Origin of the sequence: Mucilaginibacter sp., from assembly GCF_035492695.1 — a bacterium.
In the GTDB taxonomy this organism is placed as follows: Bacteria; Bacteroidota; Bacteroidia; order Sphingobacteriales; family Sphingobacteriaceae; genus Mucilaginibacter.
In genome coordinates this window covers 1-57671 of record NZ_DATJJC010000007.1, presented here as the reverse complement: position 1 = coordinate 57671, position 57671 = coordinate 1, and the positions used below count along the sequence as shown (strand labels likewise).

Annotated in this window: 53 protein-coding genes and 1 pseudogene (1 of these 54 running past the window's edge); 25 read left to right on the top strand and 29 right to left on the bottom strand. The window is 45.6% G+C overall.

Going from position 1 to position 57671, the window contains the following annotated elements:
* On the bottom strand, window positions 1-867 hold the 5' portion of the coding sequence (locus VL525_RS04465; protein ID WP_325383785.1) for a nucleoside phosphorylase. The gene continues 9 nt to the left of window position 1, outside the view; only the first 867 of its 876 coding nucleotides appear in the window; it begins with the start codon at window positions 865-867; the stop codon falls past the left edge of the window.
* Window positions 868-954: 87 nt separating this feature from the next.
* On the opposite strand from VL525_RS04465, the gene VL525_RS04460 reads away from it, so the two are divergent.
* Window positions 955-1131, top strand: a complete 177-nt coding sequence (locus VL525_RS04460) for a DUF6496 domain-containing protein (protein WP_167516215.1) — start codon at window positions 955-957, stop codon at window positions 1129-1131.
* A gap of 107 nt (window positions 1132-1238) precedes the next feature.
* Here the strand turns inward: VL525_RS04460 and VL525_RS04455 are convergent, their stop codons facing one another.
* The 3 genes from VL525_RS04455 to VL525_RS04445 form a co-directional block, all read right to left on the bottom strand.
* Window positions 1239-2219: a Gfo/Idh/MocA family oxidoreductase gene (locus VL525_RS04455; RefSeq protein ID WP_325383777.1), complete on the bottom strand. Its 981-nt coding sequence runs from the start codon at window positions 2217-2219 to the stop codon at window positions 1239-1241.
* 87 nt (window positions 2220-2306) lie between these two features.
* On the bottom strand, window positions 2307-3296 hold the full coding sequence (gene mgrA / locus VL525_RS04450) for an L-glyceraldehyde 3-phosphate reductase (protein WP_325383775.1): 990 nt from the start codon (window positions 3294-3296) through the stop codon (window positions 2307-2309).
* Between the two features lie 66 nt (window positions 3297-3362).
* A complete protein-coding gene (locus tag VL525_RS04445) occupies window positions 3363-3725 on the bottom strand; it encodes a helix-turn-helix domain-containing protein (RefSeq protein ID WP_325383773.1) in 363 nt (120 codons plus the stop codon).
* Between the two features lie 107 nt (window positions 3726-3832).
* On the opposite strand from VL525_RS04445, the gene VL525_RS04440 reads away from it, so the two are divergent.
* Both VL525_RS04440 and VL525_RS04435 read left to right on the top strand, forming a co-directional pair.
* Window positions 3833-4327 carry a lipocalin-like domain-containing protein gene (locus tag VL525_RS04440; protein ID WP_325383771.1) on the top strand — a complete coding sequence of 165 codons (495 nt, stop codon included), beginning with the start codon at window positions 3833-3835 and terminating at the stop codon, window positions 4325-4327.
* Window positions 4328-4416: 89 nt separating this feature from the next.
* Window positions 4417-4890, top strand: a complete 474-nt coding sequence (locus tag VL525_RS04435; protein ID WP_325383769.1) for a rhodanese-like domain-containing protein — start codon at window positions 4417-4419, stop codon at window positions 4888-4890.
* 30 nt (window positions 4891-4920) lie between these two features.
* Here VL525_RS04435 and VL525_RS04430 read toward each other — a convergent pair whose 3' ends face one another.
* The 7 genes from VL525_RS04430 to VL525_RS04400 all read right to left on the bottom strand — a co-directional run bounded on the left by VL525_RS04430 (window position 4921) and on the right by VL525_RS04400 (window position 14379).
* Window positions 4921-6231: a folylpolyglutamate synthase/dihydrofolate synthase family protein gene (locus VL525_RS04430; protein ID WP_325383767.1), complete on the bottom strand. Its 1311-nt coding sequence runs from the start codon at window positions 6229-6231 to the stop codon at window positions 4921-4923.
* Window positions 6232-6330: 99 nt separating this feature from the next.
* Window positions 6331-7146: an energy transducer TonB gene (locus VL525_RS04425; protein WP_325383765.1), complete on the bottom strand. Its 816-nt coding sequence runs from the start codon at window positions 7144-7146 to the stop codon at window positions 6331-6333.
* A 71-nt stretch (window positions 7147-7217) separates the two neighbouring features.
* A complete protein-coding gene (locus tag VL525_RS04420; protein ID WP_325383763.1) occupies window positions 7218-7619 on the bottom strand; it encodes a biopolymer transporter ExbD in 402 nt (133 codons plus the stop codon).
* Window positions 7616-8314 (bottom strand): MotA/TolQ/ExbB proton channel family protein, encoded by a 699-nt coding sequence (locus VL525_RS04415; protein ID WP_414684724.1) that lies wholly within the window; start codon window positions 8312-8314, stop codon window positions 7616-7618. The genes VL525_RS04420 and VL525_RS04415 overlap by 4 nt, the downstream gene beginning before the upstream one ends.
* Window positions 8314-9396 carry a hypothetical protein gene (locus VL525_RS04410; protein WP_325383758.1) on the bottom strand — a complete coding sequence of 361 codons (1083 nt, stop codon included), beginning with the start codon at window positions 9394-9396 and terminating at the stop codon, window positions 8314-8316. The genes VL525_RS04415 and VL525_RS04410 overlap by 1 nt, the downstream gene beginning before the upstream one ends.
* 33 nt (window positions 9397-9429) lie before the next feature.
* On the bottom strand, window positions 9430-11238 hold the full coding sequence (locus tag VL525_RS04405; RefSeq protein WP_325383756.1) for a hypothetical protein: 1809 nt from the start codon (window positions 11236-11238) through the stop codon (window positions 9430-9432).
* 18 nt (window positions 11239-11256) lie between these two features.
* The gene (locus VL525_RS04400) at window positions 11257-14379 is read right to left on the bottom strand and encodes a tetratricopeptide repeat protein (protein WP_325383754.1); all 3123 of its coding nucleotides are present in this window, start codon (window positions 14377-14379) and stop codon (window positions 11257-11259) included.
* Between the two features lie 202 nt (window positions 14380-14581).
* On the opposite strand from VL525_RS04400, the gene VL525_RS04395 reads away from it, so the two are divergent.
* The gene (locus VL525_RS04395) at window positions 14582-15649 is read left to right on the top strand and encodes a DUF922 domain-containing protein (RefSeq protein WP_325383752.1); all 1068 of its coding nucleotides are present in this window, start codon (window positions 14582-14584) and stop codon (window positions 15647-15649) included.
* A gap of 18 nt (window positions 15650-15667) precedes the next feature.
* Here VL525_RS04395 and VL525_RS04390 read toward each other — a convergent pair whose 3' ends face one another.
* The 3 genes from VL525_RS04390 to VL525_RS04380 all read right to left on the bottom strand — a co-directional run bounded on the left by VL525_RS04390 (window position 15668) and on the right by VL525_RS04380 (window position 18387).
* A complete protein-coding gene (locus VL525_RS04390; protein WP_325383750.1) occupies window positions 15668-16036 on the bottom strand; it encodes a response regulator transcription factor in 369 nt (122 codons plus the stop codon).
* Between the two features lie 958 nt (window positions 16037-16994).
* Window positions 16995-17354, bottom strand: coding sequence for a response regulator (locus VL525_RS04385; RefSeq protein WP_325383748.1), 360 nt, complete (start codon window positions 17352-17354; stop codon window positions 16995-16997).
* A gap of 229 nt (window positions 17355-17583) precedes the next feature.
* A complete protein-coding gene (locus tag VL525_RS04380; RefSeq protein ID WP_325383746.1) occupies window positions 17584-18387 on the bottom strand; it encodes an alpha/beta hydrolase in 804 nt (267 codons plus the stop codon).
* Between the two features lie 109 nt (window positions 18388-18496).
* Between VL525_RS04380 and VL525_RS04375 the strand changes: the two genes are divergently transcribed.
* Window positions 18497-18925 (top strand): CBS domain-containing protein, encoded by a 429-nt coding sequence (locus tag VL525_RS04375; protein WP_325383744.1) that lies wholly within the window; start codon window positions 18497-18499, stop codon window positions 18923-18925.
* On the opposite strand, the gene VL525_RS04370 is transcribed toward VL525_RS04375, so the two are convergent.
* Window positions 18926-19198 carry a hypothetical protein gene (locus VL525_RS04370; protein ID WP_325383742.1) on the bottom strand — a complete coding sequence of 91 codons (273 nt, stop codon included), beginning with the start codon at window positions 19196-19198 and terminating at the stop codon, window positions 18926-18928. It abuts the gene before it with no gap.
* Window positions 19199-19594: 396 nt separating this feature from the next.
* Here VL525_RS04370 and VL525_RS04365 point away from each other — a divergent pair, with 396 nt between their 5' ends.
* The 3 genes from VL525_RS04365 (at window position 19595) to VL525_RS04355 (ending at window position 21305) form a co-directional block, all read left to right on the top strand.
* Window positions 19595-19762: a hypothetical protein gene (locus VL525_RS04365; RefSeq protein ID WP_325383740.1), complete on the top strand. Its 168-nt coding sequence runs from the start codon at window positions 19595-19597 to the stop codon at window positions 19760-19762.
* A 67-nt stretch (window positions 19763-19829) separates the two neighbouring features.
* Window positions 19830-20369, top strand: coding sequence for a GNAT family N-acetyltransferase (locus tag VL525_RS04360; RefSeq protein ID WP_325383738.1), 540 nt, complete (start codon window positions 19830-19832; stop codon window positions 20367-20369).
* 36 nt (window positions 20370-20405) lie between these two features.
* Window positions 20406-21305 carry an alpha/beta hydrolase family esterase gene (locus VL525_RS04355; RefSeq protein ID WP_325383735.1) on the top strand — a complete coding sequence of 300 codons (900 nt, stop codon included), beginning with the start codon at window positions 20406-20408 and terminating at the stop codon, window positions 21303-21305.
* A 15-nt stretch (window positions 21306-21320) separates the two neighbouring features.
* Here the strand turns inward: VL525_RS04355 and VL525_RS04350 are convergent, their stop codons facing one another.
* Window positions 21321-21947 carry a porin family protein gene (locus VL525_RS04350; protein WP_325383733.1) on the bottom strand — a complete coding sequence of 209 codons (627 nt, stop codon included), beginning with the start codon at window positions 21945-21947 and terminating at the stop codon, window positions 21321-21323.
* A gap of 167 nt (window positions 21948-22114) precedes the next feature.
* Between VL525_RS04350 and VL525_RS04345 the strand changes: the two genes are divergently transcribed.
* From VL525_RS04345 to VL525_RS04300, 10 genes are all read left to right on the top strand, one after another.
* On the top strand, window positions 22115-22966 hold the full coding sequence (locus tag VL525_RS04345) for a methylated-DNA--[protein]-cysteine S-methyltransferase (RefSeq protein ID WP_325383731.1): 852 nt from the start codon (window positions 22115-22117) through the stop codon (window positions 22964-22966).
* Window positions 22967-23023: 57 nt separating this feature from the next.
* Window positions 23024-23716, top strand: a complete 693-nt coding sequence (locus tag VL525_RS04340; RefSeq protein WP_325383729.1) for a 2OG-Fe(II) oxygenase — start codon at window positions 23024-23026, stop codon at window positions 23714-23716.
* A complete protein-coding gene (locus VL525_RS04335; protein WP_325383727.1) occupies window positions 23713-23979 on the top strand; it encodes an Ada metal-binding domain-containing protein in 267 nt (88 codons plus the stop codon). Before VL525_RS04340 ends, VL525_RS04335 begins: the two co-directional genes overlap by 4 nt.
* Before the next feature lie 15 nt (window positions 23980-23994).
* The gene (locus tag VL525_RS04330; RefSeq protein WP_325383725.1) at window positions 23995-24618 is read left to right on the top strand and encodes a Pr6Pr family membrane protein; all 624 of its coding nucleotides are present in this window, start codon (window positions 23995-23997) and stop codon (window positions 24616-24618) included.
* Between the two features lie 76 nt (window positions 24619-24694).
* Window positions 24695-25294 (top strand): hypothetical protein, encoded by a 600-nt coding sequence (locus tag VL525_RS04325; RefSeq protein ID WP_325383723.1) that lies wholly within the window; start codon window positions 24695-24697, stop codon window positions 25292-25294.
* A gap of 357 nt (window positions 25295-25651) precedes the next feature.
* Window positions 25652-25855, top strand: coding sequence for a hypothetical protein (locus VL525_RS04320; protein ID WP_325383721.1), 204 nt, complete (start codon window positions 25652-25654; stop codon window positions 25853-25855).
* A gap of 231 nt (window positions 25856-26086) precedes the next feature.
* Entirely contained in the window at window positions 26087-27616 is a 1530-nt protein-coding gene (guaA, locus tag VL525_RS04315) for a glutamine-hydrolyzing GMP synthase (RefSeq protein WP_325383719.1), read from the top strand.
* Window positions 27573-28826, top strand: a complete 1254-nt coding sequence (locus tag VL525_RS04310) for an ABC transporter substrate-binding protein (protein WP_325383717.1) — start codon at window positions 27573-27575, stop codon at window positions 28824-28826. The genes guaA and VL525_RS04310 overlap by 44 nt, the downstream gene beginning before the upstream one ends.
* Window positions 28823-29983 carry an RsmB/NOP family class I SAM-dependent RNA methyltransferase gene (locus VL525_RS04305; protein WP_325383715.1) on the top strand — a complete coding sequence of 387 codons (1161 nt, stop codon included), beginning with the start codon at window positions 28823-28825 and terminating at the stop codon, window positions 29981-29983. The genes VL525_RS04310 and VL525_RS04305 overlap by 4 nt, the downstream gene beginning before the upstream one ends.
* A gap of 239 nt (window positions 29984-30222) precedes the next feature.
* Complete coding sequence (locus VL525_RS04300) at window positions 30223-30759, top strand: DinB family protein (RefSeq protein ID WP_325383713.1); 537 nt, start codon at window positions 30223-30225, stop codon at window positions 30757-30759.
* 126 nt (window positions 30760-30885) lie between these two features.
* Here the strand turns inward: VL525_RS04300 and VL525_RS04295 are convergent, their stop codons facing one another.
* From VL525_RS04295 to VL525_RS04285, 3 genes are all read right to left on the bottom strand, one after another.
* On the bottom strand, window positions 30886-31122 hold the full coding sequence (locus VL525_RS04295; protein WP_325383711.1) for a hypothetical protein: 237 nt from the start codon (window positions 31120-31122) through the stop codon (window positions 30886-30888).
* Window positions 31123-31531: 409 nt separating this feature from the next.
* Complete coding sequence (locus tag VL525_RS04290; protein WP_325383709.1) at window positions 31532-32104, bottom strand: MarC family protein; 573 nt, start codon at window positions 32102-32104, stop codon at window positions 31532-31534.
* A gap of 5 nt (window positions 32105-32109) precedes the next feature.
* Window positions 32110-33279, bottom strand: a complete 1170-nt coding sequence (locus tag VL525_RS04285; RefSeq protein ID WP_325383707.1) for an MFS transporter — start codon at window positions 33277-33279, stop codon at window positions 32110-32112.
* A gap of 200 nt (window positions 33280-33479) precedes the next feature.
* On the opposite strand from VL525_RS04285, the gene VL525_RS04280 reads away from it, so the two are divergent.
* Together VL525_RS04280 and VL525_RS04275 are read left to right on the top strand one after the other, a co-directional pair.
* A complete protein-coding gene (locus tag VL525_RS04280; protein ID WP_325383705.1) occupies window positions 33480-35045 on the top strand; it encodes an ATP-binding protein in 1566 nt (521 codons plus the stop codon).
* Between the two features lie 21 nt (window positions 35046-35066).
* Window positions 35067-36824: a PAS domain-containing sensor histidine kinase gene (locus tag VL525_RS04275; protein WP_325383703.1), complete on the top strand. Its 1758-nt coding sequence runs from the start codon at window positions 35067-35069 to the stop codon at window positions 36822-36824.
* Window positions 36825-36908: 84 nt separating this feature from the next.
* On the opposite strand, the gene VL525_RS04270 is transcribed toward VL525_RS04275, so the two are convergent.
* Window positions 36909-38447 (bottom strand): amino acid permease, encoded by a 1539-nt coding sequence (locus VL525_RS04270; protein ID WP_325383701.1) that lies wholly within the window; start codon window positions 38445-38447, stop codon window positions 36909-36911.
* 195 nt (window positions 38448-38642) lie between these two features.
* Window positions 38643-40898 (bottom strand): sodium-translocating pyrophosphatase, encoded by a 2256-nt coding sequence (locus VL525_RS04265; RefSeq protein WP_325383699.1) that lies wholly within the window; start codon window positions 40896-40898, stop codon window positions 38643-38645.
* A 151-nt stretch (window positions 40899-41049) separates the two neighbouring features.
* Here VL525_RS04265 and VL525_RS04260 point away from each other — a divergent pair, with 151 nt between their 5' ends.
* Both VL525_RS04260 and dacB read left to right on the top strand, forming a co-directional pair.
* Window positions 41050-42486, top strand: coding sequence for an APC family permease (locus VL525_RS04260; protein WP_325383697.1), 1437 nt, complete (start codon window positions 41050-41052; stop codon window positions 42484-42486).
* Window positions 42458-43870: a D-alanyl-D-alanine carboxypeptidase/D-alanyl-D-alanine endopeptidase gene (gene dacB / locus VL525_RS04255; protein WP_325383695.1), complete on the top strand. Its 1413-nt coding sequence runs from the start codon at window positions 42458-42460 to the stop codon at window positions 43868-43870. Before VL525_RS04260 ends, dacB begins: the two co-directional genes overlap by 29 nt.
* Before the next feature lie 46 nt (window positions 43871-43916).
* Here the strand turns inward: dacB and VL525_RS04250 are convergent, their stop codons facing one another.
* The 5 genes from VL525_RS04250 to VL525_RS04230 all read right to left on the bottom strand — a co-directional run bounded on the left by VL525_RS04250 (window position 43917) and on the right by VL525_RS04230 (window position 50286).
* On the bottom strand, window positions 43917-45758 hold the full coding sequence (locus tag VL525_RS04250) for a UbiD family decarboxylase (protein WP_325383693.1): 1842 nt from the start codon (window positions 45756-45758) through the stop codon (window positions 43917-43919).
* 44 nt (window positions 45759-45802) lie between these two features.
* Window positions 45803-46420: a TMEM175 family protein gene (locus VL525_RS04245; protein WP_325383691.1), complete on the bottom strand. Its 618-nt coding sequence runs from the start codon at window positions 46418-46420 to the stop codon at window positions 45803-45805.
* A 12-nt stretch (window positions 46421-46432) separates the two neighbouring features.
* Complete coding sequence (locus VL525_RS04240) at window positions 46433-47491, bottom strand: class I fructose-bisphosphate aldolase (protein ID WP_325383689.1); 1059 nt, start codon at window positions 47489-47491, stop codon at window positions 46433-46435.
* 88 nt (window positions 47492-47579) lie between these two features.
* On the bottom strand, window positions 47580-48884 hold the full coding sequence (locus VL525_RS04235) for a pitrilysin family protein (protein WP_325383687.1): 1305 nt from the start codon (window positions 48882-48884) through the stop codon (window positions 47580-47582).
* Window positions 48885-48894: 10 nt separating this feature from the next.
* Window positions 48895-50286, bottom strand: coding sequence for a pitrilysin family protein (locus VL525_RS04230; protein ID WP_325383685.1), 1392 nt, complete (start codon window positions 50284-50286; stop codon window positions 48895-48897).
* Window positions 50287-50429: 143 nt separating this feature from the next.
* Between VL525_RS04230 and VL525_RS04225 the strand changes: the two genes are divergently transcribed.
* The gene (locus VL525_RS04225; protein ID WP_325383683.1) at window positions 50430-51266 is read left to right on the top strand and encodes a sulfite exporter TauE/SafE family protein; all 837 of its coding nucleotides are present in this window, start codon (window positions 50430-50432) and stop codon (window positions 51264-51266) included.
* Window positions 51244-51708 (top strand): DUF1634 domain-containing protein, encoded by a 465-nt coding sequence (locus VL525_RS04220; protein ID WP_325383681.1) that lies wholly within the window; start codon window positions 51244-51246, stop codon window positions 51706-51708. The genes VL525_RS04225 and VL525_RS04220 overlap by 23 nt, the downstream gene beginning before the upstream one ends.
* A gap of 4 nt (window positions 51709-51712) precedes the next feature.
* On the opposite strand, the gene VL525_RS04215 is transcribed toward VL525_RS04220, so the two are convergent.
* Window positions 51713-54139 carry an outer membrane beta-barrel family protein gene (locus tag VL525_RS04215; protein ID WP_325383679.1) on the bottom strand — a complete coding sequence of 809 codons (2427 nt, stop codon included), beginning with the start codon at window positions 54137-54139 and terminating at the stop codon, window positions 51713-51715.
* Between the two features lie 292 nt (window positions 54140-54431).
* Here VL525_RS04215 and VL525_RS04210 point away from each other — a divergent pair, with 292 nt between their 5' ends.
* Window positions 54432-55748 (top strand): serine aminopeptidase domain-containing protein, encoded by a 1317-nt coding sequence (locus VL525_RS04210; protein ID WP_325383677.1) that lies wholly within the window; start codon window positions 54432-54434, stop codon window positions 55746-55748.
* On the opposite strand, the gene VL525_RS04205 is transcribed toward VL525_RS04210, so the two are convergent.
* Together VL525_RS04205 and VL525_RS04200 are read right to left on the bottom strand one after the other, a co-directional pair.
* Window positions 55745-56218, bottom strand: coding sequence for a DinB family protein (locus tag VL525_RS04205; RefSeq protein ID WP_325383676.1), 474 nt, complete (start codon window positions 56216-56218; stop codon window positions 55745-55747). The two genes, VL525_RS04210 and VL525_RS04205, sit on opposite strands and share 4 nt — an antisense overlap.
* A 53-nt stretch (window positions 56219-56271) precedes the next feature.
* Window positions 56272-57671: pseudogene (locus tag VL525_RS04200) on the bottom strand (TonB-dependent receptor); the annotation flags it as partial.

The window sequence follows — 57671 nt, the reverse complement described above, 5'->3', positions numbered from 1 at the left end:
CACTGTTAATCTTTCGAGGACCTGCCGGATAGATGCATCGATGACCTGCTGCGGTTGCCCGCTGAACTGTTGCGTTACCCGGTTAGCCAGTATGACGTTAAAAGAAATGGCCCTGTGCCCGAGAACGGACGCCATACCATAAATACCGGCGGTCTCCATTTCCAGGTTGGTTATCGCTTTAGCGCCGAAAGAAAAGCCCTGGATAGCCTCCATCAACCCGCTGAAGGCCAGCTTTGCCCTTACCCTCCGCCCCTGCGGCGCATAAAAACCAGGGGCGCTTACAGTTATACCCAATGGCAACCCTATCGCAAGCTCGTCGAGCAAAGTTTTTTCGGCTGTTGCTGCATAAGGCAGCAGAGGCTGACTTTTTGGCAACGCTGCCCGAAATTCATTCAACAATAATTGTTCGTCGGCGGATAGGTTTTGCCGGTAATAATGCATCAGCGTATCCATCCCAAAAGCCATTTCAGAAACCAGCATGCTGTCAACGGGTATGCTGGCCTGAACAGCGCCGGAAGTGCCAATGCGAATGATATTAAGGCTTTTAAGATCCTTTTTAGGCTGACGCGTTTGCAGATCGACATTGACCAGTGCATCCAGCTCATTCATCACAATATCTATATTGTCCGTCCCGATACCGGTGGATAGTACGGTGATCCGCTTACCGCCGGTAGCACCGGTGTGCGTGGTAAACTCGCGCTTTGATTTTTTAAACTCGATGCGATCAAAATACTTACTTACCTCTCCTACCCGTTCGGGGTCGCCAACGGTGATTACCGTATCAGCAATATCCCCGGGCAACAAATTCAAATGATAAACGCTGCCGTCGGCATTCAATATCAGGTCGGTTTCGGATATCCTGCTCATAGAGGTAAATGTAAATAACAATCCAAATAAAACCGTTTTTGGCGATGCATTGTTAATAAAATATTATCTATCTAAAAACATAAAACCATGGCAAAATATTCGGAAAAAGCAGGGGAAAAAGTTGAGAAAACCATGCACGAAATGAAGGAAGGCAAGCTGAAAAGCGGCAGCGGCAAAAAAGTGACCAGTAAAAAACAGGCAGTAGCTATTGGCTTGTCCGAAGCACGTAAAGAAGGCGCTAAAGTGCCGAAGAAGAAAAGTTAATTTCAAAAGAAAATGTCATTTCGACGAGGAACGAGGAGAAATCTTATAAAAGCTGTATCACCTATAAGTAGCATATAAGATTTCTCACTCTCGTTCGAAATGACACACTATTTGTCTTTACCGGTAAACGCATCCAATATTTTCATTAAAGTCACTGCCTCTTCTATAGGGCAGGGATTTGGTCCTTCGCCCCTGAAATAAGTCACTATCTTTTCGATCATAGGTTGCTGTATGTGTTCGGGATGGGTGAAGTTTACCGTTTGCTTATCCCGCTCGTTCTCCCAGCTTACAAAAGTGCCGAAGAACGGGAAACTGATCTTCCCTTCCGTACCGATGATCTCGCATAAGTCGGTCGATTGGCTTTCCGCCACGTTAAAACTCCAGGAACCATTGACCACCACTTTGTTTTTGAACAGAATTTCGCCGCAAACGTGATCGTCAGCCGGGTAAGTTCCCGATTGATTCAGTGAAAAACCATGATATTTTTCCGGTTCGCCAAAAAAGTAAAGCATCAGGTCGAGCTGGTGCGGGGCAAGATCATGGAAATAACCGCCGCCAGACAGTTCAGGGTTTACCCGCCAATTCGTTTCGGAGTTGGCTATCAAATCGGGTCTTATGCTCTTCCACATTCTTATTTGCACAGTGCGGACATCACCTATCGTTTTTTTCGCCAGCAGGTCTTTTACGTAAAGGAACATAGGCAGTGCACGGCGATAATGCGCCACGGTGAGTTTACCATTATACTGTTTTACAGCGCCGGCCATCGCCTCCGCCTCCGCCGAGGTGCGGGTAACAGGCTTTTCGACATAAACATTCAAGCCTTTTTTTAGCGCAGCGACAGCATAATCCAAATGGGACGCCGGTGGCGTAGCCACGGAAACCGCGTTAACCTCTTTATCGCTCAGCAACTCATCGGCATTGGAGTACCAGCGGTCCACGTGATGGCGCGCGGCATAATCGGCAGCTTTGGCAGCATCGCGGCGCATTACCGCAACCAATTTGCTGTTTGGGGCTTTATTATAGGCCTGCCCGCTTTTCTTTTCAGTCACGTTACCGCAACCAATGATGCCCCATTTGATGTCGTTCATGGTTTTATAACAATTCGGCTTAAGCCGATTTTTTCCAATATTTGATATTTGACCTTTAGCTAAAGCCAACGGCAATCCCTATTGAATTTATCTCAGGATACTTTCTATCTGACCTAACTCGTCCGATGAAAACTCAATATTGTCCAAACATTTAAGCGAATCCGCCAGTTGTTCCGGTCGACTTGCGCCTATCAGCACCGAGGTTACCCGCTGATCTTTCAGCAACCAGGCTAAAGCCATCTGCGCCAGCGTTTGACCGCGTTTGAGGGCAATATCATTCAGTTTCTTTATCTGCGCGATACGGTCGTCAGTAACCTGGCTTACCTGCAAAAAACCGGTTGATTTAGCTGCCCGCGAGTCTTCAGGAATTCCATGCAGGTATTTATTAGTTAGCAGCCCCTGTGCCAAGGGCGAAAAGGGTATGCAACCTACGCCTTCCTGTTCCAATACATCCAGTAAGCCTCCTTCTACCCAACGCTCGAACATAGAGTATTTTGGCTGATGGATCAAACAAGGCGTGCCCAATTTTTTCAATATAGCAATAGCTTTAGCAGCCTCATCTGCCGGGTAATTGGAAATACCGGCGTATAAAGCCTTCCCCTGGCGAACGATCAGATCGAGCGCACCCATGGTTTCTTCCAGCGGGGTTTCCGGATCGGGACGGTGGTGATAAAAAATGTCGACATAGTCCAAACCCATGCGCTGCAGGCTTTGGTCAAGACTGGACACTAAATATTTTTTTGATCCCCAATCGCCATAAGGGCCGTCCCACATCGTATAGCCCGCCTTGCTGGAGATGATCAGTTCATCGCGATAGCCGCGAAAATCCTTCTTTAACACGATCCCAAAATTCTCCTCGGCCGAGCCCGGAGGCGGGCCATAGTTGTTAGCAAGATCGAAATGGGTAATACCGCTATCAAATGCGAGGTGTAATATCTTGCGGAAATTATCCATCACATCCACCCCGCCGAAGTTGTGCCAAAGCCCAAGCGATACCGCAGGGAGTTTAATGCCGCTGCGCCCGCAACGGCGGTAGATCATTTTTTCATATCGGTTGGAAGAAGGAAGCCAGGTCATTTCAGAAGTTGATTTAGTGAGCCCTAAAGTAAGATTTTTATATAAAAAGTGTGTGTTAAATACACCCTATTTCAGAAAAGAGCCCGGCAAAGCCTCGATGTGATTTACCAGCATCTGTTCTTTCGCCCAATCTCTTAATTGGGACAGGAAAGGGAGTAGTGCCTTTCCCGCATCAGTTAATGAATATTCTACTTTAGGAGGAACTTCAACATAAACTTTTCTTTCAATAAGTCCATCGTCTTCCAATTCCCTTAACGCCTGGGTAAGCATTTTAGCCGTAACGCCCGTCACGGTTCTTCTCAGTTCGCCATATCGCAGGGTTCCTAAACGAAGTCGCCATAAAATTCTGCCCTTATATTTTCCGCCGATGCGTTGAAAAGCATAGTCTATGCCACACTTTGGCTCAGGGTGTTTAGTTTTCTTTTCCATTTCCCTTAAATTAATCTATCTAAAAACCAGCATGGTAACCATTTAGTAACCCGGTTACTTTTTTGTGCATACTTGATTCGTCCATATCGCAAATATAGCTTTGAGGCATGAAAACTAGATCGATATTAAGTTTTTTGCTGCTGATGTGCAGCTTCGCTTATGCGCAAAAAAACATGGCTAAACCAAAAATCGCAGGAACCTATACCCTGCTGGTGGTCGACAATATCAAACCTGACGGCAGCCGGGTACATCTTTATGGCGATCACCCTAAAGGCATACTAATGTTCGATACAGCCGGGAATTACAGCCTGCAGATATTAAGTGCAAACCGGCCAAAGTTTCAATCGGGTGATAAAAGTAAGGGGACGGACGAGGAAAACCGACAAGCTATCCGGGGAAGCAACACACATTTTGGGAGATATTCGGCAGATGATTCCAAACACACCATTACTTTTATGATCGATCATGCTTCTTTTCCTAACTGGGAAGGCACCACACAAGTAAGGCCATTTGAGTTTGACGGCAAGGTTTTTAAATATACTGTTCCTTCACCAACAACCGGCGGAGCAGCGACTGGCGAAGTTATTTGGGAAAAACAATAAAACAACGGGGTGCAATTTTACTTTTATATATTACCGGTGTTGAATACCATATCGGCGAAAAACTAATGCAGTAATAGTACCTTTGAAACATGAAAAGAAATCCATTAAAGCCACTTTTATTTTCTATCCTGTTGATCTTGTTAGGTATTACGTCAAAAGCACAAGTTTCTAAAGACCCCAATGTTTTATTAGGCTTGAAAAAGCCCTGGGCAAGCAACGAATTAATAGAACCATCGGCGTTAGCTGCTGATCTGAAAAATAACAGCACCGCCACTCCGCTCATATTTAATATCGGCGCGGTGGAAAATATTAAAGGCGCCCGGCACATCGGCGCGGCCAGTAATGCCGAAAACCTGGAAAAATTGAAAAATACCGTAAAAGATCTACCTCAAAATACGGCTATTGTAATTTACTGCGGTTGCTGTCCTTTTTCGAAATGCCCTAATGTCAGCCCGGCGTACCTTGAGTTGAAAAAACTGGGATTTTCGAACGTTAAAGTACTCGACCTGGCAACTAACCTGAAAACTGACTGGATTGATAAAGGTTACCCACTCGGTAAATAGAGGGATAAGCCCCCGCAGGTTTAATTATTGTCAAACTATTTCGGCTACTACGAAAGTACTTCCGCCGGCAAATACCAGGTCCTCTTCGCCAGCATTGGCACGGGCTGCATTAAAGGCCGTTAAAACGGATGGATAAGTTTTGCCATGAAGCCCAAAGCTTTCTGCTTTTTGCCGGAGCGTTTCTGCTTCCAATCCGCGCGGAATATCCGGCTTGCAAAAATAGTAGACCGCATTATCAGGCAGCATCGCCAGTATCTTGCTGATATCCTTATCATTCACCATACCTATCACAAAATGGAGGCGGTGATATTTTATGCGTTGAATATTTTTCAGCACCTCGGCAATACCTTCCGGGTTATGGCCGGTATCGCAAATGGTCAGCGGATGATAGTTCAGCACCTCCCACCGGCCATGTAATCCGGTCAATTTTTTAACCTGCCCGAGAGCGGTTTTCACATCTTCGTCCGTTATTGCAAACCCCTGTTTTTTTAGTTCCTCAACAGCCGATAGTACCGCTTTCACATTTTTAAGCTGGTAGCTTCCGGGCAGGTCGAGTTTTAAGTCCAAAGCCCCGAGGCCTGAGTCCTTTTTTACAATAGTAAAATTTAAAGATTCCGAAATGATTTCCGACCCCTGACTTCCGGCTTCCGACTCCAGCACATTCCATTCAGCCGAAGCGAAATCGATGGGTGCATTTTTATCTTTGGCCTTATTGATAAAAATATCAGCTACTTCGGGTTGGTACTCGCCAATAATAACCGGTATGCCGGGTTTAATAATTCCCGCCTTTTCGCCTGCTATCAGTTGCAGCGTATCGCCCAGCATGTTTACATGGTCCCAGCCAATATTGGTAATCACAGATAATAATGGTGTGATTATATTGGTCGAATCCAGCCTCCCGCCAAGCCCAACCTCGATAACAGCAATATCAACCTTCTCCTTTGCAAAAGTATCAAAGGCCATCGCCACCGTCATTTCAAAAAAAGATGGTTTGATCTCTTCGAAATCAGATTTATGATCTTCCACAAAATCAACCACGTGTTGTTCGCTGATCATGTCCCCATTGATACGGATACGTTCCCTGAAATCCTTTAAATGCGGCGAAGTATAAAGGCCTGTCTTATACCCTGCGGTTTGCAAAATTGCGGCCAGCATGTGCGATGTAGACCCCTTTCCGTTAGTGCCGCCGATATGAACGCTTTTAAACTGCCGCTGAGGATTTCCCAGCCGTTCGCACATCGCCAGGGTGTTTGTTAAATCTTTTTTGAACGCTGATGCGCCGTCCCTGGTGAACATCGGGAGCTGGCTGTAGAGATAGTCGAGGGTGGCTTTGTAGTCCATTTTTCAGTTGGCAGCCTGCCGCAGGCAGTTACCTGTAATATGGATGCAAAACTATGCAATTTGGCACTGTAAACTGCAAACCTGGTGCTGCAAACTGAACTATCTTACTTTAAATACAAAGGTCACATACCCTACCTGTACATCGGGGGCATTTTCGGGCGAGTTAAGTTTAGCATTTTTGGCTGCGTTCTCGCACCTGGTAAACAGGTCGTAATCTGTAATGGTGGTACCTTTTGCACCGGCAGTTGCCGAGATAACGTTGCCGTTCTTATCCACATGTATCTCCACCACGATACGCCCTGTACTGCGGTGGTTGTCCTCAACCGAGGGCTTGTTAACCCAGCTCCGCTGCGCCATATTCAGACCGCCATTGCCCGATCCTGTGCCGTCATAGTTGTTGGCAAGTGTAGAGCCGTTGGGTTTACCCTGGTTACCGGGGGTATTGGTGGTGCCGTCACCCTCGCCCGATGCGCCGTTACTTTTGCCCTTATATAATGCGTTTTGGTTCAAGGTGGGTTTTGCTGGCTTTGCAGGTGCTTCGGTGGCTACGGTCTTGCTCGGCTTTTTAGCTGTCGAATTTACTTCCGGCGCATCCTCGGTGTTCTGCGTAACAACCTTCTTGTCGCTTTGCTCCACCTGTGTTTTCTCTGGTGTCGGCGGCGCCGGTGTAACTTTGCTGGGCTTGGTGTGGTTAGGATGTTCGGCTTTAGATGGCTCTTCGGTACTTGTTATGTCGTTACCCATGCCTTCGTCGGTAGTGCCATAATTTACCAGGATGCCCCCTGTGCCCATTTCAGGAGGAGGAGGGCTGGTGAATACAATAAAATAGCACATCGCCATCAGCACGGCCATAATAATGCCCGTCGCCAAAAATGCTTTGGGATAATTATTTTCTTCCTGTTGCTGATATTCCATTTCTTTTAGTCAATGGTGAATGGTGAATGATGAATGGGGTTACGGATTATTGACCACTCACTATTCACAATTCACCCCTTCGGTTCCGTTGCCAAAACCAGTTTTATGTTCATTTTTTGTGCTATATCCATTATCTGCACCACGTTCTGAATTGCAACGGTGCGGTCCACTGCCAAAACTATGGTCAATTCAGCAGTTTGTTGTTTATATTCCATCAGCGCTGCCTGCATATCTTCTATTTTTACCGGCTTATTGTTCACCGTATATTTCAGGTCCTGGGTTATGGTTACCGAAATGGTCTTTTTCGACACCGCCTGCCCCGAAGATGATTTTGGCAACAGCAACTTAATTACATTTGGGTTAGTTACAGCCGAAGCGATAAGGAAAAAAAGCAGCAGGAAGAACATGATATCGTTCATGGCCGAGGTTTGTACTTCGGCAGGTATCCTATTATGTCTTTTTCTCAGGTTCATTTGCTTGGCTCTTCTAACAGGTCGATAAATTCTATAGCATCGGTCTCCAGTTTCAATATTACCTTATCTACCATCATATTTAAAATGTGATAGCATACATAAGCCACAATACCCACCATCAGGCCCGCGGCCGATGTCACCATCTTCACATACAGCCCCCCGGATATAACGCCCATACTGATGTTATCTGTTTTGGATATGTCATAAAAAATCTTGATCACCCCATAAATGGTTCCCAAAAACCCGAACATGGGAGCTATACCGGCTATAATACCCAAGATATTGATATTCTTTTCCAGCTTTGATACTTCCAGCTTACCTATGTTCTCGATGGCCCCTTCAATATCCTTGATTGGCCTGCCGATGCGCAGCAAACCCTTTTGGAGCATTCGGCCCAATGGCGAGTTACTGTTGCGGCAAATAGCGATGGCCGACTCGAGTTTGCCCGTGAGGATACTGGTACGCACCTGGCTCATCAGGTTCGATTCATCCTTGGCAGCTTTGCGTATGGTAAAATAGCGTTCAAAAAATATTACGAGGCCAAGCACAGCCAATAAACCGATGGGCAGCATTATCCATCCGCCCTTGATCAGCAGGTCGCCAAACCGCAGATCGTCCTGCGCTGTAACTTGTGGTAAATTTTTAGCCGTATCGACCAATTTGTGGGCCGTATCGGTTATTTGCGCTAATAGCATCATTTTTTCTTTGGTATGTATGGTTGTATGTAAATGAATTTCTTATTTATCCCGGTGATGTTCAAGATACTGTCGTGTGCCCGTTGTGCATCGGCTTTATTAAAATAAGTACCCAGGGTGATTTTATAATAATTACCGGCTGCGTGTTTTAACAGGCGTGGTTTTAACCCGAGGGTTGCATAATTTTTAAGCGCTTCGTTAACCTTTGGCAACGATCTAAATGCGCCCCCCAAAATATCGTAATGCCGCAGTCCAAAAGTATCTGTTACTACGGTTTTGGCCGTTGTATCCTGGGCGGTTACAGGGCTGCTTTTGGCTGTATCCTGTTTTTTAACCGGTGCGGGCGGAGGGCCATTGATGATGATGGTGGTATCAACCCGCCTTTTTTTGCCGAACCATTCAGGTTTATACTGATAGCTAACGCCAAATGTCAGCAACAAAACCATTACAACGAGCAATATCACTACCCACTTCCTGCCGCTGCCTCTTTCTTCCTGCTCATACTCATCAACCGGTTCCTCCTCAACGGTTTCGGCATCTGAAGTTTCTTCTTCAACAGGTGCTTCGTCTGCAGCCGCTTCGTCGTTAACGTCATCAACCGGAATTTCTTCTGCCTGCTCTTCACCCGGGGTATCGGGTATTGCAGGTATTTCTTCTTTAACGGAAGGATCGGCTGCTTTGTATGGCTCCACAGGGGAAAGTCCGTAAAAAGCTGGATCATTAGCCTGTGCGTTTTTATCCGCTTTAAAAGTCAGCGTCGAATACTCATAAAATAACTGGCCAAGCCCGGTAATTACCGCTCCTTCAGACGATGCCTGCTGCTGTATCCCTGCCGCATATTTCTCAATAAAATACTTCGCCGACGCCGGCGAGATATTTTTCTTTTGCGAGATATAATCCGCCAACCCGCTATCATCTGTCGAATCGGGGTTGAAGACTATCTCGTGCTGCGGCGGATAAAATTTTCCTTCTTCCTCGTTATAATAGCCATTAACGCGTTTTTGGGCAAAAATTCCTATCCCCGGCACATTTACTTCGCCTTGTAAGCCCAGTAATTCGTTTATATAAATGGCTAAATCCATCCCAACTTGTTATAAATCAGGCAACACCAACAGTTAAAAATGAAACCCGACACCGCCAAATATATTAAATCCGTAGCTAGGATAGTATAGCCAAACCTGATTTGTTGAATTTAAGATGTTATTCACCTGCCCGAATATCGATATGCGGTTATTGATCTTATATTCCACGCCGCCTTTCAAATCGGCAAAGCCTTTGATTGTCACTATAGTCGCAACCGGCGGGCCATCAACCGGCGATACGCTGTATATGCGGTCATAAGCGCTGCCGCGGTAATATAAGGTACCATTCACACTAAGCTGTTTAGTAATATGCACGGTTGCGCCCGTGGTCAGTTTAAATTTAGGCAGGTTCCAGGCCTCAGCCTCAGTAGCCATCTCATAGTTTTTGAACTCGACACGCCCAAACAGGTCAAAATCTTCCGACGCCCTGAAATCCAGTTCACCATTAAACCCGCTGATCTTGGAATTGCCGTGATCATAAATAACGGAGAATTTATTATTGCTGCCGGTAAACGTTGTGTTGGCAAACATAGGCAGGTCCTTTACGCTATTGCGGAATACGGTTGCCTTAAAACCGAGACCGGGCGCTATGGTCCCCTTTAAACCTAAACTGATATCCAGCTTATCCACCGAATTGATGATGGTGATATTTTGCCCGATAAACGGGTTCTCATCCGAGAAGTCGCGCAGCGATGCTTTGTTTACGTCGCCCTTAGCCTCAGCAAATATCCTTAGGTATTTAGGTATCACCTGTAACTCAAGCCTTACAGCAGGAAACACAAACGGACGGGAAGAAAAGCCGAACTCGCGCACCAGGTTCAAACCTGCATCTATCTTGTAAAAATCTCCCTGGAATTTCAGGTATGGGTTTAACCGTACCAGGCTGTTGCTGTACGAATAAAGGCTGTCCTTTTGAGTGCCCAGATCGAGCGAGGCGTTCAACCCCGCATAAAACTGTTTTACGGTTTCGTTGATAAATCCTGTCAGCACCAGGTTGTTTTCACTCGCCTGGAAAGCATCGTTCCATTTATAACCATCTATTTTAACAGCGTAGGTAAACTCGTTAGGTACATCCTTAAAGTTCTTGGTGATCTCAGCCTCACCGCTCAGCGTACTAAAATGTTGCTTTTGCGGTGCGAAGGCCCCAGGCGGATTAAGTTCATCGAAACCATAGAAATAAGTTCCCCTGCGCTTATAATTCACTCTTGCGCTGAAGGTATTATCATCCGTTATGCCTTTAACAAAACCGCCGATCTCATCGCGCATATCATTCTGCTTATTAATGGAACCGCTTTGCGCCAGGTGTTTGGCAAAGGCCCCAATTTGCAAAGCCTCATCCTTACCATTGTTCACATAAAGTTCGCCATAGGTTGTTTTCAGGTTGCCTACGCCCAACCTGGCATAATTATTTGACGGCACCGAATCAACCTCGGGCGGCATTTTCATCGGGTCGAGCTGGCGGATATCGGTATTGCGTTCCAGGCGCTTATCGAGGGTAACATAGGTTAACGGCGCCTTAAAAGGAGTTTTGTCAGACAGGTCGGGATTCAGCCGGATCTTTACTGCATCGGCCAGCACCGGTTTGTAGTTAGTGGTCACGATGATCTCTTCCGACAAATTGCCGCCGCTTTGCTGGTCGCCTTTTTTCGTCGTATCCTGCGCTGCCTGCTTTTCAGGCTTAGCCGCCGGTTTCTGTGCAGCCGGCTTAGCTGCCGGCTTCTTTGCAGGCGCTTTTTTTGTTGTTTTTGTATTCTTTTTAGATGTTTTGTTCTGTGCATTAGCCGGAGCAAAGAAAAACACCATTACTAAGGCAAGAAGCGCGTATATATATCTGAATTTCATCTTTCTGTCCTCTTATGCTTAGTTGTCCTTCTGGTTAGTTGTATCGGGTTTCGCATCATTCGTCGTATCAGGCGTTGCTTTTTGATCCGTATCCGGCTTAGCTTTCCGTTTTCCGCCCGGACTTATTGCATCAAGCTTTTGCCTGGCTGCGGGTAATATATCGTCGTTACCCTTATAATTCTCTATGATACTTTGTAAAGTTGCCTTGGCCTGGAAATCATCCTTCAATGCTACATAATTGTCCGCAAGCAGCAGGAAGGTTTTTGCTACCCAGTAATCATAATTCGGCAATTCCTTCACCAGGTCGAAACAGGTTTTTTGCGACGTTTTATACTGGCGTTTGTGGTATTCGATGTTAGCGATGTTGTACTTCGCCTCGGCCGCATCAATAGTTTTAGTGTTGGCCACGGTATATTCAAACTCTTTTACTGCCGATGTGGTGTCGCCTTTTTGTAAATAAGCCAGCCCCGCATACAAGCCTGTTTTAAATTTCTCTTCCTGGGACGATTTTTCATAATCGCGGATCAGCTTGGCATATTTTAGCGCATCGTCCGGCGCATTCATTTGCGCATAGCATAATAAAAGGTTGTTGATGGCGAAGGAATAATCTGCCTTGTATTCCGACGTTGTCTCCAGTTTTTTCAGGTAAACTATGGCATCGTTATACCGTTTTTGGGCGATATATAATTTGGCCATGCTGATAAGCGATTTTTCGGTGTAGGCGCTGGTCCAATCGTTCAGGATAACGTTATAATCGGCAACGGCATCGTTCGGCTTGCCTAAAGCTACCAGGCTCTCGGCCCGAATAAATCTTGCCTGTTTCTCATAAATAGGCTTGGTTGGAAACTTATCAAAATAAGCGCTAACCGCCTGCACTGTTCCGGCTGCATCGCCGCGCAGGTACAGGCTGTTCGCTGCGTTAAACATGATACCCTCCTGTTCAGATGCCGTATAGTTGCCTATGGGTGTCGTCGCAGCGTATGCTATAAACGTTTGGGCATCACCTTTATCGGTGTATATCTTTTCAATTTGCTTTAATGCCTGTTTCGCCTCATCTGTCGACGCATAATCGGCTATCACTTTTTTGAACGAAACAATAGCCAGGTCATCGTTGCCGGCATTATAATCTATAAGGCCCATGGTAACCAATGCCCTTGGTATGTAACTGCTGCGCGGATATTTCTCTATCATGGCAAGCAGGTCGGCTTTTGCGGTGGTTCCATCTCCTTTAAGGAAATACGTATAAGCGATCTCGAACGAGGCATCATCTGCATAGTCCGAATTAGGGAACTGGTTCAGTACGTCGCCCAGGGTGCTGATCTTTGCATCGGGGTTGCCCTGCAAGCCCTGTATCATACCGCGCTGGAATAGGGCATAATCCTCGCCTTTGCTATGCTGATTGACGATCCGGTCATAATATTCGCGTGCTTGTCCGTAGCTTTTCAACACAAAATAACTGTCGGCTAAACGGGTTACAGCATCGTTGATGGTATTCTTATCGGTTTCTCCGCCTCTAAGGAATTTCTCAAAATTAGTAGCCGCCTTGCGGTATTGTTCCGCGCCGAAGGCGGCATAACCCAACCCATAATTTGCGTAATTATAATTAGGCAGGTCTGCAGCGGCATCCATGTCCAAAAAGCGCTCGAAATTGGTAACCGATTCGCTGTATTTGCGCACTTCGTACATCGCCTCGGCCATCCAGTACACGGTTTGGGCCTGTACTTTTTTATCCATCGGGAACTTTAGCGACCGCAGGAAAATACCAATAGCATTTTCAAAAGCACGCTCATTATAAAACTCCAGTCCGCGATAATAGGTCACTTTCTGATAAGCAGTTTTAGCACTGGCCGACTTATTGGGTATCGGCTCCAGGATTTCTACCGCTTCCTTATAATTGTGCGAATTCAGAAGTTCCTCGCCCAGTAAAGTTTTCATCTCGTCATTCCTGGCCGAGCGGGGGTAGTTTTTCAGGTAAAGCCGCGTGGCTTCCAGCGCCTGGGTATTAAAGTCAAGTTCGTAGGATAATTTGGCGTATTCGTACAAAGCGTCCTCCTGCAATTGCGGGTCAAAACTCATCTTTGACGACACGAAGAAAGCATTGCGGGCACTTTGCTTATTATTCAGCTTCAGGAATACATTACCAAGTGTATAGTTACCGTTCTGGCTGTAAATATCATTCTGATCAACCAGCTTTACCAGTTCGCGGGCAGCTTTGGTATAATTGCCAATTTTGTAATTGGCATAACCCATCTGGTAACTGTCCTGCGTGTTTTGGGTTTTACCTTTATCCTGTTGTGCAAAGCGGTCGTAATAAGCTACGGAATTTTTATAATCGGCTATCGCGAAGTAGGAAGCGGCAACAATATCCAGCATTTGCGTCTCGTGCTGCTGATGGGTAGTTTTCAGGATAGGCACAGCATAGTTAATCACATCATTATATCTCCTGTCCAGGAAATAAACAGCGGTAATATAATAAGGATAACTATCCTGGTATTTTTTTGACGTTTTTATGCGCTCAAAATTTACCAGCGCCAGGTGGTAATCCTTATTCAGGTAGGCTATATAAGCAAAATAATAAGTAGCATCGACGGTAAACTGCGAATTGGTATTTTTTACTTCGCTGAACAGCGGCTGTGCCTTCGCGAAGTCCTTTGTCTCAAAATAAGCGTACCCTTTCCGGAATTTATATTCCACGTTCTCGCTGCCGCTAAGTTCGCCCGCCGAAACTTTATCGAACCATTTGAGCGACTCTTCGAATTTCCCCTGCTTAAAATAAAATTTACCTATATCAAAATATGCCAGCTTGGTAAGCGGGTTCTCGGGATGGTCCTTAATAAATTTCATAAAAAGGCTCTCGGCATCGTCGTTGCCAAGCTGCAATGCGCAAAAAGCTTCGTAGTATTGAGCATCCTCTTTTACCAGCGACAATTGCGACTCGTATTTTGGCTGTGTGGTTGTTTCCAAACGTGGCCTTTCCACCAGGCGGAATTGTTCGGCAGCGGCAGCATACTTACCTTTGCTCATCAGGTCGAGTGCGGTATGATAAGTGCGGTATATCTGGTATGATGGGTCTTGCTGGGCGCTGGCGGTAACAGTAATTAGTATCAGAAAAAACAGGTAAACGTATTTCAATTGGCTCATAGCGCGAGATATATTATGCGAAAGTAATTATAACGCAAAAATGCAATCCACACAAGTAATTCACAAATGTGAATAACACATTTTAATTAATGAACGGTGCTGTTTATGCCTTGTTATCGGTGTGGAAAACTTTCTTATGGTGTAATACAATTACAATCAATTCGTTGCAAACAGTATGTGCATTAACCACTTAAAAATTCTATTGTTTTTATTTGTTAATATTTTGTTTTTGGGTGGCGTTAAAGCGCAAACGGCAAACAATGCCATTACCCTGCGCAATGAAAAATTAAATTTTATTCCGGGCGAATTTTATATCGCCGGTGTGGCTGATGAGCGTACCGAAAAAGATATTGTGGCTACGCTTGTTTATAAAGAAGGAGTAGCATATAAAACCCGGCTGGCTGATCTGAAAGACGGCGCTGCAAATGCTATCAAACTGTTTATCACCCGCAATCTAAGTCAGAACACAGATCTAAGGCCGGTAATTGTTACCCTGCACGATTTTAAACTCGCGGAAACAGACTCCGGCGCCGGCGGTGTAAATGGGCATCTTACGATGGCGATCTCCTTCGGGCTCCGGAAAGATTATGGCGTGCTGGAACTGGTTGAATATAAAAGCGGCTTACGTTATATGCGCTCTTACGGGCAAACCGAATTCCCTGAAACCATATTGAGGCATGGTATTGAGGGTGCAATCAAATGGTTCAATAACTGGATAGAGGAGTATGCTCAAAAGGATATCAGGCTGGCAAAATCAGTGAGCGTCGCATTTTCCGACTATACCGAAAAGCCCGAAGGCGATACCATTTATTATGCTGTTAACAGGCCGCTTGCCTGGGATGATTTTAAGGATAAGCCCCGTGCCGGTGTTTTTGATGCGGAAATATTTGCCGGTATAGGATATACAGAGCACGTGGAAGTTGAAAAGGGAGTGATCAAGCTTGAAATAGCTGTGAAAGTGGACATGCCAAAAAGTGGCAGTTGGGTAAAAAGCAATGCGCTGGACGCTTATTCATTAAACCACGAGCAACGGCATTTTGATATAGCCAAAATAGTAGGCGAACATTTCAAGAAAAAAATTGCTGCTATGGGAGTTACTCCTGATAATTATGAGGCGTCTATCAGCATGGAGTACCTGGAAACCCTGCGCGAACTAACAAGTATGCAAAATCAATACGACCACGATACTCATCATGGTAACGACCGCCGGGCACAGGCCGATTGGAATACCCGCATAGATGAGGAACTAAAAGAATTAGGGGTTAAATGATCCTGTTCTAAAACAGTGTTAAGCAGCTGCCAGGTTATGTTCAACTTTGGCAAGCAGGTCGTTAATATCAAAAGGCTTCGCCAAGAAATCATCCGGCGCTCCGCTATTCAGTGTAAAACGTTCGGCCACCTGGTGGCTTGCCGAAACGAGGATAACCGGTATGTCCTGCATTTCAGTCCTGGCTTTTATTTCTTTACACAACTCGCGCCCATCGGCATTCCCAAGCATCACATCGAGTAAGATAAGGTCGGGATGAGTTTGTTTTATGGCTTCAAAAATCGCATTCCCATCTGTAAGTGTTTCTACTTCGTAACCACAATCTTCCAGTATAAGCTTCATGATATCCAATATATCTTCGTTGTCGTCAACTGCTAAAATCCTTCGCATCTTTTTGGCTTTATATTTTATATTGGAAGCTATTAAACAAAACTTGTACCAAAAATCGATGCAAACCATTGCATATCAGTCTAAAATAGCCAAACCACAGCAAACACAGCCATCACCGGTTGTATTTTATTTTTACTTTTTGTTAATAATTTATGCGATGTTAAAAAGCCGGTTGATGCGTAATTTAAAAAGTATACAGATTTTAGTGCATAAAAAGAGCTCTTTTTGGTACACAAATATTGGCAGGTGTTATCCCTTGTAAGGTTCCCGTGCCGAACCTTTTTTAACCATAACATAACTTGCTTTGCGGCATTTGGCGCAAAAGTATTTTCTCAGCGGTAAAAAAAATAATAGATTTTTTACAAACCAGTTCCTGTGTAACTGAAAATGATATGGAGCGCCGCACCGGCGGCAATAATGTGATTTATCAGGTTTAGTTTTTATGGTCAAATCCATAAAGCATGCATAACACTTCGTTTTTAAAGAACACCAAATGTAGCAAATATGTCTTTATAAAAAAATATGCTTTGCTTAATTAAAATTTAACAAAAATTTAATTCCAGATGTAATGCTTGCGTTTGCATTTATAGCAAAAATATCTTTTTACCGGTAGCCAGTTCAGCACCTGTTTGAAAACAAACCCACGCCTGACCCTGTACCCAAGTTCGACTTTACATTTGGGACAAAGCGGCATTTTACCGTGGGCTTTTTCGGCTAAATCGGGGACATTTAGTAACGTTTCCATGCATGATACAATTAGGGGATATTGTATTTATTGTATAATGGCAATAAAGATAACCACGTCATCAAAATTGAACTAAAATCCCACGTTAACAATGTGTTAAGTCGCCATTTAACCAATAGACACAAAATCACGCTTACAACAATTAGGAATTAATTATTGTTTAAAGAATTTTATAATTGAAGAAATTCTAATGGATTGATTTACGCATCAACTTTAATAGACCAGCTCATTTACCTTGGCTATCAATTCGATAAGGTCGAATGGTTTATTAATAACCGCATCGCAGCCATAAGCCAAAATCTCGTCGTCGTGGTTGATGTAGGCCGAAAAAATGATCACAGGCAGGTTGCCGAACTTGGGGTGGGTCTTAATTTGACGACAAATATCGCCGCCGTTAGTTCCCGAAATGCGGTAGTCAAGCAATATAAGATCAGGTTTGAACTCGTCCACTATCGCCATAAGCCCGGCACATTCCGAAATGCTTTTCACGTCGAATTGTGAATACGACAAAGCCTCGTGGACAACTTCAAGTATATCCTCGTTATCATCAAGGACAAGTATGCGTTTTAACATAAAAAATGCGCCGAGTTGTTATTACTGTCAGTAAATGCGTCGGAATGATGAATCTACAGATGCTTTAAGGCCGGCAATACGTATCAAAATGTTTATCAGACAGTTACTCTCCACCAAATATAATATAATATTTGAATTACGGGAAATATATTTTCCCGATTTTTTACTTGCCATTTTGTAACAAACAGCTTACGTTATGTAAGCTTATAATGCCCTGTTGGCAGCTTTCCTATTTTATAAAATTAATAACAGCATTTGCGAACTGCATGGTACCCGATGCAGAATTATGATCGCCGGGAACGTAAGCCAGTTGTGCATTGGGGATCATCTTTTTAAGCGTGATTTCGGACCCGTTCTCCTTGTCTTCTGTGCCGCGAATAATAAGCACAGGTTTTTTCACTTTTGACAGTTCCGCCTGGCTGGTTGAGGGTTGATACTTTTGCTGCAGGGCCAGGCACAATTTATCAAAAGGCTGGCTGTTCACCCATTTCATCAACCCGTCAGTTTCGCGGTATGAGGTGTCGCCCATTAATGCCTTATAAAAATGTATCCTGCGCGGCCATTCCGGATCGGTATAACCATCGCCCATACCGCCCATCACAGTTTTGTTCACCCTTTTATCCATAAGCATCAGGCTCGACGCAATGATGGACCCTCTCGAGTAACCAACTACATCGTATTTTTTTAAGCCCAGCAGCGTGGCCAAACCTATAATATCTTTAGCTTCAGCATTATTGGCATAGGCTTCATCGGTGTGGGGTTTATCCGATCGCCCGTTGCCCCGCAGGTCAATCAGTATTACCTTGTAACCGTCTGCCAGCAAATCGCCATAAAGTTTTCCTCTTTTCCAGCCCTGGCTGGTGCCTGTAAACCCATGCACCAATACCACCGGGTAACCTGCACCCTTTACCTCGTAGTAGATTTTAACACCATCAAACGAGGTAAAATATTTCCCGGTGTCGGTCTGCATTGCCGATGCAGCCGTACCGGCAAAAAGAAAGGTGAGCAACAGGCTTATTAATTGTTTCTTCATCGTGGATGGTTTAAAGAGTACGCTAAAATAAATAATTGGTTTTATTACTTTGTTATTATTCATTTTGTATATTTGGTTATAAGCCTGTTTGCCACTAAATCTGTACGTTATGAAAAAAGTTTCGGATATACTCGCCCGCAAGGGAGGGGGCGCTATTACCATCGACGCTGAGACCTCGGTATTGGACGCATTGCGCCTGATGGACGATAAAAACATAGGATCGGTAATTGTTACCGAAAACGGGGACTACCTTGGATTGCTGACCGAACGCGACTACGCCCGGAAAGTAATCCTGAAAGGTAAATCATCAGATGAGACCACCGTGCGCGAGATCATGACGACCGACCTGCCCCATATCATACCCGACAATTCGGTAGAAACCTGCATGCATATTATGAGCGAAAATAATATCCGCTATCTGCCCGTTTTCAGAAATGATAAATTATCCGGTATCATCTCTATAAATGACCTGGTGACAGAAACCATCCTGACACACCTGGAAACCATCGAACATTTAAAAAGCTATATTCATTCCTGATCAGCTTGTCATCCTATGACGATGGCCACCTTCGGTGTCCTTATCGTTTACAGGTATTTCAACAGGTTCCAAGCGTATATCTTCATCAGCCGGGAATAATTCCCGGGCTGCTTTGTAGCTTTTCAACAGTGCCCCGGGCATTTCATCTTCATCATAGCTTTTCCCACTGAAAAAGAGCTTTTCGTTTTCCTCTTTCAACCGGTCGAACGAGCTTCCGTTCCACAGGTAATCCTTGCCCTCCGGAGATTTATATATAATATTATAGATAGCCATTGTTATGCTTTTTACTATTCAACAGCCAAACCGGGCATAAGTTTAATTAATTCTGCCTGCTTTCAGTTACACTTTCCCTTTTCTATACTTATTCAATCCCTGGCCGACTGCTAAACGGCTAAATATGGGAGTCATTTCGGGGTGTTTTTTTATAATTATTGAAATTATCTACCCATACTTATTAAAATTCAGGCAAAAGTTTAATCATCAATATAAAAAATTGCCTTAGTGTGCCTAAAACACAAAACATATTTTCTAAATTAGCCCTTGAAAAGCAATAATTTAATACATCTACCATAATTCCATTGAAAAAATGACAAACATTCCGATGTTTTGTTAGTTATTGCTCAAAACGAATACATTGATAAACGGCCCTGGCCCCTAATTGCTTTTATTATGTACTCATTAGTATGTGTCCTATCTACGTTAATATTCATCGTCCTGGCGATAGCCTATGTGACCGCACGGATAAATTTGAGAGCAAACTGCGACCATTATTGGGAAGACAAAGGCGGCGGCGACATCAAATGCGCCAAATGCAATAAAAAGTTCCGTAGTGCGTAAAGCAGGTCGATTTTTTTCTTGAAGGATTACACTGCCTGTATATTGCCCGGTTTTATTATAATTGGGCATGCCAATAACTATCCGCCCGGCCAACATTAAAGATATACCACAATTACTGGAGTTGATCGCGCTATCGGCACGAGGCCTAAGTGCAGGCTATTATAGCCCCGCTGAAACCGAAAGCGCCATCAAATATGTTTTTGGTGTGGATACGCAATTGATCACCGATCAAACTTATTTTGCTGTGGAGGAAGACGGAATGCTTATTGCATGCGGCGGATGGAGCAAGCGCAACACCCTTTTTGGCGGCGACCAGTTTAAGACCGAAGCCGACCCGATGCTGGACTCGGCAAAAGATGCTGCGCGCATCCGGGCGTTCTTTGTGCATCCGGATAAAGCTCGCAAAGGCGTTGGCCAATTGCTGATCAATGCATGTGAGCAGGCAGCCATTGCGAACGGGTTCAGCAGGATGGAAATGGGTGCCACGTTGCCCGGTGTGCCTTTTTATGCAAAAATGGGTTATACCGAAATGGAGCGGATAAAACTCCCCTTGCCCGATGGAGAAGTGATGAGCATTGTAAAAATGGGGAAAATGTTGAAAGGCTGACGATAAACCATTGGGTCTTAACAGCGTCGAACCAATATGAGAACATTTTTACTATTCCTTTTAATGCTGGTTTGCTTTGATCTGTCGGCACAGCAACGGAACGAAACTATCACGGTAGATGGCATCAAACGCGATTTTATAACTTATATCCCCGCAGGAACAGGCAATGCTGATAAACTGCCTGTTATCATTTCACTGCATGGCAGGTTAGGAACTGCGGAAAGGCAGATGAAATTCGCCAATTTCAAACCTGTTGCCGACCGCGACAAAGTAATTATTGTTTGCCCGCAGGGAATAGACCGCAGTTGGAACGATGGCCGCGGCACACCGGCACACTATAAAGGTGTAAACGACGTAAAGTTTATTGACCAGCTGATCACTTTTATGCTCAAACACCACCCTGCGGATGCGTCAAGAATTTATGTAACGGGCATGTCGAACGGGGGCTTTATGGCATCGCGGCTGGCATGTGAATTACACGACCGGATTGCAGCAATAGCTGTGGTAGCTGCGTCAATGGATAATAGTGAAAGTTACAGGCCAGTAAAACCAATACCGGTGATGTATATACAGGGCACCAATGATCCGCTCGTGCCCTTCGCCGGGGGAAAAATGAAAAGGGGAGCCGGCGGTACCATTTACGGGCACGAAGAGGTATTAAAAAAATGGGCTTTGATGGATGGATGCGATAACAAACCCGTTATTACCAACCTGGCGCCGAAAGTGAACGATGGCACCAGCATTACAAAGGAAGAATATGAAAACCCATCAACCCATATCAATGTGGTGGGTTATACTATCACCGGCGGCGGCCATACCTGGCCCGGCGGATCACAATATTTGCCAAAAATGATTGTAGGTTCGGTAAGTCATAACCTGGATGCCTGCCAGGCAATATGGGACTTTTTTAAAGGAAACAGGTTAGCATCTAACTAACCTGTTTCCGTCAAATTATTTTCCTATCGGGAACAAAAGCCCTACGTTAAAGCTTGACCGGATATTTTGGAAAGTACCATCGCTGTCTTTAAATACATTATTGAGGCCGCCTTGCCCGTCGTATTCAAAAAACACACTCGCGGTGCGCGATACCGGTACTTTTACACCGAGGCCAAAGGCAATCCCCACATCTGTGCTGGTAAACAACGGTTTTATATCGGCGCTATTTGATGATTCGTTCGCGCTTGCTAAAAAGCCGACATACGGACCAAAATCCAGGTACCAGTTGCGTTTTCTGCCGAAATGCCAGTTGGCCATTATTGGTACGGTAAAATAATTAAGGTGATAATTAACGCCGTCTATCTCGGTGCCATCCTCCAATTGTATAAAGCCGTTACCCCAACCTTTCTGGTCGTAAATTACTTTGGCTTTGACGCCCCAGCGATCTGAAAAATAGTATTCGCCCGAAATACCAAAATTAACGCCAACTTTATAATCGCTGTTCTCGCCCGTGCCCGAATACTGTACCGAAGATGTATTCAGGCCCACATTAATGCCGAATTCGCCATTGTTCGGGGCCTGGGCAAGCGCAGTTGTGTAAATACCTGATAAGATAAGAATTGCTGTAAGAATTTTTTTCATATTTAGTGATCTGGAATGTTGTCAAAAGTAACCATAAATTAGCCAAAATATTGTCCCGGTGAATGGGAAAATGCTATTATACAAGAGAATTGACACGCAAATGATAGCAAGAACCGGGTTTTACAGCGCTACCTGCCGGGGTACCTTTGTTATATAAAATTAAGACAATGGAAACACAGGAAACGATCAACTATCAGCGTATAGCTGATGCGATCAACTACATCAGGACAAATTTCAAGGATCAGCCCAACCTGGATGATATAGCCGAAAAAGTGAATATGAGCCCCTTCCACTTCCAGCGCATGTTTACAGACTGGGCAGGCATCAGCCCAAAAAAATTCCTGCAATATTTAAGCGTGGAATATGCCAAAGGTATACTAAAAGAAAAACAGGCCACTTTATTTGATGCGGCTTTTGAGACGGGTTTATCCGGTACCGGCCGGTTACACGATCTATTCATCAATATCGAAGGTATGACACCCGCCGAATATAAAAATGGCGGACTGGCGTTGCAGATCAATTATAGTTTTGCAGACAGCCCTTTCGGCAATATCCTGGTGGCATCCACCTGCAAAGGCATTTGTTACCTTGCCTTTGCCGATGACCGCGATGAGGCTTTCAAAGGCCTGCAAACGCAATTCCCAAATGCACGCTATAACCAAGTGGTAGACCATGTACAGCAGGAAGCCATGTTTATTTTTCAAAAGGACTGGTCTAAACTCTCCAACATCAAGCTACACTTAAAGGGAACCCCGTTCCAGCTAAAGGTATGGGAAGCATTGCTGCGGATACCGATGGGCGGACTGGAAACTTATGGCTCACTGGCAAAGGAAATACAGTCGCCCAATGCAAGCCGTGCGGTAGGCAGCGCCGTGGGTGATAACCCGGTAGCCTTCCTGATACCCTGCCACAGAGTGATCCGTTCGACAGGCGAATTTGGCGGTTACCACTGGGGGCCAACCCGCAAATCGGCCATTATTGGCTGGGAAGCTGCGCAGGTTCACAAAATGGCGGTATAAGCCCCCTCTAAATCTCCCCAGGACGGGGGAGACTTTTTGGTCACTTAATTAAATTTCATGAAACAAGAAATTGATCAGCTGGACTGGCACCAGGTTGCCGGGCAGATGAACGACAATGGCTATTCCGTTATAAATAACTTAGTTACAACTACGGAATGCGACGACCTGAAAGCGGGTTACGATAATAAGGACCTGTACCGAAAAACCATCGTCATGGAACGTTACCGCTTTGGTTTGGGCGAGTACAAATACTTTAATTATCCACTGCCCGCTGTCATCGAAAATATCAGGCAAAGGGTTTACCCCCACCTTGCCCCTATCGCCAATAAATGGATGGAAGTATTAGGAATAGAAAAGCATTTTCCAGGCATATTGCCTGAACTATTGGAGCAATGCCACATAGCAGGTCAAAACCGACCAACACCTTTGATGTTACGATATGGCAAAGGAGGTTACAATACCCTGCACCAGGACCTTTATGGTGATATTTATTTCCCCATGCAGATGGTTTTGTTTTTGGATGATGCTTACGAAGGTGGCGAATTTGTGCTGATAGAGCAACAGCCAAGGGCACAATCCAAAGCTATTGTCCTGAAACCAAGGAAAGGAGATGCGTTGATATTTACCACCAACTTCCGCCCGGTGAAAGGTACGCGGGGTTATTACCGGGTTAATATGAAGCATGGCGTAAGCCAGGTAACATCGGGCAGCCGGCATACCTTAGGGATCATCTTTCATGATGCAGCATGATAGCGCATACAGCTATGGGAGAAACGCCGTGCCGGCGAAGCCGAAAACTCAAGGAACTAATAAACAATGGCGAAGTACAGTGGGGCGGCAACAAAAAACTGAAGGTATACGGCACATTAAATTGCGCATCGGGTAAGCGGATGAAGGTTGGGAACCGGGTATTTTTCCGGTCGGAACAGGAAGCAAAAGAAATGGGGTTCCGGCCCTGTGCACATTGTATGCGGCAAGCATATTTATTATGGAAAGCAGATTCGTATATTTAGGTCGCAACCTGCAGTATGAAAAAATCCCTTTCCCTATTATTTGCTTTGATCGGGTGGTTTGCAGTGACAGCGCAATTTGTTTTGATGATCGAAAACAGAATGGCGCCGGTAGCTGAAACCATCATTCGCTTTTTTAGCTTCTTCACCATCCTTACAAATATCCTGGTGGCCGGTTATTTTACGCTGCTTTCTTTCAAGCCCGCAATCGTACACAAGCCCGGCATACTTACTGCAGTTACCGTTTATATTTTTATGGTGGGGTCGGTGTACCAGTTTGTACTAAGGGCAACCTGGAAACCAGAGGGTTTGCAACTCATCGTCGACGAACTTCTTCACACGGTCATACCGGTTTTAGTGATCATTTTCTGGACTATGTACGAAAATAAAAAAGCGGTAACATTCGGGCAAATCCCTAAATGGGTCATTTATCCAGTGGCTTACCTGGTGTATATTTTAATACGCGGAAGCGTTTCAAATTTTTACCCATACCCCTTTGTCAATGTCAGCGAAATAGGCATCACAAAAACCCTTTTAAACTCCGCGGCTTTAGTATTAGTGTTTTTCATGATCGCCACGCTGTTTGTTACTGCCGGCAGATATTTTTCGAAAAAGCGGCAAGAGGGAGCGGCTTCGTCGTAAATTTCCCAACTACACACTACACAGTAATGTATATTCGTTGGTTAATACGATATTTGTTTATCTCCGCCTGACTTCCATGCTTAAAAGATACTTTTTCCTGCTGATAATGGGTTCAATGGCAACCCTGGCAAAGGCGCAAACAACCGATACCGTATTGCTCAACAAGCTGGGTGATTTCGATATGGCAACGCTGAATGACGACAGTTATGGGGCGCTTATGGCAGGTGAAAATATATTAGCCGACACGGCCAAGCTATCGCCCGGGGCCCGTGTAGCATTTTTTGCAAAGCTGGCCAAAGTTTATGATGATGCGGAACAGGATGCAAAAGCAGTCATTTATTACGAAAAAGTAGCCGCTGCCGAGCCTGATTATTTTGTGGCCCAGCGCGCCCTGGGTTACCTGTATAACGACCGCGCCGAAGGCATCCAGTTGAAGCTGTACCGAACACCGGCAACAGACCCATCTTATGATCAAATAGCTGATGCCTATAAAAAAGCAGTGCGTAAAGCCCTGCCCTATCTTGAAAAGGCCCAGGCTTGCGATCCGGATGATGATACCATGGACCTGATCAAAACCTTATATACGAACATCAATGAAAAGGACGGGTTATTAACATTCCTGAACCGCCTGCCTGACCTAAAAGCGAAGTGCGTGGATTTGCTGGATGATAAGTAGCATCTTCTCACAATCATAAATCAATAAGCTTAAGGGAAGTCTTGTCCCGGCCAGTCATATAACTCTTTTCCGGCTTCAAAATATTTTTACAAAAACATTTGTTATTGCTTAATAATTTATTCTATATTTAACTAATGGTTTAGTTAGCACTTCGCCATCGCCTTATTTTATTAGAATACACCTAAATCAATCTGGTAAGATCTCCCCAAATTTTACCAATACTAAATATCAGATATGCACTTATACAACTATAAAGAAACTTGTCGCGAAAAGTAAAGAAGCATGCACTTTGATACTACATGCCGCCAAATTGCCGGGCGTGGATACGGCAACTTTTATCTAACTATAAGCGTTTTTATGAAAAACAAAGTAAAACTCAGCAGAGATGAGATGAAAAAAGTTGCAGGTGGTACCCCTCCTACCTGCACGGTTACCTGCTATTTTCCGGGCGGGGGAATTACAACCGTAACCGTGGGGAATTATCCGTTTGGCTCGGGCTGCAACGACCCTTACCTGCATTGCCCTGACGGTGCAACATCTGCTACATGTGCCTGCCCTTAATCAGGCATCCTTACATTAATTAACAACAATGTTAGGCGATAGCCAATAATCAGACTTACGAAGTATAAATACTTCGTAAGTTTTTGATTATGCAGACGCGGAATCTGTTTAATTCCCTTCCGGTCTTTCCGGCTCCTGCCTGCCGGCAGGTGGATACGCGGACTTTCGGACTAAACCAACTTTTCAACCTTCCAACGTTATAACCTTCCAACAAAAATCCTATCTTTGCCCATGCAAGAAAAAATCCTGATTCTTGACTTTGGTTCGCAATTCACACAACTCATCGCGCGCCGGGTCAGGGAGCTCAATATCTATTGTGAGATCCACCCCTTCAATCACTTTCCCGAACTTGACAGCAGTGTAAAAGGTATCATCCTTTCCGGCAGCCCTTATTCCGTTCGCCAGGAGGATGCACCGCTTTTCGATTTTGCCAAATACCATAAAACACTGCCTATTTTAGGTGTATGCTATGGTGCGCAAAACATAGCCCATTTTAATGGCGGCGAGGTTATGAAATCGAGTACCCGCGAATATGGCCGGGCTAATTTGAATTATATCGGGAAAGGGAACCCTTTATTTAAAAACGTTCCTTCCGGTTCACAGGTATGGATGTCGCATGCCGATACCATCGTGAGCCTGGGACAGGACTTCGAGATCATTGCCAGCACCGATACCGTAAAGGTGGCGGCGTTCCACATTAAAGACACGCAAACCTTCGGCATACAATTTCACCCCGAAGTAACCCATAGTATTGACGGCAAGCAATTGCTGGAGAACTTTTTGGTTGATATTTGCGGCTGTAAGCAGGACTGGACACCAGATTCATTCATCGAAACTACTGTTGCCGGACTGAAAGAAAAATTAGGGGATGATAAGGTTGTCCTTGGTTTATCAGGCGGCGTCGATTCATCGGTTGCGGCGGTGCTGCTTCACCACGCCATCGGCAAAAACCTGTATTGCATATTTGTCGATAACGGTCTGCTGAGAAAGGACGAGTTTGAATCGGTACTCGACTCTTACAAGCACATGGGCCTGAACGTAAAAGGCGTTGATGCCAAACAGCGTTTTTATGATGCCTTGGCAGGGTTGACCGACCCCGAGAAAAAACGCAAGGCAATCGGCCGCGTGTTTATCGAGGTATTTGACGACGAGGCGCACCAGGTACAGGATGTGAAATGGCTTGGCCAGGGTACCATTTACCCGGATGTGATCGAATCTGTTTCAGTTAAGGGTCCATCGGCTACCATCAAATCGCACCATAACGTTGGCGGTTTGCCCGATTTTATGAAGCTGAAAGTAGTTGAACCGCTGAACACGCTTTTTAAAGACGAAGTTCGTAAAGTAGGCAAGGCATTAGGCATCGATCCGAATATTTTAGGCCGTCACCCCTTCCCTGGTCCTGGACTGGCTATCAGGATATTAGGCGAGGTTACCCCGGAAAAAGTGGCTATCCTGCAGGAAGCCGATGCAATTTATATCAACAATTTGCGGTCGGCCGGTGTTTACGATAAGGTTTGGCAGGCCGGCACTATATTTTTGCCGGTGCAGTCGGTAGGTGTTATGGGCGATGAGCGTACTTACGAGAACGTGGTTTGCCTTCGTGCAGTGGAATCACTGGACGGCATGACCGCCGATTGGTGCCATTTGCCATACGACTTGCTGGCCAAAATATCCAACGAGATCATCAACAACGTCAAAGGAATAAACCGGGTAGTATATGACATCAGCTCGAAACCGCCTGCTACTATCGAGTGGGAATAGATGGTTATTTTTTATAGGTATTGCCTTGCTGGCCGCAGCTTGTTCGCCCAGGTTACGCCCTGTCACTACTGTTGCACCTAAAAAAGAACAGCCACCCGTTGTAAAAAAAGAGCAGGAAAAGCCCGAAACGAAGCCGGTTTCAGCCAAAACGGCAAGCATAGCCATGCTGTTGCCAATGGAATTGGATAATCTTAATCCCGGCGGGGCGTATAACTCCACCACACTGTCGCACGCTAACCTGTCGCTCGATTTTTACCAGGGTTTCAAGCTGGCGCTGGATACGCTTGCCGAACGCGGCTATAATTTCAAACTTCAGCTTTTTGACACCAAAGACCAGGTACCCGAGGCGCAAAGCCTGGGCTACAACGCCGCCATACGCAGCAGCAACTTAGTTGTAGGGCCGATATTCCCCGAGGATATGCACGCTTTTGCCGATATCCTTTCGGGGCCGCCAAAGCTTATTGTATCGCCCCTGTCGCCGGCTTCGCCATCAAACATTAAAAACCCTAACCTGGTTACCGTGGCTACCCCGTTGGTGTACCATGCCAAAGGCGCCGCTGATTATATCAATGAGCATTACAAACCGAAAAAAGTATTCATTCTTAAATCTGGGTTCAGCGACGAGAATAACTACATCACCCCCTTCAAAAAGCAAATTGACAGTGTAGGCAAGGGCAAGATAAAAGTGGTGGCCGAGGTTATACAGCGCGGGCAGCTTAACGGACTAATACCGCAGTTATCAGCTACTGAAGAGAATGTATTCTTGGTGCCCTCAACCAACCAGGGTTTCCTGCTGGTAACACTTCACTCGCTCGATTCATTATCAAAAAACTATAAGGTGGTGGTATTCGGCCACCCCAACTGGCGCAAGTTCGCTTACCTGAAAACCGATCTGTTGTCTGACCTGAAAACGCATATCACCTCTACAAGCCATGTCGACTGGAAGGACGCGGCCATAGCCGCCTTTGCACGCGACTACCGCAGGGCCTACCGTACCGAGCCAAACTATTATGCCATTATGGGGTATGACGAGGGCATGTACTTTGGCGGTTTGCTTACTGGCGGCACCGACATCAAAACGCTGGATAAAGCCGATTTTACCGGCATACTTAACAAGTACCATTTCATCAAACGCCCGGGCGTGGGCTGGATAAATACGCACGTAAATGTGCTTCAATATGATAACTTTGAGCTGAAAAAAGCAGAATGAAGGCACTTAACCAGCTTAAGACATTTCAGCGAATATTGGGTAACTACCCTGCCGAAATGCCCTTAAGCAAGTTTTTGCCCGGCTTCTATCGCCAAAACAAACAAATGGGCTCTACCGACCGCAAGGTAGCCAGCCGGCTCATTTACAACTACTTTCGCCTGGGCAAAGCTTTGGACAACACGCCAACCGAGGAACGCCTGATGGTAGCCGAGTTTTTGTGCAACAGTCAAACCAATTCCTTTTTACAGCATTTTAAACCCGAATGGGCGCTTTGTGCCGGGTTTGATATCGGTGAAAAACTGAAACTGGTTAAAACCGCCTACCCTGCTTTTAAGCTGACCGACGTTTTCCCCTGGTCGGCAGGGCTGTCGGATGGTATTGATAAGGATGCTTTTCTGAAATCGTTTTTTATTCAGCCCGATCTGTTTATCCGCGTACGCGAGGGTTCGGAAACGATGGTGAAAGGTGTGCTGGCCAAAGCCGACATTACTTATAAGGACGAAGGCAGCGGCTGCCTTGCCCTGCCCAACGGCACCCGGCTGGATGCCCTTTTTCCGCAGCAGAACTGGTTCGAGGTGCAGGACTATTCATCGCAGCAAACCGCCAACTGGTTTAAGCCCGAACGGTGGGATGCCTGGTGGGATGCCTGCGCGGCATCAGGCGGTAAATCCTTGTTACTGCACGAATTACAACCTGATATCAAACTGGTGGTATCCGACATACGAGAATCCATTTTGGATAACCTCGATGGCCGCTTCCAGAATGCCGGATTGATCAAATACCAAAAAAAATTGCTCGACCTCACCAAAAATATCGACCCGGAACTGCACGATTACGCCTTCGACGGTATCATCCTGGATGCGCCATGCAGCGGATCAGGCACCTGGGGCCGTACGCCGGAGATGATCAGCCAGTTTCAACCACAAAAAATAGAGTTTTTCCAGCGCCTGCAACAAAGCATCGCTGCCAATGTTGCCAAATACCTTAAACCCGGCAAGCCGCTTATCTACATCACCTGTTCGGCACAAAAAGCCGAAAATGAAGACGCCGTCAGTTTTATGGTGAAACAACTGGGCCTGAAAGTTGAAAGCATGCAGATACTGAAAGGCTATGAACGCCGTGCTGATACCATGTTTGTAGCGAGGATGGTGAGGTGAGTCAGAAATCGGCGGTCAGAAGTCAGAGATTATGTTGAGGTCAGACCTGTCCTGAGTTTATTAGAAGCATGATGGATACAGGTCAATAGGCGTACTTCGACGGAACTCCTCAAATCATGGCTAACACCTTTTTTGTCAATTACCACATATGGTACTGATAATCAATTATTTATATAATTAAGTTCTAAAATTGTGTTAACCATGTTAACCCTCTGCTTTGCCTGTAGTAACTTTGAGCCATGTTTAAACGAACCTTCCATATCGGATTTGGTGAACTATGCGACCATTCATTAGATTACTTACAGGGCATGTTGAAGGATGCGCGGGTTACTACCATACTGTCGCTTAAAAACCTGGCGGTGCACGAGATTGACTGGCAATACAAACCGGGGTGGAATACCATCGGGGCCTTGCTGGCGCATATGGTGGGTATCGAAAATTATTTTCGGGTCGAATTTGTGGAGGGGCGAAAGTTTACCGATGAGGAAACTCAAAAGTGGTTGCCGGCAATGGATATGGGCGAATACCTGCCGCAGCTGATCATCGGGCAGCCGGTTGAACATTATATAGCCGAACTTAGCCGGTCGCGGGAGATGATGCTGGAGTCGCTGACCGGTATCACGCATGCCGACCTTACCCGGCGGATAGATGATTACGATGCCGAAACGGGCTGCAACCTGGCCTGGGTTTTATACCACATGGCAGAGGATGAAATATACCACCGCGGGCAGATCAGCATCATCAGGAAGTTGTATAAGGATATGGAGGGGAAATAACTCCGTGGGATGCATAACACATAGGCATTGGCGACGAGGTTGCCGCGTCGCTACGCTCCTCGCAATGACAAACTGGGGCGTTGTATCACTGTATCAATCCACAACAAGCGATACAAGTGATACAGTTTAATTACTGATGTACGCCGGGAAATACAGCATCCTGGATTTAGTTTCGGTAACCAGGCTCTGGCTTTTTGTATCCAGGGTTGATACCAGCGGGCGGCCGCAGCAATTGCAGCTGTGGCGGGTAAGTAAATTTTCTGTCGTTTCGGGCATGCGGGTTTCAACCATTAACTGGAAAACCGAATAGGGGCATTGCATATTAATGCAATATAAATGATAAACTTCTGCTGTCTTTTTCATGATCTGTTGGTTTTAACAGATCAAAGTTGTTGAATCGTGACCAGCGGATATATAGACAGGATTATGAAAGCGATGTAGTTGTTTGGTTGACGGGCCCGGCCCCCCTGCCATGTCATTTCGAACGAAGAGAGAAATCTTATACAAGCAACAAGCAGGGCGTTTAAGATTTCTCCTCGTTTCACTCGTCGAAATGACAGGAGAGTTAGTTTGACCTGCTGTATCGCGTGTATCACTGTATCAAACCAAAGCAGGTGATACAAACGATACAGTCCGGCCTGTCATGCTGAGGCTCTCGAAGCATGGTGGGCAAAGGCCTATATGTACACACTTCGAGGGCCTCAGTGTGACACCCTTTTTTTAATCAGCTTTCCTTCCGGACTTATGCGGACTTCCGGACTTTCCGACTAACCTACAAATGCGTATTACTCCTGAACAGCTTAATGGCTATCGCCAGCAATATCACCCCAAAGGCTTTGCGCAGGATGCTTACGCCGGTTTTGCCGAGCAGTTTTTCGAGCCATTTTACATTTTTCAGCACCAGGTAAACAAACAAGGTATTAAGCACAATACCCACAATGATATTTTGCGTTTGGTATTGCGATTTAAGCGACAGCAGGGTGGTCATGGTACCGGCGCCGGCAATAAGGGGGAATGCCAGCGGAACAATAGAAACGGTATCGGGCACGTCGTCTTCCTTAAAAAATTTGATGCCCAGTATCATTTCCATCGCGATAAAAAATATCACCAGCGAACCGGCAATGGCAAATGAGGCAATGTCGATACCGATAAGGCTAAGCAAACCGTTTCCGGCGTACAGGAAACCTACCATCAGTATCAATACCGCAACCGACGCTTTTTCGGATTGAATATGCCCGGCCTTCTGGCGCAGTTCGATAATAACGGGAATAGCGCCCATAATATCGATAATGGCAAAAAGGATCATCGTTACCGAAATGATCTCTTTAACATTGAATATATCCATAGCTTTTAATCTTGTTGTTTTTTGCGCATGCGCATACTAAATAACAAAGCTATTAAAATATAAAATGCTGACAGGAAGAATATTGCATGAACTGACAATGCGCCGATAAAACCTGCACCTATGGGGCCCAGTATCTGCCCTAAGGAAACATAGGATTGGTTGATACCCAAAACCTTCCCTTGTTCGGCCCGCGAATTGTTTTCGGCAATAATGGCATTCAGCATGGGGTTACGTAAGCCGTTAAACAGCCCGTACACCGTAAGACATGCGCCGAATATGAGAAACCCTGTGGCAAAGCCGGCCAGGAACATCGCGACAGCACAAAATATAGTAGATATAACCAGGATGAGTGTTTTTGATTTGAAGGCTTTGGTTGCTGCCGGTACGCTAAGCTGCGCGCAAATGCCAACAATGCTGAATGCGGCAAAGAACCAGCCGAGGGTGGTGGTATCTACCTTCAGCACGTCGATACTGAACACCTGGAAGCCTATAACCATAGTGAACTGCGCCATCGTCAATAAAAACCCGGTGAATATGGCTGTGCCGACGATGGGTTTGGTCATGATGGTAACCAGGGATTCAAATATTTCGACGTAACGCGGCGACGGGGCATTTTTCTTGCCTTCGCCATTGGTTTCCTGCAAAAAGAATATCGAACACAATACACCCAGCAGCGACACCCCTGCCGCAAAATAGAACGGCACCTGCAAGCCGAATTTGCTTAACAACCCGCCAATGGCCGGCCCTATAATAAACCCGAAGGCGAAAGCTGAGCCGAGGATACCGAAGTTTTTGGAGCGGTTCTCTGCCGTCGAGCTATCCGATACCATAGCCTGCGCCACGGAAATATTACCGCCGGTAAGGCCGTCCAGTATCCGCGAAGCGAACAACATCAGCATGCTGCGGGCTTCGGCAAATAAAATAAAGGAAACGAACGTGCCCGCCAGGCTGATGACCAGTATGGGCTTGCGCCCGAACTTATCTGAAAGCGCGCCCAGCAGCGGCGTGGCAAAAAACTGTGCTATGGAAAATGATGCGGTAAGCAGTCCGAGGGTTTGCTTGGTAACGCCGAATTCCTTGCCGTATTGATAGATAAGCGGGACAATAAGGCCAAAACCCAGTGAATTGATGACGCAAATAAGTACTAATACCCACAGGTTTTTGTTTCCCCGCATAAATAAAATTCACAAATAATAAGAAACGGTAATATTAGGTGTTTGCCCGCACAACGCACGCCATGGCAATAAAAAAAGTGGCATCTGCACATAGCCGGGGCTATAACGGTTTTAATATTATAAAATTTTATCCGGCTGCTATAACCTAATATAAGTATTCCCGTAAAAGTAGCTGAATCTAAAGCAATTATAAATACAAAATGAACGAAGTTAATACATCAGTTTTGGTAATTGATGACGAAGAAATGGTGAGGGACAACATTGAGGACATCCTGATACCACGTAACCAATCCGAAGAGCAGGAGGACATTGATAATGCCTTCGACGTACTGTTTGGCAATACTAAACCATTGCTGCTGACACGTACTCCCAGCATTCCGGTGTTCACTGTCGACAAGGCATCGAACGGTATGGACGGCCTGAAAAAGGTTCAGAAAGCTGTTGAGAACGGTACGCCTTATGCAGTTATCTTTTTAGATATGCGCATGCCCGGCTGGAATGGTTTGGAAACCGCCATTGAGATTCGTAAGATAGATGCCAAAGCTGAAATTATCTTTATTACCGCCTATAGCGACCGCTCTATCGATGAGATCGTCGACCAGGCAGGCCAGAATGTGGGTTATCATTGCAAACCGTATGCTCCCGAAGAGATCATCCAACTGGCCACCAAAGCCTGCACCGATTATAATAAGCTGCGGAATTTAGAGAAACTGATAGAGTCGATAGCGAATATCGGCCTGAATAAAAATCAGCTTAATTCATTACTAAAAAATATACTCGAACAGCTTGCCGGCTCATTGGATACCAACATGGCCCTGATAGGCAAACTGGATAAGGACCTTAATTACGAAAAGATACTATCCATTGGCGCCATTGAAGAGCGCATTAACATGGACGAGCTTACCGCCCGTGTAAAAGCTGCCGACCTGGAAAAAGACGAGGTTTGCCAGCTGGACGAGTTGGTGCTTGCCCGTATAGAAAACTATTATGTTTTTGCCCTGCTTCAGAAAGTTGAAAAGCTGAAAATGGAAAAAATGTACCTGCTGAAGCTGTTTGTACAAAACGCTGCACATGCTATACGCAATGCCGAATTGAATGACAAACTGATACAGAAGGAAAAACTATCAGCTGTGGGCCAGGTTATCGGCATGGTAATGCACGACCTGCGCACGCCCATCAAGAACATCAAATTTATGACCGATATGATGCGCGAAGAAGGGGCCGAAAACGACCTGATAGACATGATAGACCAGTCGGCAGAGCAGGCATCGGATATTTTTGAAGACTTTTTAGATTTTATTAAAGAGATACCCGTACAGAAAAAACCTGTCGACCTGAATAAGATAACGCTTGAAGCTATTGACCAGGCTAAATGTTTGGAAGGATGCGGCTGTATATCGATACAGGCCTATATGCCCGACGGCCTGATAGTACCCGGCGACGAGAGCAAACTGCGCAGGGTGATAAGCAACCTGGTGAACAACGCCGCCGATGTATTATTCGACAATAAGGTTCAAAATCCGTTTGTACATATTTCTGGCTGGGTTGAGGAAAAAAACCTGATGCTTGCCATTTGTGATAACGGGCCGGGCATTCCGCAGGATATAATTGGCACCCTGTTCGATCCTTTTGTTACCAAAAACAAAAAGAATGGCACCGGGCTTGGCCTGGCTATCGTAAAGCAGTATATCAACGCTCATGGCGGCAGGATATCTGTCAGCAACAATAAAGGCGCTGTGTTTACCATCTGCCTGCCGCTGGCTTAACCTTTAATAGCTGTAAACCCAATGATGGATTTTGTTTTAAAGAGCGAAGCTGCCGATAAAAGCTCGGTTCAGCATACCGTGGAGGAGCTTGAACAAACGATAAAAAAGTATCGTGCGCTCATCTCGTCGTCGAACACCGGCGCATGGGAGTATTTCCCTAAAGCTGATTTCCTGGATTGCAACAGTGTTTATTTTTCCATGCTTGGCAGGGATATTAACGATTACGACCTGTCTGGAAGGAAAAACCTGGATAGCGTTTGGGCCGAGCTGATACACCCCGAGGACAGGATGATAGCTGTAAGCTGTTTTTTTGACTACCTGGTTAACCCGGTGGGCATGTATGAGAACTTCTTTCGGATGAAACATGCTAACGGAGGCTGGGTTTGGATATGTTCGCGCGGAAGCTCGCTTAAAGATGAAGCAACCGGCAAGATAACAAGCCTGATAGGAACGAATATTGACGTAACCGGTCAAAAAAAGGCCGAATCGGATATACAAAGCGAAAAGATATTGCTGCGTACGCTGATAGACAATTTGCCCGATACTATCTATGTAAAAGACGCTGAAGGCCGAAAGATAATTGCCAACAAAGCTGATGTAGCCTGCATTGGGCTAAATTCGGAGGCTGATGTGATCGGCAAGAACGATATCGAACTTTTTCCAGGCGAAATTGGGGAAAGGGGTTACAGCAACGATATGGAAGTACTGGGCGGCAAAGCGCAGTTTGACAAGGAAGAATTCTTTTTTGACAAGGACGGAAAGGAACGCTGGCTATCAACATCCAAGGTGCCGGTTTATGGCAAATCGGGCGTAATAGAACGTATATTGGGGATAGGCCATGATATTACCGAAAGGAAACGTTCGGAGGAAGCACTGAAGAAGCTGAACGAGGAGCTAAATGCACAATCGGAAGAATTGAAAGTGCTGAACGGCCAGATACTGCTTCAAAAAGAGCAGGAGCTTGAGAAGGCCATTGCCCAGGGCAAATTCGAGATCGCTTCTGAAGTTTTGCATGATATTGGTAATGCATTGGTTGGCTTTGGCTCGTACCTGAACAGGATCAACCGTGCAACTGAAAAGAACAGCCTTGACGCACTGAAGAATCTCAATGCCTTTCTGAAAAATCAGCACGAACTTTTGAGCAATGCCATCGGCGCGGATAAGGCAAATGCTTTAGCCACCATAACCGAGGGCATCTCGAAAACACAGGCAGAAAATCAAAAGGAAATAAGCACCGCCGTAGGCGAGTTATTGCATATTGTATCGCACATACAGGAGATACTGAATATTCAGCGGCAACTGGTGCGCAATCACGGCCCGGCGCAGGAGCGCAAACCGGTTAACCTGGTCGACCTGCTTGACAATTGTCGTTCGATGCTGCTGGCATCAATGGAGAAAAAAGGCGTTAAACTAAGCGTTAATATCAAAGCAGGCAACCACGTGGTCAAAGGCGACCATACCAAGCTGATGCAGGTTATACTGAACGTGATGAAAAACAGCCTGGAAGCCATCAACATGGAAAGCGAAGGCAAATGCATTACCATTTCGCTGGATTCGGCCGACAAACACATCGAACTAAAAATAACCGACAACGGACAGGGTTTTGATAAAGAGACCAGCCAGAAGTTTTTCCAGCGTGGTTTCACCACCAAAAAAAGCGGTACAGGCTTAGGGCTTTACAATTGCCGCTCTATCGTAGAGAGCCACGCCGGTTCTTTCGATATCAGCAGCGATGGGCCTGGCTTAGGATCGGTAACTACTATAAAATTTGCTACTTAATTTGCCTCATAAACAGTTCACAATGCAAACAGCCCCGGATCGCTCCGGGGCTGCTTTGTTTATTTAAAAATGCTAACGGCGCCGTTAGCCCAATTTTTCAAAATCAGAGGCGGTAGGCAATGCATCGCCTGTGCTACCAAGTTTGCTATTTTTCTTACTGTAGCCAAAATAGATCAGCAACCCTACGATCATCCAGGCAAGTGCACTTAATTGGGTACGGCCAGGTAAACTAATTATCATCGCAGCGCAAATAATTATACCTAATATCGGAACAAGCGGAACAAGTGGTGTTTTGAACGGCCTTATCAGGTTTGGATCTTTTTTTCGCAATACCATCACACCCACGCATACGACCACGAATGCAAACAGAGTCCCTATTGATGTCAGGTCCCCCGCGACGGTCTCGGGCAAGAACGCTGCAAATGCTCCCACAAAAAGGAATAACAGCATATTGCTTTTATAAGGTGTCCTGAATTTAGGGTGAAGATCAGAGAATACTTTTGGCAACAAGCCATCTGTCGACATAGTATAAAACACACGCGACTGGCCCAGCAGCATCACCAGTATAACTGACGAAAAGCCGAGCAATATGGCGACAGTTACGAGGGTAGACAACCATCCGTAACCTGTCATGTAAGTACTGATAGCGTAGGCTACTGAGGCTTCCTTACCAGCGTGCATAAAATCCTGGTACGGGGCAACGCCTGTTAATACCCATGAGAAAAGGATATACAGCACAGTGCATATCACCAGGGAACCAAGTATACCTATCGGCATATCCTTTTTTGGATTTTTCGCTTCCTGTGCAGCTGTCGATACCGCATCAAAACCAATAAAGGCAAAGAACACGATACCAGCACCTCTTAATACACCACCCCAGCCATGCCGGAAGAAATCGAGATAGGAATATGTGGTACCATCTGGCAATAATGCCGCAGGAGCAGTAGCAGGGATAAGATATGGTGTGTGGTTCTTAGCCTGTATAAATCCCCAACCTATGGCTATAAACACTAATACAATGGCTACCTTCAGTATAACGATAATAGCATTAACGATAGCAGATTCCTGGGTGCCTTTCACAAGCAGTAACGAAAGCGCCAGTAATATGACCAGGGCCGGCAGGTTGATGATTCCATGATGATGAACGCCATTGACAATTGCCGATTCCATAGGTGAGTGGCACCATTCATAAGGAATTCCCTTACCAGGCGCTCCCCCGCTGAGCAGCCGGTTGGCATACTCGCTCCAGCTTATCGACACTGTAGCAGCACCAAGTGCGTATTCCAGTATCAGGGCCCAGCCAATAACCCAGGCAATAATTTCGCCCATAGTGGCATAAGCGTAAGTGTAAGCACTGCCCGCTATGGGAATTATAGACGCAAACTCCGCATAACATAAACCTGCAAAGGCGCAGCCAATAGCCGCAATAATAAATGAAATGGTTACAGCAGGACCGGCAAAACCGCCTGCTGCAGCGGCGGTCCTTACAAAAAGGCCCGCACCGATAATAGCTCCGATGCCCAGGGCAATCAGACTGCCCGAGCCAAGCGTCCGTTTAAGGGATTTTTCCCCGTCCGCGGTCGAAAGCAGTTGCTGGATAGATTTTTTTACGAATAAACTCATTATAAGATCAGTTGTTGTTTTATTGAGATAAAATCAGTTTTTCCAAACGTAATTAAATTTATTCAAATCCTAAAGCCTTGCATGCAACAAAGGGATAACTGCATGTTTTTACAAAACAGGATTGATACAAATTAACCCCATCCACGCAAAAAGGCCTCCTTTCGGAAGCCTTTTCATTTTATTCTGTTTGGTTTGTTAACCTTTCTTGTCTGTTTTCATTACCGGTACGCTTTTCATCTGCATTACGATCTCTTTTTTAATGGGGTGATCGATACTTGCTGCTTTCGGTATCTTGTTTGCATTCAAATGCGGTGCGATAACCAAAGAAACGATCGACATCAGTTTGATAAGGATGTTCATTGAAGGGCCCGAGGTATCCTTGAACGGATCGCCAACGGTATCGCCTGTTACTGATGCTTTATGCGGATCAGATTTTTTGTAGTGCATTTCGCCATTGATCTCTACACCTTTTTCGAATGATTTTTTAGCGTTGTCCCAGGCACCACCGGCGTTACTCTGGAATATACCCATCAGCACACCAGATACGGTTACACCGGCTAACAAACCGCCTAAAACTTCCGGCCCGAACAGGAAGCCTACAATGATAGGAGTGATCAAAGCGATCAAACCGGGGGCAACCATCTCGCGGATAGAAGCTTTGGTTGATATGGCCACACACTTTTCATATTCAGGCTTTGCTTTGTATTCCATAATACCCGGTATCTCGCGGAACTGGCGCCGAACTTCTTCCACCATCGCCATGGCCGCGCGGCCAACTGCCGAAATAGCCAATGCCGAAAATATGAAAGGTATCATACCGCCAACAAATAAACCAGCCAGCACAGGCGCTTTATAAATATCTATATGCTCGATACCTGCTACACCCACAAAAGCGGCGAATAAAGCCAGCGAAGTTAATGCAGCAGAAGCGATAGCGAAACCTTTACCCGTAGCAGCAGTTGTGTTACCTACTGCATCCAAATTGTCTGTGCGATGACGAACTTCCGGCGGCAACTGGCTCATCTCGGCAATACCGCCTGCGTTATCAGCTATAGGTCCGAAAGCATCAATTGATAACTGCATTGCAGTAGTTGCCATCATGCCGGCAGCGGCGATTGATACGCCGTATAATCCTGCACAATAATAAGACCCATAAATACCGGCAGCCAGCACCAGGATCGGCGCTACTGTCGATTCCATACCAACTGCCAAACCACCGATGATATTGGTAGCGTGACCGGTTGACGACTGGCGAATGATACCCAATACCGGGCGTTTACCCATAGCGGTATAATACTCAGTTATCATCGACATCAAAGTACCCACTACCAGGCCAACTAAAATAGCGCCGTAAACGCCGTTGCGTGTAAAGTGTGAAGCACCATCTTTCAATATGCCGGTCGCACTTTCGTCGCGCACCATGTGCAGGTCGTCGGCAGGCAGCATCCATTGCACCAGGAAGTAGGTAGCAATAGCTGTCAATATGATCGACATCCAGTTGCCTATATTTAAGGCATTTTGAACGCTAGAAGTTTCACTTTTGATTTTAACGAAGTAAGAGGCAACTATTGAAAATATCAGACCTAAACCGGCAATAACCATTGGTAACAGAACCGGGGCAATACCGCCGAAGTTATCGTGCGATACGATCTCGCGGCCCAACACCATGGTAGCCAGCATAGTTGCCACGTATGAACCGAACAGGTCGGCGCCCATACCGGCAACGTCACCTACATTATCACCTACGTTATCGGCAATGGTAGCCGGGTTACGCACATCGTCTTCGGGAATACCGGCTTCAACCTTACCTACAAGGTCGGCGCCTACATCGGCAGCTTTGGTATAAATACCACCACCAACACGGGCAAACAGCGCGATGGATTCGGCACCAAGAGAAAAGCCCGCAAGCACTTCAAGTGCTTTGGCCATAGCTTCGCCATTAATATTGGCGCCGGTAACGTTCTTTACATACATCGTATAGAAAACAATGAATAAAGAACCTAAACCGATGATAGCCAAACCGGCTACACCCAAACCCATTACTGTACCGCCTGTAAATGACACATTTAAAGCCTTAGCCAAACTGGTACGGGCAGCTTGCGTTGTACGCACATTGGCTTTGGTAGCAATGCGCATACCGATGAAACCTGCAAAGGCAGACAAAAATGCACCTGTTACAAAGGAGATAGCGATAACCGGGCTCGAATTCTCGACCGTGGTGCCTGACCAGGCCAGTAAAATTGCGGCAAGCACTACGAAATAGCTTAGAATTTTCCATTCAGCTTTCAGGAAAGCCATCGCCCCATCAGCAATGTGTCCCGAAAGTTCGGCCATGTTGGCATCCCCGGTTTCCTGTTTGGTAACCCAGGCAGATTTGCCGAGCATGAACAGGATGCCGATGATCCCCATAACCGGAATAAAATAAATTAAGTTATTGTACAAAAAATCCATATTAAAATTTTTGGTTTATAAATGATTGTTTTTAAGCGTGATTGCGTTCAAAAATAATTTGCCCGCGAAAATAACAAATTTAATTTCTTTGTGACACATCGTCCAATTATAAATTTTTAAATAGCTTAGGAGCTTAAACCTGTTACAGCGAATGAAGGAAGATTTGAAACAACCCCACTTAAAACATGAGCTCGGTTTGCTCGACGGCACCATGCTGGTGGCAGGCTCGATGATCGGTTCGGGGATATTTATAGTAAGCGCTGATATTACGCGTAATGTAGGCTCGGCAGGGTGGCTGATCGTGGTATGGCTGATCACAGGCTTTATGACCCTCACAGCAGCCTTAAGCTACGGTGAACTGAGCGGAATGTTCCCGAAAGCAGGCGGGCAATATGTTTATCTGAAAGAGATATACAACAAACTGATGGGCTTCCTGTACGGCTGGAGCTTTTTTGCCGTGATACAAACCGGGACTATAGCGGCCGTTGGCGTAGCTTTTTCGAAATTCACAGCTTACCTGATACCGGCAGTAAGCGAAGATAATATTTTGTTCAACCTCGGTTTCATAAAGATCAGCGCAGCACAAATAGTATCTATTGGCGTCATCATATTGTTAACCTTCATTAACACCCGCGGCGTAAAAAGCGGGAAGATCATTCAAACTACCTTTACTTTAACCAAAATACTAAGTTTGTTCGGCTTGATCATTTTTGGCTTTTGGGCTCTCAATAACAATACCTGGCACCTGAACTGGAGCAATGCCTGGACACTGCATAAACTGAATACCGATGGTAGCTTTGTTGAATATACAACTGTTGCTGCTTTGGGCGCGATCGCTGCGTCTATGGTTGGTTCCATTTTCAGCAGCGACTCGTGGAACAGCGTAACCTTTATAGCAGGCGAGATGAAAAACCCTAAACGGGACGTAGCGTTGAGCCTGTTTTTGGGAACCATGATCGTGACGCTCATTTACGTAGCGGCTAACGTAATGTACACAGCCGTTTTGCCCTTGCACGATATCGCAACTGCGGATAAAGACCGGGTTGCAGTTTCGGCTTCGCATGTGATATTCGGCAACGGCGGCACCATTGTTATCGCAGTGATGATCATGATCTCTACTTTTGGCTGTAACAACGGGCTGATATTTGCAGGTGCAAGGGTTTATTACACCATGGCTAAAGACGGGCTATTCTTTAAGAAAACAGGGACATTGAATAAATTCTCCGTTCCGGAATTTGGCTTATGGATACAAGCTTTGGTAGCATCTATTCTTTGCCTTAGCGGAAAATATGGCGACTTGCTGGATATGATCTCATTTGTGGTAGTGTTGTTCTACGTGTTGACAATAATTGGCATTTATAAACTCCGTATTACCCGGCCCGATGCCGAACGACCTTATAAAGCCTTTGGCTACCCGGTATTACCTGCCATTTATATCGTGATGGGAATAGCATTTTGCATATTGCTCATCATCTACAAGCCAAACTTTACCTGGCCGGGCTTAGGTATTGTACTATTGGGTATCCCGATCTATTATTTTTCTCAGCGTAATTCAAAAGATGAAGTTCCGGCGACTACTGATAATTAGTTTTATATGTTTAGGTGAGTTAGCGAACGCACAGACTTTACAATCAAAGCTGCAGTCCGCATTCAACCGCCTGCAGCAGGATAGCCAGTGCAAATACGCGTCAGTTTCGTTAACCGTGCTTGATGCCAAAACCGGCGAAACCGTATTTGCAGTCAATCCGAACATGGGTCTGGCTACGGCCTCTACTTTAAAAACCATCACCTCTATCACCGCATTTAATATTTTAGGTAAAGATTTTCAATATCGGACCCAGTTTGGCTATACCGGCACTATAGACCCAAACGGAACATTGAACGGAGACCTCATCATCAAAGGTTCAGGCGACCCAACGCTGGGCAGCTGGCGATACCCCGGGCATAAGGAAGGCGAAATACTGACCCAAATGACTACTGCCCTGCAAAAAGCAGGCATTAGAAAGATCAACGGGCGCGTTATTGGCGATGATTCGATATTCGGTTCGCAATCAGTACCCAACGGCTGGATATGGATGGATTTGGGTAATTATTACGGGGCCGGCACATCGGGCCTTACCTGGCGCGAGAACCAGTTTGACATTAAATTGAGGACTGGTCGCGTGGACAGCCCGATTGGCGTGTCAAGAACTGTTCCTTTAATGCCGTATTTAAATTTCAAAAGCGAACTGTTAAACGCCCCTGCGGGGACGGGTGATGATGCCTACGCTTATTTGCCCGTTGGCGGTAAAGTGATGTACCTTCGGGGTACTTACGCGCAGGACCAGGAAAAGAAATCCATCTCCGCAGCCGTGCCCGACCCGGCTTATGACGCGGCTTACCGTTTAGCCGATACGCTGCAGCGCATCGGTATTATGGTAAGCGGTGGCGCGGAATCAACCGGAACGCTAACGGCCAAAGGTCAGCAGCTACCGCAGATCGCACAAAACCTGGCAACTATATCATCCCCCACCTTAAGCAAGATAGTTTACTGGCTGAACCAGAAAAGTATAAATCTGTATGCCGAACAATTACTGAAGACCATTGCCTGGAAACAGGGCAAACAACCGACAACTGATAATGGCGTAGAGGTTGAGCAGGCTTTTTGGAAAAGCAAAGGTATCGACCCAAACTCGCTGAATGTAGTCGACGGCAGTGGCCTATCCCCCGGCGACCGGGTAACTACCTTGACCATGGCAACCGTTCTTAGATCAGCCAAAGGCGCCGACTGGTATGCCGATTTTTACGAAAGCCTGCCTACCTACAATAATATGAAAATGAAAAGCGGCAGTATTCTAAACGTGCTTACCTACGCAGGTTATCAAACTCATAACGGGCGCGAACTTTGCTTTTCTATTATGGTCAATAATTTCAATGGTTCAAGCAGGTCGGTTAAGGAAAAGATGTTTAGGGTGTTGGATGAGTTAAAATAAACGCCACCTCATGTTGAACTTGTTTCAGCATGACGTAAATTTTTAATTAGATGATACCGTACAATACCCCACCCTTCTCTCCCATCTTATCCACCAATTTTTCAACTGCAGGATCTTTTTCCAGTACCGGTGCATGATGAGGCTTGATGCGCGCATCAATGATGAGCGGGCCTTTGCAGCCCCAATGCTTGTGTTCGGTAAAACTGTTGATGCCATAAATATCGTGCGAAGGGTTACTGCGGGTAAAGGTTACCCAAACAAAGTTGTTGAGGTTTTGCGCTGTGAATACCGCATCGTCGCAGAGCACTATCAAGGGCAGGCCATCCAGTTGTTTATCAGCCAGGTGCTCTTCCATAATCTCAAATATCAACGGCGTATCGCTATGTTTTATATTTTTCGGAACTTCAACTGCCAGTATGCCTGGCATTACCATTTTGTAGTTGACGAATGGGCGCGGCATATCAAAATCACCTGGTAACTCACTCCATAACTCCCGCTTAATTGCCCCTGCCACTGCTACGGCCACTTTACTACCCGAATTCAGGCCACTGCCGCTGTAGTCCAGTGTATCTATGGTAGTATTGGTATAAAAATGCAGGTCGCGGCTTAGGTCGACGCGCTGCAGGATATGTTTCATGAATCTGCCAATGTCATTAACGTCTAAATCCGGATCATCTTCCTTCGCGGTGATGAACAGGTATTTCGCCAGGCTCAATTGGTTGGTTCCTAAAATTCGGTTGGCAATGGTCAGTATCTCTTGCGGCTTGCGTTCGTCGTTTGAATACGGCGTGTAGCGTTCGCTGCCTATAGCGAACAATAACGGGTGAACACCTGCGGCATCTACCGCATTCACGGCGTGCAGACCGGGTATTTCTTTTCCAATAGCCTCGCCTGTTATCTCATGGATCAATGCGCCAAAGCTGGTATCTTCCTGTGGCGGGCGCCCCACGACAGTAAACGACCACACTGCGTCCTTGCGGTGATAAACGTTGTGAACCTTCATCAGCGGGAAATCATGCTTCAAACTGTAATAACCCAGGTGATCGCCAAATGGGCCCTCGGGTTTATTGTCATGAGGCATCACGGTCCCGGTTATCACGAAATCGGCATCCGCAGAAATACAAAAACCTTCATCATCATAAAAATACCGGAAGCGCCGATTGCCTAAAGCCCCTGCAAAGGTCATTTCAGATAATCCTTCCGGCAAGGGCATTACTGCCGATACCGGGTGCGATGGCGGTCCGCCTACAAAAATGCTCACTTTTAAGGGTTGCCCTTTTGCATTTGCTTTGGTTTGATGGATACCGATACCCCTATGCAATTGATAGTGCAATCCTATCTCCTGGTTTTGGATATAATCATTCCCTGCCAGTTGTATACGGTACATGCCCAGGTTGGCATCCATAATGCCGGGTTTGTCCATATCTTCCGTATAAACCTGCGGCATGGTAACGAAAGGCCCGCCGTCCATCGGCCAGTTCACTATTTGGGGCAGATCGCTGATCTTTGCTTTGCCAAAACTGATGGGCGCGCTCCCGCTTACTTTCATCGGCAGGGCCGCAAATGCATTTAATGCAATACCTGCATATTTAAAAGGCTGTTTAAGCGCCTTCATGGGATCGTTTTTCAGTTCGATCAAAGTTTTGATCTGTTCCAGCGTATCCCGGAAGATAAATTTGGAGCGATCGAGCGTTCCGAACAAATTGGATAATGCCGGAAACTTACTTCCTTTCACATGCTCGAACAGGATGGCCGGGCCCTGGTGCTCAAACACGCGAAGGTGTATAGCCGCCATTTGCAGGTACGGGTTCACCTCCTCCCTGATACGGATGAGGTGGCCATTTTTTTCAAGATCGGAAATACAGGCTTGTAAACTCGGGTAACCCATTAGCATTAAACTGGTGCGCCAAATGTAGCTAAATCCGGCTAATGTTACTCTGCTTTCATCAGCAGCTTCTCTTCAACTTTGGTACTTCGGGAGAAAAATATATAAAATATCAGTGCAGCAAAAATGAAGAAGAAACTAATATAAGGACTAATAAAGCTGCCACCAGCGGCCAGTATATAACATATCGGGCCGACAGCCCCTATCCGTAAATAGGAGCGGTATATTTCCGCTGTGAACACTTCACTTCGCACACGCTTATTGGAGTAGATGTGGTTAAGCAGTAAAAAATGCATAAAAGCGATAATGAATAAGGCCGTGGAATAAACAAGGATGCCGGTAGTTAAGAAAGGGTTCTCGGCAAGCAACGCTGTCGGGTAAGGCATGATAGCTACAAACAAAAGATAGAACACATTGAGCCACAACAGCGCATTGTCAACCTTCTTGGCCATAGAAAAAATACGGTGGTGAGCCACCCAAAAAACGCCTACCACCATAAAGCTGAACGCAAATGTTACCAGGTGAGGCACGGCCCTCCGGAGAGCATAGTTAAGCTCGTGGTTATCGTAATTTTTTGCGTCAGGTATCCTGACACTTAAAATAAGCAGGGTTACCGCTATCGCAAATACCCCGTCTGAAAAATTCTCGAGCCTGACCTTGTTCATTTTTATGCCGGGTTAGGCAATGCCGATCTCTGTTGCCAGATATACATCCTGTATGGTATGAAGAAAATCCACACCCTCATCAAATGGCCGCTGAAATGCACGCCGGCCCAATATCAACCCGGTTCCCCCTGCTCTTTTATTGACCACGGCGTGCTTTACTGAGTCGGCCAGGTCAGATGCCCCTTTGGATTCACCACCCGAATTGATGAGTCCGGCACGACCCATATAACAATTAGCCAGCTGGTAACGGCATAGGTCGATGGGATGATTGGAACTCAACTCACTATACATCAGCGGATCGCTTTTGGAGAAATTGATGGCAGTAAAACCACCGTTAACATCCGGCATTTTTTGTTTGATGATATCGGCCTGGATGGTAACGCCGATATGATTAGCCTGGCCGGTAATGTCGGCCGATGTTTCATAATTGACACCGTCCTTTTTAAACGCGTTGTTACGTGTATAGCACCAAAGAACGGTAGCCATACCCAACGAATGTGCTTCCTCAAAAGCCTCAGCTACTTCGATGATCTGCCTGTCCGATTGCTCCGATCCAAAGTACACCGTGGCCCCAACCGCTGCCGCACCCAGGTTCCAGGCGTCCTTCACCGTGCCAAACATGATCTGGTTGTATTTGGTTGGATAGGTAAGCAATTCGTTATGGTTCAGTTTTACCAGGAAGGGTATTTTGTGGGCATATTTCCTCGACATCATGGCCAGGTTACCGAAAGTTGTCGCCACAGCATTACAACTGCCTTCAATGGCGAGTTTAATGATATTTTCCGGGTCGAAATACAATGGATCTTTGGCGAAGGAAGCCCCTGCAGTATGCTCGATGCCCTGGTCGACCGGCAAAATAGATAAGTAACCCGTTCCGGCCAACCGACCATGATCGTACATAGCCTGTAAATTGCGTAATACCTGCGCACTGCGGTTACTTAGGGCAAAAACCTTATCCACAAAATCGGGCGAAGGTAGGTGAAGCTGATCTTTGGAAAAAGTTTTGCACCGGTGATTGAGCAGATCCCCTGCTTCCTCACCCAAAAGCTCGGTGATCTTTGCTAACGACATGGCTTTGAAGTAAATGGTTATGGTAATATTACATCATAAACCTGATGTTGTTGACAAATTTATTCAACAATTACATTCAACTGATACCTCACCGTACTTTTTTATTGAAAGCCCCTTCAGCTTCGTTAGCCTGATCGGCATTACCGAGGTAAGCCCACCTTAACCCCGCAATATATTTATTGATCGCCCCGGATATTTGTTCGGCTGTGACTTTGTTAACCAGGTCAGGCAAGTTTTCCGCGGTTTCCCATCCGCCTAAAACTTCAGCCTGCCCCAAACTCTCGGTTATGGCCGACGAACTTTGCTCTTTCATAAAATACCCGGTTATATAGCTGCTTTTAAGCTCGGTAAGTCCTTCAGGTGTCACACGTGAATTTCTTTCAAGGTTCAGGGCCTCCGTCATCGCTTTTACAGCCTCTTTGGGGCTCGATGTGCTCACCGACATAATGGCGAAAGGCATCAATTGATTCACAGTTTCGGCGCCCGGGTCGTAGGAAAGATGGAGGCGTGTCCTCAATTCGCCAAAAAGTTCGCCGCTTAAAACACTTATGCCTAAACGATAGGCAAAAAAATCATCGCTGTTAACCGGAGGAGCGTTCATCACACCATTGATGTAGTTGGTTTGCAGATCGCGTTTTTCCGCAAGCACTTTATAGTCGTTCCATACAGGGGGGGTATATGTTACGGGGGTGTACTGGCGTGACGGCAACGACCCGAAAGAGGCCCTTACTTTGCTTATCAATTCCTCCTTACTGATATTTCCTGCAACAACTATAAACATTTGATTTTTATTCAGGATGCTGCTATAATAGGATTTGAGCTCCGCAGCGGTTAATTTACTTACAGCCTCTTCAGTCCCTTTTGGGTCGGTGGCATAAGGTGTACCGGCAAATGCATTGGCGACAGCCAATTGGCGGATGTGATCGTCCGGATCGGATTGGGACTGGCGTATACGGGCGATGGCTTTAGCTTTCAGCTGCTCAACCTCCCCTTCTTCAAACACCGGCTGTGTAACTGCCCCGGTAAGCAGGTCCCAGCTTTCATTAAAATATTTGGAAACACAATCCAGGGTAATATCTCCGTAGTCATAGTCAGACTCGCCTGAGATCACAACACCAAACTTGTCGGTACGGTCGCGGAATACATCGGCGCTGTATTTTTGGGTACCACATTGCCCTGCGGCTTCAAGCGCTATATCTTCGATACCGGCTTTATCGGCCGGGTAATTTGCCACCCCGCCACGATAAAACACACGAACACTAATCACATTCTTGACGGTGGGTTTGAAGATCACCTTGATGCCGTCGACATCGAAAGATGTCGCTGTACGCTGAGCAAATGCTGCAAACGCAATAAAATATAAACTTATACTGAGTATTATAGATCTTTTCATGTCGGATATCTTAGTTATTTGAAGCAAAAAAACGCTCTGGCTGAACCTGTTGTTTCAATTCGGGGCTCAACAGCAAGCCCGCGCAATATGGATGGCCCTTGATATATTTCCGTACATAGCTTTGCAGATCGGCACGCGTCATCTTTTGCAGGTTCGCGTTGTATCCGCTAAAGTAATCCATTGATGCCGCCGACCACCAAAAGGCCAGCACCTGCGTAAAATCAGAAGTGACCTCTTCCTCCCTTATTTTGATGATCTCCAGTTTCTCCTTAGCTGTTTCTATCTGCTCATCAGTCACATAGTCGTCGTTGTCCATCATTTCTATCTGCTTTTTCAATTCAGCCATGCATTCTTTGATCTTTGACGGATTCGGGACAACATGTAATGATATGGGCCCGACATGGCTAAGGGTCAGATACCCTATATCGACCTGCAACGCCAAACCCGACTGCACCAGCGCCTTATGCAATTTTGACGAATTTTGATTGATAATATAAGAGAACACATCGGCAGCATAAGTAGCCGGCACATCGGTACGCATATCGGGGCCGTGCCATTCCAGGTCGATCACGGGCACATTGGATAACGGCGATTCGACAATAAAATAATCCGTCTTTTGCAGCGGTTTAAATTCGGGCACGGGCCATTTCTGAAACGGGTCGAACCCGGAGGATTGCCAGGAGCCGTATATCTTGTCAACCTGGCTGAACACCTCCTCGTGCGAAACGCTTCCGGCGACGGTTAATAAACAATTATTGGGGAAATAATATTTATTCTTGATGGAATCCATCAGGTCGGGTGTGGCCGACCTGATCACCTGGTGATTGCCGATGGGGTTTTTCCGGCTATACAGGTTGCCCCACAGATGATGCTCCATTGCGTCGTTCAGCGCATGAAACGGGTTTGACTCCAGTCGCTGAAACTCGTCATCGACAACAACGTTTTCGCGCATCATTTCGCGCCGGTCGAATTTTGGAAAGCGTATAGCCGAATTCATAAATTTGAGACCTTGCTCCAGGTTGTAGTTTGGCAGGGTAAAATAATAGTTCACATTTTCGAAAGAGGTTTCACCATTAAATTTGATCCCCAGCTCGCTCACGCGCGTCATAAATTCCTCCTGGCTGTTATAGTCCCGGTTGGCTTTAAAAAACATATGTTCATAAAGGTGGCTTAGGCCGTTAAAGCGGGGTGTTTCGGTAAAGGCTCCGTTTTTGCAGGTTATCATAATAGTAGCCAGGGGCACACTGTTATCTTCAATTACAAGCACATCGAGCCCGTTGGGCATTTTTCGCATGAACATATTTTCAGGCAATTTGGCCTGTGCAAAAAGCATAACAGACTGCAGGATAAGGAAAAGAAAAAGGAGTGTTTTTTTAGTGAACGGATATTTTTTACAGATCATGATAAAGGTTTTTTTCAACGGTTTAAAATAGTAAAACAAAATTGTTAGTTCATAACGTTTTGAAAGTTTACAAAATTATTTTTCAAACCAAACCGCTTAAACTTTATTCCTACCTTAGCAACTCTCAATAACCTGCTCCGCCTATGTCGGTAATTGTATTTACTGTTATCGTTTTGCTCGGCTCCTATTTTGCGGGCCTTCTTGGCTCACTCACGGGCCTGGGTGGTGGTTTTATTGTCATTCCGCTGCTTACGCTGGTATTGCATGTCAATATCCATTATGCCATAGGCGCCTCGCTGGTGTCGGTTATTGCAACCTCTTCGGGCGCTGCCGCTGCCTATGTTAAAGAAGGCATCACCAATATACGGATAGGCATGTTCCTGGAGATTGCAACTACTGCGGGCGCTTTCACCGGCGCCATACTTGCCATTTATATCCCTGCGCAATATATAGCTGTTCTGTTTGGCGGCATTCTTCTTGTTTCTGCTGTTATGTCTTTCAGACAACTGGCAGAGCGCACTGTTAACCAGCAAAGTTATCTTGCACGTAAACTAAAACTGGGCGGAAACTATCCTGTCAATCATGAAATAGTGGAGTATGGGGTAACCAACGTGGCGGGAGGGTTTGCGACAATGATACTGGCTGGTGTTATTTCCGGCTTATTGGGTATCGGTTCGGGCGCCTTAAAGGTAATTGCTATGGACGGTGTTATGCGCATTCCCTTTAAGGTATCCACCACCACCAGCAATTTCATGATCGGCGTCACCGCTGCGGCAAGCGCCGTAGTTTACCTCCAACGCGGCTACATACACCCGGCAATTGCAATGCCGGTAGTAATTGGCGTATTGTTGGGCGCGCTCAGCGGCTCTAAAATATTGGTGCGTGCAGCTTCTTCAGGGTGGATTAGAAAGATATTTGCTATCGTTATCACACTTATCGCAATTCAAATGATCTATAATGGCATCACGGGAAAAATTTAACACAGGTATGCCCGCTGAAGCCGGCGCAAAAATAACCCATCCACCCGTAAGCCCGGAGAAGTCCGCGGGTTTTAAAGATAAGGACATGCAAGCCGTTATCGGCTGGATATTGCGCACAGGGGTTTTTGTATCCACAGCCTTTGTTATTACCGGCGGCATTATTTTCCTGGTTAATCACGGTCACAGCCAGATTGATTTTGCCAGCTTTAACAAAGTTCCGGATTTCATCAGTCATATAAAGGGTGTTATTCAAGGCGTCATCCACTTAAAGGGCCAGGCGATCATACAGTTTGGCATTGTGTTGCTGATAGCCACACCTGTATTTCGCGTGCTATTTGCCGGCATCGGGTTCCTGATCGAAAAGGATTACCTGTATACCTTTATTTCGACATTGGTGCTTCTCATCATTTTAATCAGCATGATAAGCGGACATATTGGCTGACCGATCAATTCTCATTACTGCTGCCGCCAAGCCTTTTCTGTTCGTCGGTTGTATTATTGCGGTTTTTTGACGACGATGTACCGAAATGATAGTAGAAGGTAAAGCCAATAAAACGTGTCGGCCTTTTATCACGCTGTGTGATATTCAGATTGCGGTAATCAGAATGGATCTTGTCGACATCGGTATTGAAAATATCTGACGCGGTTAAACTCAAACTGGCGTTTTTTGCAATTGCATAACGTAACCCGACATTCACGAAATAATCTTCCCTGTAATTATTGATCACGAAATAAGTAGGCGATTGATAGACACTCTCCAACTGGGCGCTAAGTTTTTTGGTGATCGTAAAATCCTGGCTGAGCGTGGCTTCAAGAGCAAAGCTTCCCCGTTTTGGTTGATTTGCAGCGAAATAATCGAACTGATCGTGCAACCCCACAAGGTCAAGGTTCAAATTCCACCAGCGGGTAAATTCAAATGGTATGCCCAATTGAATTGAATACCGGTAGCGTGTAGCGATGTTCTCTTTTATTGTAGTGTACACTTTCGTAACGTCATCCTGGGAGAATATTGTGCTGAAATAGTTATTTGTGACCGAAGCATTCAATGTGATCTTATATTTATGACGATACAGATCTGATACCTGGATGGTGTTTATGTAAAATGGTTTCAAAAAAGGATTACCTGTGTTGTAAAAAAATTGATCGACGTACCCCACGAAAGGGTTCAGGTCCTGGTAATTGGGCCTGTTGATGTTGCGGGAGTAGAATGCGGTAAGCTGGTTATCTTTATCGGGTTCGAAAGTAAATTGCACATTGGGGAACAGGTTAAAATAGCTGCTGTCCACCAGCCTGTTTGGACTTACGGATAGTGAAGTAGAATTTGTTTGTTCGGCGCGCAGGCCAAGTGACAAGCTGCCGTTTGTAAATTTAAGCCCGTACCTGATATAAGCGGCATCGATCCGTTCGTTGTAAATGAAATGATCGGTCAGGTCGGCCACCGGTATACTGGCATTATTGATCTGCTGTTCAAAGTCAATAGTATTATCACTTTTCACCTGGCTGTTTTTTATGCCGATGTCAACACTGCTGTTTTTCGATATCGCGTGACTAAGATCAATATTCTCGGACCGTACATGTATTTGCGATGGCGAGTTGTCTGTGTAAAACAGCGGCGTGCCATCGGGTTGCCCCTGCGCATCGAGAAAATCATTCTGCAGCATTTCTATCGAATGCCTGTTATAGGTAGAATAATTAAAATCTGCAGATAAAATGGTTTTACCCTCATTGCCAAAAGTCCCCCGGTAATTTGCGTTATAATTGAGGTTGGTAATGTGCCTGCTGATATTTGATTGAGTAAATATGCCGGAATCAGTTTGCCCGTCAGTTTTGATGACAGTGTTATTGCGTTTATCGATGTCGATAAAATTGTCAGTACCGTAAAAAAGCACACCTATGGTGTGTTTGGGGGCTAATGCATAGTCGGTTCCCAGGTTAAAACTATGATTTTTTGACAGGGTAGTGGCCGTGTAATCCACATCGAAATTATTGACAATGTTATTCACATCAATTACCCGGTCATTTGTAAAGTTGTGTACTGTTTTATTGTCGGTAAAATTGTAACTGGCAAACAGGTTAAGCTTATCCGTTTTTAGGTCCCAGTTGATACCGGCGTTCGATCTGTATTTATCGCCAACCGCTCCCGAAGCCGTCAGTCCTACGTTCGACCCAATATTTTTATTTTTCTTAAGGATGATATTGATCATTCCGCCGCCGCCGGCAGCATCATATTTAGCCGAGGAGTTATCGATCAGCTCCACCTGGCTAACGGTACTGCTCTGGTAGTTCCGCAACATATTGATTAATTCCTCGCCCGACAAAGACACGGGCTTGCCATTAATAGTGATAAGCGCTTTTTGCCCGCCCTTCAGCACCTCGTCATTAACGATCTTTACGCCGGGCGCTGTTCGCAACAGGTCATAAACTGTCGAACCTGAGGCTACTATATTCCTATCAACATTCAGAACGGTTCTATCCGGCCTAACTTCAAGAAAGTCTTTTTTCCCCGTAATATTTACCTGGTTAAGTTCCCTTACATTCATTGTCAAAGTAACTACCCCCCCATCAAGATCCTTACCGGCCGCCAGTTGATAAGGCCCTGTGTATAATTTGGCGTAATTAAGTTTAGTGATGAATAGCAGATAAGCACCGGGTTGTAATTCAGTAAATGAAAAATTTCCCTCGCTGCCGCTTATTGTTGACTTTACAACGGATGAATCGCGTGCCTTTAGCAAAACTATTGTGGCGCCGTCTGCGGGAGTTGCTTCTTCTGTGCGGATGTTGCCGTGTACCGCCGAAAGTACTGACTGGGCCAATGAAGAATTATAGGCAACCGTGAGTAAAACGGCAAATAAGTATCCGGCAATTAGCTTCATTAACAAGGGGCAGTAAAGGTTTAGCCTATAACTTTACGGGTTTAAAACTGCGTGCAATATAACAACTAAAAACCACAATTAATAAAATTTAGTAGCGTTACATTAACGATAAATTAATAATAATCGTTCTCAGCGACTATAATTTTAGTTGTGCTTTAATAAATTTAATCGCTGAATATTCCGGTGTCCTGCTTTAAAAAAGTTCATTCTCTGCGACCAAGAAAATCAAAACAGCACCGGAATAAGTTTATTAAATTCCAGATACTATATTTGTTTCCCCGATGACCATCAAATGAAAAAAACCATCTTCCTGTTGCTCGCAGTAATTTCAATTAAAGCCTCTGCGCAAACCGAGCCTGCCAATTACGCAGCGGCTGTAAATAAGTTCAAACTTTTTTACAATAATAATCAGCCAGATAGCATCTATAAAATGTTTGGCCCGCAAATGGTTGCTGCTCTCACGTTGGATAATTTCAAAGGCACAACCACGCAGCTAAGGAGCCAGCTCGGCAACCTGACGCAGACTGATTTTACCAGTTTTACGCCGCCCGTGGGTTTGTATAAAGCTACGTTTCAAAATGCAGCACTTGCCCTAAGGATATCGTTAAATGACAAAGATCAGATCATTGGGCTTTTGCTAAAACCGCTTGATGCACCGGCAGAAGCGGCAAAGCCCGAATCGGCAGAAAGCGCCCCGAAGACGACAACTATGGACCCGTCATTAGTTGAGTCTCCAATATCTTTAAAAACATTATCGGCCACTATCCATGGTACTTTGACCATGCCTAAAAATGCTTCAGGCAAAATACCCGTTGTACTCATCATTGCCGGCTCGGGCCCGACAGACCGTAACGGGAACAGCGAAAAACTTGGCCTTGAGACCAATGCTTACAAAGATATTGCCGAAGGTTTGGGAAAAAATGGTATCGCATCGGTTAGGTATGATAAACGCATGATAGGCGAAAGCCAGACAGGTAACAAAGAGGCTGACCTTCGTTTTGATGACTATGTTGACGATGCCGTTGGGCTGGTACAAATGCTGAACGGAGATGAACGCTTTTCGAAAGTAATTATACTTGGACACAGCGAGGGCTCGCTGGTTGGTATGCTTGCCACGCGCGACCAACCGGTTAAAGGTTATATTTCTGTATCCGGTGCAGGGCAAAGAGCCGATAAGATCATAACTGAGCAGCTTAAAACCCAACCCAAATTCATCCAGGATGGTTTTAAAACCCTTACCGACAGCATGAAAAAGGGCAAAACGATCGACAATATCGACCCTGGGCTTTATTTTATCGCCAGACCGAGCATTCAAAAATACCTGGTATCGTGGTTCAGGTATGATCCTTTTTATGTGATCAAATCAGTAAAAGTACCAACATTGATCATCCAGGGGACAACTGACCTCCAAGTTGCGGTAACCGATGCGGAAAGATTAAAAAAAGGCAAATCAGATGCGACACTGATCATTATACCCGGCATGAACCATGTTCTGAAAGATGCACCTGCTGATAAGGATCAAAACCTGGCAACCTACAAAAATCCGGACCTGCCTTTAAAAGCTGAACTGATACCGGATATCGTGAAGTTTATTAACGGGATAAATTAAGAGGGCCACGCCCCAAGTAAACGCCGGATAACGATGATCTCGGCGATATGATAAGCATTGTGGTCGGCTATCTGCAAGGCTTCCCGCAAAATGCTTTGGCCGTCGCCATGAGGGATAGCTTTGTAAATATCACCGTGTTTTAAAAGGTTTATGAACACGTTACGGTCATCCTTTATCTGTTTAACCGACTTTTCCCATTCTGCTTCATCGGCCGGTGCGGTTTCCTTTACCCAATACTCGTCGGGCCAGGCAGGTGACCGGTGCTTTTCGCTCTTACTGAATTCGAGCATATCCCATTGGGCAATACGTATGTGCTCTACCAATTGCCAAATGCTATATGGCAATTTATCAGGTTTAATTCCTCTCGCCTCTTTTGGTAAACCTGTAATTGCTTCGTCAAAACCCGCATGGGCGCCGCCGCCGTTCAGCAATTTTATCAATTCTTCTATCAATATTTTGTGATTATCCATTTCGCTTCCTGTTTCCCGGATAACAAGCCACTGGCCGATTAGTTCCGCAATAATTATTTAACCTCGTATTTATACACCTGTCTGCCCAAATCACCATCGTCATCAATACCTTCTATCACTGCCCGGTAAGTGCCTTTTACATCCGGCGTAAAGTATTCAAGTGATGCTTTGCCATCTTTGTCTGTAAGCATATTGGGGTTCCAATATATAGTGCTGCGGGCACTCTCAGGGCCAACCACTTTTGGTGCGTATTTTGTCTGATAAAAAGCTTTGATTTTATGGAAACCACCATACTTTATGGTCACTATGCCGTTTGGCGGCGTTTGGGTAAAGTAGGCCGTGCCTACACCGCCACGTTTCATGGTAATAATGATAGCGCCGCTCGGTGCAGAGGAGCCATAAATAGCGTATGATGCCTGGCTTCTTAATACCTCAACGCTATAAACATCGTTGGCGTTCAAATCGTTTACACTCAACTTATCCAATATAATACCATCTACTATGATGGCCATCTTTTTAGAACTACGTGTGTTAAAAGGAATTCCACCAGAAAACGTAACGCCAAATACCTTTCCGTTCAGACAGTCTGCCAGATCAATGCAATTTCCTAATTTATCGTACATGATGACCTGGTCAGCATTACCACCACCATGAAGATTGGACGAAGAGCTCAGATCGGGCTTTTTTGCTTTTTTTAGCCCGACGATGTTAACGGTCTTTAGTCCCCTCCCATATCCTGAGAGATCAATTTTCTGATCCTGCTGGTATTGTTTATACTGCTGATACGCTTTGATGGTGTCGGTTGTTGATATGGTTGTTATGTTGCTTACTGGCTCTATCTTTGGGTAATCCGGCGGTATGGCTTTGATCAGCACATTGCTGCCTTTGTTGGCTTTCCGTGCCCGTAGTACCAGCGTGGTGGTGTCGCTGATGTACAGGTTATTGAAAGTGAATTTTCCGCTTTCATCGGCTGTGGTGTCCCTGAATATCTTTTCTTTAATAGCGGCAAGGGTAACTTTGCCGTTAGGTACCGGCTTGCCGCCGGGGGTGCTCAGGATACCGCTGATCTCCTGGCTGCGTTCGGGTTGATATTTGATTGTTGTATTGCTGGCGGTATCCGGTATTTGTTTCCATTCGTACCGCCTGTAGCCCTGGGTCAGCATCAGGTTGTCCAAAGCTGCTCTGGTTTGTTCATTGGTATTGGTAAAATAATAGTTGGGTTGTTCGATATAGCCTTTCAGTTCCGAGGTGAGCAGCAGGTTGTTGATGATGGTGCTTTCTTCGTTTTCATCGGGCTGTACTTTGCTTTCGTTGATGACGGCTACTGAAAAGGTGCCTTGTTTGCCTTTATTGTTTTGATCGGTTGCGGTGATATTGAGTGTGGTCCTGTGAGCGGTGGTTTGGATTGGGCTTATGCCGAGTTTAAGCTCGTTTTCCTTATTATAGATAAAAG

What these genes read in the sequence shown, in the direction of transcription:
- VL525_RS04460 (WP_167516215.1), top strand. Translation starts at nt 955, where the DNA reads ATGGCAAAATATTCGGAAAAAGCAGGGGAAAAAGTTGAGAAAACCATG.
- VL525_RS04455 (WP_325383777.1), bottom strand. Translation starts at nt 2,219, where the DNA reads ATGAACGACATCAAATGGGGCATCATTGGTTGCGGTAACGTGACTGAA.
- mgrA (WP_325383775.1), bottom strand. Translation starts at nt 3,296, where the DNA reads ATGACCTGGCTTCCTTCTTCCAACCGATATGAAAAAATGATCTACCGC.
- VL525_RS04445 (WP_325383773.1), bottom strand. Translation starts at nt 3,725, where the DNA reads ATGGAAAAGAAAACTAAACACCCTGAGCCAAAGTGTGGCATAGACTAT.
- VL525_RS04440 (WP_325383771.1), top strand. Translation starts at nt 3,833, where the DNA reads ATGAAAACTAGATCGATATTAAGTTTTTTGCTGCTGATGTGCAGCTTC.
- VL525_RS04435 (WP_325383769.1), top strand. Translation starts at nt 4,417, where the DNA reads ATGAAAAGAAATCCATTAAAGCCACTTTTATTTTCTATCCTGTTGATC.
- VL525_RS04430 (WP_325383767.1), bottom strand. Translation starts at nt 6,231, where the DNA reads ATGGACTACAAAGCCACCCTCGACTATCTCTACAGCCAGCTCCCGATG.
- VL525_RS04425 (WP_325383765.1), bottom strand. Translation starts at nt 7,146, where the DNA reads ATGGAATATCAGCAACAGGAAGAAAATAATTATCCCAAAGCATTTTTG.
- VL525_RS04420 (WP_325383763.1), bottom strand. Translation starts at nt 7,619, where the DNA reads ATGAACCTGAGAAAAAGACATAATAGGATACCTGCCGAAGTACAAACC.
- VL525_RS04415 (WP_414684724.1), bottom strand. Translation starts at nt 8,314, where the DNA reads ATGCTATTAGCGCAAATAACCGATACGGCCCACAAATTGGTCGATACG.
- VL525_RS04410 (WP_325383758.1), bottom strand. Translation starts at nt 9,396, where the DNA reads ATGGATTTAGCCATTTATATAAACGAATTACTGGGCTTACAAGGCGAA.
- VL525_RS04405 (WP_325383756.1), bottom strand. Translation starts at nt 11,238, where the DNA reads ATGAAATTCAGATATATATACGCGCTTCTTGCCTTAGTAATGGTGTTT.
- VL525_RS04400 (WP_325383754.1), bottom strand. Translation starts at nt 14,379, where the DNA reads ATGAGCCAATTGAAATACGTTTACCTGTTTTTTCTGATACTAATTACT.
- VL525_RS04390 (WP_325383750.1), bottom strand. Translation starts at nt 16,036, where the DNA reads ATGCGAAGGATTTTAGCAGTTGACGACAACGAAGATATATTGGATATC.
- VL525_RS04385 (WP_325383748.1), bottom strand. Translation starts at nt 17,354, where the DNA reads ATGTTAAAACGCATACTTGTCCTTGATGATAACGAGGATATACTTGAA.
- VL525_RS04380 (WP_325383746.1), bottom strand. Translation starts at nt 18,387, where the DNA reads ATGAAGAAACAATTAATAAGCCTGTTGCTCACCTTTCTTTTTGCCGGT.
- VL525_RS04375 (WP_325383744.1), top strand. Translation starts at nt 18,497, where the DNA reads ATGAAAAAAGTTTCGGATATACTCGCCCGCAAGGGAGGGGGCGCTATT.
- VL525_RS04370 (WP_325383742.1), bottom strand. Translation starts at nt 19,198, where the DNA reads ATGGCTATCTATAATATTATATATAAATCTCCGGAGGGCAAGGATTAC.
- VL525_RS04365 (WP_325383740.1), top strand. Translation starts at nt 19,595, where the DNA reads ATGTACTCATTAGTATGTGTCCTATCTACGTTAATATTCATCGTCCTG.
- VL525_RS04360 (WP_325383738.1), top strand. Translation starts at nt 19,830, where the DNA reads ATGCCAATAACTATCCGCCCGGCCAACATTAAAGATATACCACAATTA.
- VL525_RS04355 (WP_325383735.1), top strand. Translation starts at nt 20,406, where the DNA reads ATGAGAACATTTTTACTATTCCTTTTAATGCTGGTTTGCTTTGATCTG.
- VL525_RS04350 (WP_325383733.1), bottom strand. Translation starts at nt 21,947, where the DNA reads ATGAAAAAAATTCTTACAGCAATTCTTATCTTATCAGGTATTTACACA.
- VL525_RS04345 (WP_325383731.1), top strand. Translation starts at nt 22,115, where the DNA reads ATGGAAACACAGGAAACGATCAACTATCAGCGTATAGCTGATGCGATC.
- VL525_RS04340 (WP_325383729.1), top strand. Translation starts at nt 23,024, where the DNA reads ATGAAACAAGAAATTGATCAGCTGGACTGGCACCAGGTTGCCGGGCAG.
- VL525_RS04335 (WP_325383727.1), top strand. Translation starts at nt 23,713, where the DNA reads ATGATAGCGCATACAGCTATGGGAGAAACGCCGTGCCGGCGAAGCCGA.
- VL525_RS04330 (WP_325383725.1), top strand. Translation starts at nt 23,995, where the DNA reads ATGAAAAAATCCCTTTCCCTATTATTTGCTTTGATCGGGTGGTTTGCA.
- VL525_RS04325 (WP_325383723.1), top strand. Translation starts at nt 24,695, where the DNA reads ATGCTTAAAAGATACTTTTTCCTGCTGATAATGGGTTCAATGGCAACC.
- VL525_RS04320 (WP_325383721.1), top strand. Translation starts at nt 25,652, where the DNA reads ATGAAAAACAAAGTAAAACTCAGCAGAGATGAGATGAAAAAAGTTGCA.
- guaA (WP_325383719.1), top strand. Translation starts at nt 26,087, where the DNA reads ATGCAAGAAAAAATCCTGATTCTTGACTTTGGTTCGCAATTCACACAA.
- VL525_RS04310 (WP_325383717.1), top strand. Translation starts at nt 27,573, where the DNA reads ATGACATCAGCTCGAAACCGCCTGCTACTATCGAGTGGGAATAGATGG.
- VL525_RS04305 (WP_325383715.1), top strand. Translation starts at nt 28,823, where the DNA reads ATGAAGGCACTTAACCAGCTTAAGACATTTCAGCGAATATTGGGTAAC.
- VL525_RS04300 (WP_325383713.1), top strand. Translation starts at nt 30,223, where the DNA reads ATGTTTAAACGAACCTTCCATATCGGATTTGGTGAACTATGCGACCAT.
- VL525_RS04295 (WP_325383711.1), bottom strand. Translation starts at nt 31,122, where the DNA reads ATGAAAAAGACAGCAGAAGTTTATCATTTATATTGCATTAATATGCAA.
- VL525_RS04290 (WP_325383709.1), bottom strand. Translation starts at nt 32,104, where the DNA reads ATGGATATATTCAATGTTAAAGAGATCATTTCGGTAACGATGATCCTT.
- VL525_RS04285 (WP_325383707.1), bottom strand. Translation starts at nt 33,279, where the DNA reads ATGCGGGGAAACAAAAACCTGTGGGTATTAGTACTTATTTGCGTCATC.
- VL525_RS04280 (WP_325383705.1), top strand. Translation starts at nt 33,480, where the DNA reads ATGAACGAAGTTAATACATCAGTTTTGGTAATTGATGACGAAGAAATG.
- VL525_RS04275 (WP_325383703.1), top strand. Translation starts at nt 35,067, where the DNA reads ATGATGGATTTTGTTTTAAAGAGCGAAGCTGCCGATAAAAGCTCGGTT.
- VL525_RS04270 (WP_325383701.1), bottom strand. Translation starts at nt 38,447, where the DNA reads ATGAGTTTATTCGTAAAAAAATCTATCCAGCAACTGCTTTCGACCGCG.
- VL525_RS04265 (WP_325383699.1), bottom strand. Translation starts at nt 40,898, where the DNA reads ATGGATTTTTTGTACAATAACTTAATTTATTTTATTCCGGTTATGGGG.
- VL525_RS04260 (WP_325383697.1), top strand. Translation starts at nt 41,050, where the DNA reads ATGAAGGAAGATTTGAAACAACCCCACTTAAAACATGAGCTCGGTTTG.
- dacB (WP_325383695.1), top strand. Translation starts at nt 42,458, where the DNA reads ATGAAGTTCCGGCGACTACTGATAATTAGTTTTATATGTTTAGGTGAG.
- VL525_RS04250 (WP_325383693.1), bottom strand. Translation starts at nt 45,758, where the DNA reads ATGGGTTACCCGAGTTTACAAGCCTGTATTTCCGATCTTGAAAAAAAT.
- VL525_RS04245 (WP_325383691.1), bottom strand. Translation starts at nt 46,420, where the DNA reads ATGAACAAGGTCAGGCTCGAGAATTTTTCAGACGGGGTATTTGCGATA.
- VL525_RS04240 (WP_325383689.1), bottom strand. Translation starts at nt 47,491, where the DNA reads ATGTCGTTAGCAAAGATCACCGAGCTTTTGGGTGAGGAAGCAGGGGAT.
- VL525_RS04235 (WP_325383687.1), bottom strand. Translation starts at nt 48,884, where the DNA reads ATGAAAAGATCTATAATACTCAGTATAAGTTTATATTTTATTGCGTTT.
- VL525_RS04230 (WP_325383685.1), bottom strand. Translation starts at nt 50,286, where the DNA reads ATGATCTGTAAAAAATATCCGTTCACTAAAAAAACACTCCTTTTTCTT.
- VL525_RS04225 (WP_325383683.1), top strand. Translation starts at nt 50,430, where the DNA reads ATGTCGGTAATTGTATTTACTGTTATCGTTTTGCTCGGCTCCTATTTT.
- VL525_RS04220 (WP_325383681.1), top strand. Translation starts at nt 51,244, where the DNA reads ATGGCATCACGGGAAAAATTTAACACAGGTATGCCCGCTGAAGCCGGC.
- VL525_RS04215 (WP_325383679.1), bottom strand. Translation starts at nt 54,139, where the DNA reads ATGAAGCTAATTGCCGGATACTTATTTGCCGTTTTACTCACGGTTGCC.
- VL525_RS04210 (WP_325383677.1), top strand. Translation starts at nt 54,432, where the DNA reads ATGAAAAAAACCATCTTCCTGTTGCTCGCAGTAATTTCAATTAAAGCC.
- VL525_RS04205 (WP_325383676.1), bottom strand. Translation starts at nt 56,218, where the DNA reads ATGGATAATCACAAAATATTGATAGAAGAATTGATAAAATTGCTGAAC.